This is a genomic window from Cardinium endosymbiont of Culicoides punctatus (genome assembly GCF_004354815.1).
Classification (GTDB): domain Bacteria; phylum Bacteroidota; class Bacteroidia; order Cytophagales; family Amoebophilaceae; genus Cardinium.
This window is the reverse complement of record NZ_QWJI01000002.1, coordinates 57,672-98,740: the sequence shown is the minus strand read 5'-3', so window position 1 is coordinate 98,740 and position 41,069 is coordinate 57,672. Positions and strand designations below refer to the sequence as shown.

Here is a 41,069-nt window from a genome sequence, read left to right as displayed (position 1 = left end):
CCTCATTTCTACAGAAAATAGCAAAATATAAAATAGATTCTTGTACGTAATCTATATTAGGACATGTATATTGCCATCGCCTTATTTCTATATTTGCAATGTTTTTGTGTTTATATGCATCATACTTATTAAACAGTTCTTTTACTTTCGAATAATCTCCCTTTTTAATGGCTGTTTTGAGATCAGATGCAATACGTTTTTGCTCTATTGTATTATGGATTTTAGTTTGCGCCTTATGTGCAATGCTTCTACAAGTACTTATGCCAGTAATCATCCATAACATGGCTGAAAAGGCGATTATTTTGCAAATGTGTTTCATAAATAAAATGTGTTAAATAGTCTGAATATAGACCTGTTGAGTAAGTACTAGGCCTTTTCCCTCCCTGAAGCAGATTTTGATCTACGCAAAAGCCATCCATTATGTACAAATAACTGTGTTTTTATGTTATATACTTACGAAACAAATCTTTAAGATGATTCATTTAATAACTAGTCTAAAAATTTGATCGTTGTACGTGAAGAAATTGCTATAGAGAATGAAGTAATAAAGAAATCTCTACCTATCATTCCTTGTTCATACCTGACCCGGTCTTCAGTCCATTTTCTTTTACTGATATAACTACATATGCGCATTGTAAGAGCTGCAATTTGATCAGATGTTGCAAACCAAGAAGAAACCATTTTAGGATGATAATTAGGTGTATCAGGAGAAACACTGGTAATAATAATAGCAGAAGCCGTATTGGAAAAAGCATGCCATCCACTGGTAGCCGGTTGCTTTTTACGTAATTTTAATAGATGTACTCCAGCTGTCATTAAGCTTACGCCTGCATTAGACCAGATGGTTAATAAATCTGCACGCTGAAAACCCTGTTGCAACTCAAGATACAAGGCAACAGACATTAAAATAAGGTAAGTACCACCTTTCACTAAATTTAAGTGTGCTGCATGATCTTGGCTAAAACTGTAAAAACGATACTTTTTTTTTCTCAGACTACCAAAACAATACTTCCACCCAGCACCAAAAAGATTTGATGCACTGTTAGCTGCAAACGTAATACTAGCAATGGGTAGCCCCTTAAGCATTTCTTCTATAGGCATCTTTATGGTATTCCCCTTGTTGGTAATCGTTTTTAATTTCTGAGAATCAATAGTACCATCCACCATAGACTGCTCTATTTCATCTATTTCTGGTAAATAAATCTCAACATTATTGGAATTTATATCTTCTAATAAACTATCATTATGTACTTTTATCAATACAGGAAATAAGACTTGATTTAGATCAATGCCCGTAGGCACTAGTGCTGTATCATTAAGTGGCACAGACATTGCTTGGCTGAACGGTTCTGAAAGTGCAGCTCCTGCTACAAGGGCTTTATTTAATCTGATATTTTGAGTAACTCGCTTCTGACTACAAGCGCCTAAAGCGTAAAATAGCGTAATCCATAAGATGGACGTATACACATAATGTGTGAGTTTCCTGAAATATTTCATTATCAATTTAATTTATATTAAAATAACTTAATAACCTTCTAAGAAAGTCTATACCTATAGGCATAGCATGTCTAAAAAACAACCTAGCCTATTTCCACTTGAGTCCTTGTATATAAAAAATTTGTATGTGTTGTACATCCTTTGCACCAATCCTTATGCAAAATTATGACACCACTATGCTTAAATGGATATATACAAAAGAGCCCATGTGTAGGAACGCATAGCATTTACGCTGCATGTGATGTGATAGATCACCAGCAACGGGAATAACTCTGGATCCTTATTAAGAATATAATTATTTTACATCAAAAATCCAATTGGAGAGGATATAATGGCTTGATCTGTAACAGGTAAAAGTATCCAGCTCTGGAAGAAACAATTTTTAACCAATGCTTCCTTAGCATTTGATACAGAAAAAGTTGTTAGTATTTACAAAGATCAAATTAATAAACTTAAGGAAACAAATGATGAACTAGCCAAAGCTTTGGGCAAAACTACAGTTGAGCGGGACTGGGCAGTGGGGAAGCCTAAGAGCTTGGATTTATCAAATAAAAAAAGTCTTTCCAGATCCAAGCTTAGTAACTTATCAAAAGCAAGGCAATGTGAATTATTGGCAATCAAATTGTGTATAGCATTTATTCTGATGCAGAATCAGCCATGATCATGCTCGCAATAATTGCTAAAATAGCTATATAACAAGCAGGGGCTATGGGATTATTGCTCCAATGAAATAAATACAAACAAATGGATGTAGCAGATTTACCTAACAAAGTACTTCCTAATACGGTAGCAAATCCGATGGTAATATAAGGTGTCGTTTTAGATACTTGTTCCTTTGCCCAAAGTGTTATAAAACAGGAAAATATAACACCAAAAAAAATCAACCAACAACGTACAAACATTACATACAACATGGAAGCCCCTCTTAACCAATAAAATAGTGGCATTATAGATAAGCCAATGAATAAACTAGATACGGCCATCAGATTATTATGATCATATTTTCGACAAATTGAACCCATCCAGATCAGTAAAACAACGTCCAATACCATGAATATTGTTACATGTTGCATCATACTTGCATAAGAAATGCCTGTCACCAATGGAACAAAGCTGTTCATAAATAAAAATGGCACTGTATAAGTAACGTAGCTAAATCCCGTGACTATAGCAATACGTATGATGGCAATACGCTCTTTCCAAAATTTCAGAAAAAGAACATAAGATGTTTTTGTATCTATTTTATAAACAGCAGTTGACTGTACATTTAAATCTGTTACATATAACCTAAAAATAATAAGATTTAATAAAGTTAATACGCCTGCTATAACAAAAGGAAGATGCCAGTATTGTGCTGAATCATGAATTAGTGCAAAAATAGTTCCTACACCACCAGCCAATAGTATACCTACCATGGTTGAAACTTGATAAGCAATGGAAGCTCCTTTTGCCTGTTGTGTAGAAGCATCTTTAAGTAGATACAATCTAGCGATATGATGTTCCCCAGCTGAGCAAGCTTCTATACAGATTCTACATAGCATTAGTAAGATCACACTCCACCATGTTGCCTCCTTGTTACTCGGCAATAACCCAATAGCGATTAAACCCATTCCTACACCTACAAGGGTATAGCGCAATGCTACGGATTCTTGTTTATCTTCCGCGATTCTACTAAAAAAGAGTATACCAAATGGTTTTGCTAAAAAAGAAGTCATAAAAAGGCCATATCCTAATACAAGTTGGATAACAATATGTTTGTCAGGGAAAAAAACAGGTGCAATAATTGGAACTAAATAGCCATATATAGCATTATCAAAATGAATAAATGCATTAGCAATAAGTATTGTCTTACGCTGACTTGTAGACATTACTGATCTTGTTATTGTAGACATCTAACAGTACAGCTATCTATCCACCAAGGGCGGCTGTCGGAGTAGTATCTTCTACCTCTACCTGTTCTTTTTTATAGAAGACATTTTCTGTAATTTCTGTTACTGTTTGTATAACCTTATTATTATCTAATTCAGCAATACCTTTCTTTACAGAAATACCTACTTTATTACCATGGCATACATCATTTATTTTTATACACTTGAAATCTTTTTTATCTATTCCTTCTGCATGTTGGGTAGCAACAGTAAGCAACATATCATGTTCGCACATTGGATCACCGCCTATAAGTTTTGCATAAGTGCGATTGAGCTTTTCTAATTCCTGTTTACTAATAGAACTAGGAAAATAATCAAACAATTTAGAAAAGTCTACTAAAACACCAGCTATTGCTTTAATGGGTACATTTATTTCCTTGAGACCTTTCTGCACATAATTCTGAATGAAATCACTATCTCGTTTTAAATCTGCAGCTCCTTGAGTTGTATCCACTATCCGTTGCCCTAAATATTTAACAAGAAAAGGAAAATTTTCTGCTAGACTTGTTTTTAAAACATATCTAACAATACCTTTTCTATATTTTTCATCTATTTTTTCCAAGGTGTCCTTACAATCATCTAATTGTTGATTAACAACGTTAGGGTCATTTAGATGGTCCATTACAGTCGCTCCTGTCCATGGCGTACCTATTGTTATTAGTTGTTCTATAGTTATACCTAATTCCTCTTTTAGCTTATCTGCATATTCTTTGATAATAGTAAAACCACGCAATCCTCCTTGGCTATGCCCTAATATAACGACATGCCTGTTTCTGCCCAACACAGCTTTAATTTCCTGGTAAGATAATTCAGCTTGCTCCTTTATAGAGAGTTTCATACTAAGAGATAGCCCCCACTTTTTAGGGGCTTTATCTACGCATTTTAAAGCTACTATAGTTGCATAAGGAAATGCTTTTTGCAAAGCAGCTTTCATTATATCAAAATCATAAGATATTCTATTTAAGCCATGTAATAATACGATAGCCTGTTTCCTCTCTTCTACTTTAGCAACTTTTACTGTTTTTAGTTTTTTCTTTTTTTTCTTTTTAGGAGCAGTTTGAACAATTTGTTTATGTTGATTTTGATGCGTGGTCGTTGATACATGTTTATTATTATTTTGCTTTTCAGAATCTTTACTACCACAATTTGCTACAAAAAAAAGGGAAAAGATCATGGTAAAGTACAGCGTATGGATAGATCGCTGCATCATTCCTATATTTATGCTTTTAAACTGTTTATTCAACTTTTCTTTATTGTTGCTAAAGCTAGCAATATTTCTATAACACATGAAAAATTAGGTTTAAAGAGTGCCTATATTTTTGCTAAAACAGTAATACCTCCTTTGATTTTGTCTCCTACAGACACCTGAATATCTGCATCAACTGGTAAATAAACCTCTGCCCTTGAGCCAAATTTAATGAACCCACATTTTTCACCTTGCCTTACTTCATCATTTTTTTTAAAATAGAATTTAATTCGACGTGCCATAAAGCCAGCTATTTGTCTAAAAAGAATTTGTTGCTTATCCTCATTTTCAAGAACAATAGTCGTTCTTTCATTATGTGTACTGGACTTAGGATGAAAGGCCACAAAATATTTTCCTGGATGATATTTAAAATATATAATCCTACCAGACATAGGAAATCTATTGACATGCACATTAAAAGGAGACATGAATATACTTATTTTGATTCGATCTGCCTGTAAGTACTCCTCCTCATAGACCCTCTGAATACTAAGAATTTTTCCATCTGCTGGACCTAAGATATACTGATCATGGGTATGAATAATACGATAAGGATCTCTAAAAAAATAGATTAACCAAAAATAAAAAGCACTACTTACAACTGCAAACCCAATTGATTGGCGATAATTAAAGACTTCTTTTTTCTGAAGGCTATAATAAATGGCAAACAAAATGACAGGTGTCCATAATAAAATTCCTTTGCCTTCTTTATGTATTTTCATTGTTCAAAAACCTTAAAACCGTGATGATGAAGGGGAAATACCTTGAACTATTAATTGTTGTATCCTACAAATGCAATTATTTTTAAAAAAGCTACTACTGTAGGAATAGTTAATAGCAAACTATCTACCCTATCCAAAAGACCTCCATGTCCTGGAATTATTTTACTAGAATCTTTTACAGCTGCACTTCTTTTTAGTAGTGACGCAACCAAATCTCCATAAACTCCTGTAACGATAGTAATCCCAGCAATGGATATCCATTGCCACAATGGTAAAATATCAAAAAAATATGCAATAACACAACTAGCAATTCCTGCAGATAAAATACCACCAAATACACCTTCCCATGTTTTTTTGGGAGATATACGTTCAAATAACTTAGATTTCCCTATAGTATATCCTACCAAATAGGCGCCAGTATCTTGACTCCATACAATGATCAAAAGACCCAATATTAACTGATAAGAATACGCTCCTTGATAGAATGCTAAACAATGAAGCATACAGAAAGGAACCGCAATATATAAAATACCCAATAAGGTAGAAGCTATACTTAAAAAGGGATTAGAAGATGCTCTGTTGTAAAGTGCAATTACATAGATTGAAAAGAATAATGGTATATATATGTAACCAAGTATGGGTGTAATGTTATTTTGTAGATAGTATGCAAATGCAATGGTATATAAAAGTAAGCCAAGCCAAATTCCCCAACCACGCATAGGTAAGACATTAGTATGTTTAATTAATTTATAAAACTCTAGCATAGATAGCATCACCACATAGAAAAACAGAAAAAAATAAGTCCATGGAGACCAAACAATTGCAAAAGTAATTACAGGCGTAAAAAGTACAATAGACAGAAATCTTTGTACAATATTTTTTTGATTTTCAAACATAAAAAGAAACATCATAAGTGTTATGGACTGCTAATTCCTTGAATTGGCTTATCATTCAATACGGTAAAGTTTACCCGATACAATGATATAAAAAATACTAAGATGAACAAAATATTATGATTCCCTTATTGTTAACTGTGAGCAATTGTTGGGCAAGGCATGGATAACAGACGAATTGTCACTTTTTAGTTCATTCTGGATGAGTGATCCAAGACTTTATTTAATTTGGCATGAAATATGTTGTAGCGCATATAGGAAATATGCTAAAAATTAGTACGTTTCCCGTATTTTGAGTTATATGATATACAAACTTAACAACAAATATAATTTAGATAGATATAGAAGCTATGAACACAATTAATATACAACCACTAGCTGACAGGGTATTGGTAGAACCTGCAGCAGCAGAAGAAAAAACAGCAGGAGGAATTATTATTCCTGATAGTGCTAAAGAAAAACCTCAAAAAGGAAAAATTATTGCAGTAGGTCCAGGAAAAAAAGATGAACCCATGACTGTTAAAGTTGGGAATGAGGTTCTTTATGGAAAATACAGCGGCACAGAGTTGCATATAGATGGCAAACTTTATCTTATCATGAAGGAGGCTGACATTTATGCTATTGCTTAATTGTAGGAATCAATATTTTAACTTTATAATAAACTTATTTATACAATGGCAAAAAATATAATTTTTGATTCAGAAGCTAGAGAAAAGCTTAAAAAAGGTGTTGACATAATGGCCAATGCTGTAAAGGTTACTTTAGGACCAAAAGGTAGAAATGTAATTCTAGACAAAAAATTTGGGTCACCTAGTGTTACTAAGGATGGTGTTTCTGTAGCTAAAGATATTAGCTTAAAGGATCCTATAGAAAACATGGGTGCTCAGTTGGTAAAAGAAGTTGCTTCTAAGACAGCTGACAGTGCTGGAGATGGGACTACTACAGCAACGCTTTTAGCACAATCCATTTTCACGCATGGTATTAAAAATGTGGCTGCAGGCGCTAACCCCATGGATATAAAACGTGGTATAGACAAAGCTGTGCAAACAGTAGTTAAAAAACTACAAGAAACTTCTAAAAAAATTTCTGGCCCTCAGGAAATAGAACAAGTAGCTACCATCTCTGCGAACAATGATCATAAAATTGGGAAAATGATCGCAGATGCTATGGGACAAGTGGGTCAAGATGGTGTAATTACTGTTGAAGAAGCAAAAGGAACTGAAACAGAAGTGAAAGTCGTGGAGGGCATGGAGTTTGATAGAGGGTATCTTTCTCCCTACTTTGTAACAAATACAGAAAAAATGGAAGTAGAGCTTTCTAATCCATACATTTTGATTTGTGATAAAAAAGTTTCTACGATGAAGGATTTACTTCCTATTCTAGAAGCGGTTTCTCAAACTGGTAAACCATTAGTAATTATTGCTGAAGATGTAGATGGTGAAGCTTTAGCTACACTTGTTGTTAATAAAATTCGAGGTGCCCTTCGTGTAGCCGCTGTAAAAGCTCCAGGTTTTGGTGATAGAAGGAAAGCCATGTTAGAAGATATTGCTGTACTTACAGGGGGTGAAGTAATTTCTGAAGAACAAGGTATCAAACTGGAAAATGCTACTTTACAATCTCTTGGTACAGCTGAAAAGGTGAATATGAATAAAGATAACACCATTATTGTAAATGGAGGTGGTAAAAAGCAAGATATTGACGCTAGAATAGTTCCACTTAAGGCTCAGATCGAGCATGCTACTTCCGATTATGATAAAGAAAAACTACAAGAACGTTTAGCAAAACTTTCTGGTGGTGTGGCTATTCTTTACATTGGTGCTGCTACAGAAGTTGAGATGAAAGAAAAAAAAGATCGTGTAGATGATGCACTGCATGCTACTAGAGCTGCTGTTCAAGAAGGTATTGTTCCAGGTGGAGGTATTGCATTATTACGCATTGCTACATCTGGTGTATTAGATACTATATCTGTTGAAAATGAAGATGAAAAAACAGGTATTAAAATATTAAAACTTGCACTAGAAGCACCGTTGAGAACAATCGTAGCCAATGCAGGTGGTGAAGAGTCTGTGGTAGTACAGCGTATAAAAGAAAACAAGGATGCTGCTTTTGGTTACAATGCTCGTACAGATGAGTTTGAAGACCTTTACCTAGCTGGAATTATTGATCCTACTAAGGTAACTAGATTAGCATTAGAAAATGCAGCCTCTATTGCTTCGCTTCTTCTTACTACTGCATGTGTAGTATCTGATGAACCTGAGGATGAAAAAGCCAATCCGATGCCTCATCAAATGGGAGGTGGTATGGGTGGCATGATGTAAAAATAGATTATTTATATCTATTTTATTTTACACTTGGCTTATGTCATATCCTAAAAGAAGCAGTAAGTTGTTTTAATACCAACTTACTGCTTCTTTTAAATTTTAATGGGAGAAAAAGCAATTGGTTATTTTTGCTCCGTGTCTGGCAGAAACAGACAGGTGTTTATCGACTTTATCTATCAATCCAATTTTATCTATTACCGAGGAAATCATACTTAAATGGTCTAAAACTTGACCGGAAAGCTGTTCTTCTTGGAGCATTTTCTCGTCTATTAGAGCGTATACATGTAATGAAACCAGCAGCGGAATGTGGGATTAGAAGAAACGTTTAATGTATTTCAATAATGTCCTTGCTTTATTAGCATCATGTATTTAAACCACTACCAGTACGAATATGGAGCATAATATGATCCATTATTTTTACAAAATCAGTTTTTGAGTTTTTAAGTTGAATTACAGGACATAGCTGTAATTCAAGTGATTGCTGATAAGCTAATTTCACAGTTTCAAAATGACTTTTCGTCATCTTATCAAAGTAATCTTTCTTGTCTCTTTGTTGGCTCCTGTGCTGCAAGGCATCAAAATCTATGTCACAATAGATACATAGATCGGGCATTATACCTAAAAAATGACGATGTGTAGCTAAAAAAGGTTCCCAAGATGCTGGCTTATGGGTTAGCTGATAAGCAATGGTAGAAAAAATAAACCGATCAAAAATAATAATATCCACTTCATCTTTTAGTAACTCTGTACGAATAAGTTCATTCCGTGCTGCAAGGAAAAGAAAAAGTTCTGTAGTGGGATCGGCATCTTGTGATTTAACTTTTAAAATTGTTTCCCAAATTACTTTTGAGTTTGTGCTCCCTTTAGGGTCATGTAGTAATTTCACACGATAGCCAGTATTAGTCAAAATATCTTGAACATGACCAGCTAGAGTGGTTTTTCCAGAAAAGTCTATGCCTTCAATAACTAGAATAAATGGAGTTGATCTTTTGGGAAATGTAGTGTTCATCAGACTATCTATAGGTAGAGGTTAAAATACTTGATAATACAAACTGTATCTTGACTCGAATTTAGTATATTTAACCCGTAATTCAATGTGGAATTTGTATAAATAAGTTTTCGCAATAAAACTGGGATTTATTTAATAGTTTAAAAATACTTTCATTGCAGTTTTCATTAGAACACGAAGATAAGAGCTCTAAGGCGAGAGCAGGGCTTATCATTACTAGTAAGGGGATCATTCGAACACCCATTTTTATGCCTGTGGGTACTGTTGGATCTGTAAAATCCATTTCACAGCATATCCTAGAAGAGCAAATTAATGCGGACATTATTTTAGGTAATACCTACCATCTTTATCTTCGTCCAGGGACAAATGTATTGGATGCAGCAGGTGGTTTACATAATTTTATGGCATGGAAACGACCTATTTTAACAGATAGTGGAGGTTATCAGGTGTATTCTTTAGCCAATAATCGAAAAATTACAGAAGAAGGGGTTACTTTTCGGTCTCATTTGGATGGGTCGAAGCATTTGTTTACGCCAGAATCTGTTGTGGATATACAACGTAGTATTGGTTCTGATATTATGATGGTTTTGGATGAATGTACACCTTATCCATGTAGTTATGCATATGCCAAAGAGTCTATGGAGCGTACCCACCGTTGGATGACAAGGGGATGCAATTATTTTAATGCTACTTTAACAGATGGGAATAGCCACCAGACAATTTTTCCCATTGTACAAGGTAGTATTTACAAAGATTTACGCATTCAATCAGCAGAAACTATAGCTGAAGCAAATCGATTTGGCAATGCAATAGGTGGTGTATGTCATCCCACAGGACAATTATATGAAATTACAGAGCTTGTTTGTGACATATTGCCTAAAGAAAAACCCCGTTATTTAATGGGTGTAGGTACTCCATTGGATCTTTTAGAATGCATTGGATTGGGTGTGGACATGTTTGATTGTGTAATGCCTACCCGTAATGGACGAAATGGCACATTATTTACAACACAAGGCATTATAAATATTAAAAATAAAAAGTGGAAGACCGATTTTAGCCCTATAGATACTGCATTAGGGACTCAATTTAGCAGTTATTACTCAAAGGCTTACCTCAATCATTTAATTAATTCTAGGGAGCTATTGGGCGCTCAGATAGCCAGCGTACATAATTTAACTTTTTATCTATGGCTGATGCGCCAAGCTAGAGAACAGATTATGAAAAATACATTTTCAAGCTGGAAAGACCGTATACTTAAAGTTATTATGGAAAAAATATAAATATATGAAGCTAATAGACCGATATATTTTCCAAAAATTCTTTTCTACATTTTTAGTAATACTGAGTATCATTACACTACTTATTATACTTATTCATGTAACGGAAAATGTAAGTTATTTTAAAGAGCACAATCTTTCATTTTATAAAATATTCAATTATTACGTTGCATTCCTTCCCTATATGATCAATTTTTTAGGGCCTATTATTGTTTTTATTACCACCATTTGGATTACAACCAGAATGGCACAGTGTTCTGAAATTATTGCTATGTTAAGTGGAGGTATTAGTTTTAACCGCATTATAAGACCTTATCTAATTATTGCATGCATATTAACAGGATGTAATTTCTACTTAACAGGTTGGTTATTAGCAGACGCAAATAAGGAGCGTGTTAAATTTGATACAAAATACTTAAATGGTGGCGCTTTTTCTATAACTGCTACGTCAGATTCCCTTCACTTAAAGGTAGGAGCGAACCAATATCTTTATATTAAGAAATATCATGCCTATAACAATACAGGATACAATGTAAGTTTGGATACATTCGAAAATGCAGCTCTTGTAGAAAGGTTACATGCTGAAAAAATTAGATGGAATGCTAAAACCCAAACATGGGAATTCAGATATTGGCATAAGCGCACACTTTTCCCAAAACATGAAACAATAACGGAGGGTTATACACTTGCACTTCCTCTACAAGTGGATCCAGAAGATTTTACAATTAATCCAAACCTAAAGGAAGGATTAACACTCTCAGAATTGGATCTTCATATTAAAAAACTTATGGATAAAGGAAATGAAGCTGTTCGCCTTTTTGTAGCGGAGAAATATGTTCGATATATGACTCCTTTTGCTATTATTATTCTTATTACACTAGGCTTTTTAGTTGCCGTTCGAAAACCCAGAGGAAGTGTAGGCACACAAATTACATTAGGTTTTATATTGGCCTGCTTGTACATTGTATTTTTCTTATCTGCAAAAGCCGTTATAGAGAAGCAAAGTGAACATCAACTACTTGATATATGGATGCCTAACATCATTTTTTCTGTGTTTTGCATAATTTTTTATAGATTGGTCCCCAAATAGAAAAGAAAAAGTTTCCCAAGTACGCTAGTAATTTTAATGGATTTTAGTGGAAACAATTTTTATTAGATTTTAGACAGCCATATTATCATCACACTAAGCATATGAATACTAGAGATATAGCTTATGTAGCTCTTTTTGCAGCAATCACTGCTGTATTGGGCATAATGCCTCTCATCAGAATCCCCGTAATCCCGGTTCCTATAACAGCACAATCTTTAGGATTAATGCTTGCGGGTAGTATTTTAGGTTCTAAAAAAGGCGCACTTGCTCAAATACTCTTTTTAGGATTGGTAGCTTTAGGCTTTCCCCTTCTATCAGGAGGCCGTGGTGGTATAGGGTCATTCTTAGAACCAAGTAGTGGGTTTCTATTAGGGTGGCCAATTGGCGCATTTGTTATTGGTTTTTTGTTTGAAAAAAAATGGTCTTCTTTAACCCATAGCAAAGCTTTTATATATATGATCATTGGAGGCATATTGGTTGTATATGCCACAGGCACATTATGGCTTAATCTTATTACTCATATCTCCTTAATAAAAGCCTGGAGTGGAAGTATGCTTTTTATCCCTGGAGATTTGGTTAAAGCATTTATTGGAACCACTACTGCAATGGTTATAAAAGCTTCCTATCCAATTATAAAAAAAAATAAATAACTATAATGGACTGAAAAAATCAGTCCATTATACACTTATCCGTGGCTTCGGGTGGATCTACTACTGCTATGGCTCTGCTCAAAAGACACAGACACAATGTTATGTTACTGGTTAGTTCTTTGTTCTATTACTTCATTTATCATATTTTCAATATCAGTTTCATCACAGTCACTATAATCACTAAGAATAATTTTTTTTATAGTATCAGGTGCTGAACCCTTTGCAATTTCTTTTTCAATTCTTCTCTTTTTTCTTCTATTATCTCTTTGCTTAACCTCTTTTCGTTCTTCCTCTCTACCTCTTTTTAACCCTCTTTCTTCACTTTCTTTGCTTACTTTGTCAAAAGAACCATTTTCTACCTTCCTTCTATCTTCTGCACGATCATAATAAATCTTATCTTCATGACTCCAAGTAGTTCTGTCTATACGTTCACATGCACTTTTAATAATTACATCATCAGTAAGTTTTTTTTTCTCTTCTTCTGAAAGCATTTTAGCATTCTTTAAAAGAAATATCCAACGATCTTTTTGTGTATTTATTTCGTCTACTCTTTTATTAAACTTAGCTAATTCTACAATAGTCCATTTCATACCATTGAATACACATTTATTAGTTGTTTCTTCTGTGATCTTATGATGAGAAATATATGGTATGTCTTCATTTTCGTCTTTGAACATCTTAAATTTAGTAATGGCTAATAAACGAATAGGTGATATATTTTCATAATTTTCCCCTTTTTCAAATTGACTACCATAATCACGGGCAACATATCCCTGTATACGTTCTTCCCAACCTGTATGGTCCTTTACTTGCATTTCAACAATAAACTTTCTTTTTTTATTATCAATACAATGAACATCCGTTATAAAACCACGATCTTCTTTCCTTCCTGTAGACAAATAGTTATTATCGAGCCTTATTTCTACAATTTTCTCATCATTTTGAAGTTCTAATACACTATTTAATAAATCTCTTGTGAAATCATTTTGATTACCTTCTTCTGAAAGAACTTCTCCAAAAATATGTTTGAAACACCAATCATTAGTAGGATCTGCATATTTAGGACGTACATGTGGCGCATTATTACTGGTTGTATTACTACCACCAGACTGCCTAGATGGTTTATACATACCGTTTTCGTTCTTGTATGAACTACAGGATTGTACAATAGTGCATACTGCAGCAGTAAGTAGCATTAATTTTTTTTTGATCATGATAATATTATTATATAAAACTTATAATGAATGATAATTAGCTGTTTTTTACTGCTTGATATGTCTTAATGAGCTATGTAGGCAGTAATAAAGAAGACTACATCAATGATACCTGTAACAGGTGTATCATCATTTCTCATGAAAACAGACCTGGCTATTTTTTTTAGTTACACTACAAATCTACAAAGATATTTACAGATTTTCATGTTGTTCATATAAGAAGAAATAGAAAGCCTACCATGTAATGAAAAATCCGTTATTTTTCATTACATGGATTTAGTGATCAGTGATTACAAAACTAAAAAAACATTTTACACAATCTCTTCAAAAGCCTCTTTTCGAATGCTGCATGTTCTCCTTAATTTCTTCAAACTAGTTATTAAATCACATGGAGGACCAACATATCTTCTAAAGATATGGGGGTTATCAGATCCAATTGGCAATGAAGCACGCTCAACACGATTAGATGTTGAAGATACAGAGACAAATTCTCCAAAATTTCCAGATACAACAATCCCAACATTTACAACAATGCCAACCTCACCGGAATACCTACGCCCCATCTCGTCCATGCTTTTATTCTTATAGCCTATAGCTACCACATCACCTCTTTGTGGCCTATCTACTATTTCCCAATTAGGAATTTCTACATTACTACCCCATTCTCTAGCAAGGAGTGGATCTTTCAGAAATTGAGACACAACATCTGGAGATGAACTAGCCTCGCCCGCAGCAGCAATTACTTTAGCAACAAATAAGTGGTTCTTAAAAGTACCAGATCCAAAAGACCCTTTTTTAGATTTGTACCCCCAACCTCTTGAGCCTATGTATTGCTCCGCAGCAGATGCTATCAATTCTGACATATCAGACTTCACTTTTGCATTTTCTTCCACTATTTCTTTATTAGAAAAGTCTGTCTCGGAAGTATCTCCATTGTTCATATGCGTGTCACCATGGTGCTGTTGACTACATCCAGCCAACATACATCCAATGGACAAAGATAAGGTACGTAATACACTCATAATAAAGTTATTTTGAACAGTTATATAAAATCTAAAAGTGTGCTTTTTGCAATAAACTTAGGTATGAACTTTCCACCTTTTTGGTAGGACACCTCAACAATAAAGTATTTGCAATAAGGCCAAACTTATTTTGATATCCTAAGATATAGTAATTTTTTGAATTTGCAATAAAAAATTACTTAACACCATCCAAGTAGTTCCTCTTAAACATAGCATATATAAAACCCTTAAATATGCTTTAACCACTTACCTAGTTTCTCATTAGGCTTACAGTATCCAATGAATCACAGAGTATTTCTTGAACAATTTGTTCTTCACAAAAGTAATATTTGACACCCTTGATTTCTTCGTAGTGTTGATGGCCCTTCCCTATTAGCAAGACTACGTCATTAGCTGTAGCAAGTAAACAGGCCGTTTTGATCGCACTAGCTCTATCTACAATAGATAATATCTTTTGTCTTGTTGCAAGAGGTACCCCTTCTTCCATTGACTGTATAATATCTTGTGGGTCTTCATCTCTTGGGTTATCACTGGTAAATATAGAAATATCACTATGTAGCGCTAAGATTTTTCCAATCATTGCCCTCTTTTTATTATCCCGATTGCCTCCACACCCCATCACACTGATTAGCCTACTATTGCGGGTAAGCATATCCCGTAAGGTAGCCATTAATTTCTCTACTGCATCTGGTGTGTGGGCATAGTCTATAATGATTTCTTGCTGTTTTTTATTATTCACTTTGTTCATCCTCCCCAAGATAGGTGAGATGGCTGATAATGCGACAAGACTTGCTTGACTATCCAGACCTAATAACTGTGATACCCCATAGGCAGCTAATATATTACTTGCATTACATGCACCAAGTAACTGAAACCAGACCTGTTTGCCATCTATTTCTAACTCTAAACCATCTAGGGTATTAGTGATTATTTTTGCCCTAAAATCAGCTAAGTGTTGTAAGGAGTAGGTGTATTTTTGCGCCTTGCAATTCTGTAACATAATGGTGCTATTTTTATCTTGTTTATTGACAAGGGCAAAAGCGTCTTTGGGTAAATGGTCAAAAAGTTTTTTCTTAGCCTGAATGTAACGTGCAAAATTAAGATGATAATCCAAATGTTCATGGGTTATATTGGTGAATATTGCTCCCATTATAGTTAGGCCAGCTAGGCGCTCTTGCACAATGGCATGAGAACTTGCTTCCATAAAACAATACTGACAACCAGCTTCTACCATCTGATATAATAGTGCGTGTAGCTGTAGTGTATCTGGGGTTGTATGGCTAGAAGGATAGATTATATCTAAGATTTTGTTGTGTATTGTAGAAAGCATTCCTGCTTTATAACCCATTTTTACAACCATATTGTATAATAGGTGGACAACACTTGTTTTGCCATTTGTTCCAGTAACAGCGATTATTTTTAGCTTTTGACTAGGGTGGTCATAAAAATTAGAGGCCATCATACCCAATGCAATAGGCGTAGTTTGTACCATAATATATGTTACAGAACTATTTATTTGAGATGGCTCTGGTAGTATTTCACAAACAACAGCGGTAGCGCCTGCTGTTATGGCATCCGATATGTAAGTATGTCCATCTACTTGTGTGCCAGCTATAGCAACAAAACAGCTATTTGCCTCTACCTGTTGGCTACTGAAACAGATTTTAGCTATGGATATATCGGTCGGGCCTAATATTTTCCTTACAGTAAGGCCAACGAGTAATGTTTCAAGTGTTTTCATGGTTATTTCAAGGTAATAGATATTTTTCGGTCAGCAGGTATCATACTAAATGGAATAAGAGACTGCTTAGATACACTGCCATGAATCGTTCCTTCTATGGAAACTTCAAATCCATCCTGTTCTAACAGGCATAGTGCATCACGCAATTTCATACCCAATATATTGGGTACCTTTTGTTGAGATGCTAACTTGCGTGGCTGAGCAACCGTTTCAGTAGGGTGAAACTGTACGTCTATCCACGCATCTTCGTTCAAAATTTTAGGCAGTGGTAGATGTAATGATGCATATAAAAAACATAGCTCATGGGCATTCCCAACATTTAAAAGTTTTTTGGTACTGAATTGTTTTGATACGCAGCCATTAATGGGTGCGATGGCTTCCAAGTCCTTCCCTGCTATTCTGTCTACAATATCTTTGAATATAGGCGCTGGAACATCTGCACCATAACGATACTCCTCGCCTTCTGGACTATCCACGACAATAATACAACTATATCGAGGTTGCTCTGCAGGAAAGTAGCCCACAAACGAAGTAAGGTGATTGTCTGAATATTTTCCATTGACTAATTTTTGTGAGGTTCCTGTTTTGCCTGCTACTTTATAAAAACCAGACTTAATGCGTCGTGCTGTACCCCTTTCTACAGTTCCTTCTAACATGGCTTTGAGTTTACCTATCGTTGTATCAGAACAAATTTTTTCTTTTAGTACAAGGGTTGGAAAATGTTTTACAATACCACTAGCTGATTTTATATTCTTTACCAACATCGGTTTAACCATTTTTCCATTATTGGCTACTGCATTGTATAATGTCAGCATTTGCAGTGGTGTTATCTGTAAATTGTAGCCAACACATAGCCATGGTAGTGTAATACCATTCCACATTTTACTTTTTGGTGTTATGATATAAGGTTTCCCTTCACCCACCAATTCTATACCTAATGGCTTATGCAAGCATAAGCTTTCTATATAGTCGATAAATTTCTGAGGATGATCACCAAAAACTTCATGAATTGCCATGGATAGTCCTACGTTTGATGATTTTTCAAATACTTCTTGTAACGTAAGTAACCCATAGCCTCCTTTTTTAACATCACGCATATATCTGTTATAAAACTTAACCATGCCATTTCCCGTATCTATAGACTTATCAAGAGGCCATTGCGTTTCTTCTAGTAATGCAAGCATGGACGCCAACTTGAAAATGGAACCGGGCTCTACAACGCCTTGGTTACCTATAGCATAATTATAAGATTCTGAATATTTTCCAGATGGTGTACGAGCGAAATTAGCCATTGCTTTGATCTCCCCAGTAGCCACTTCCATAACAATGGCACAGCCATTCTGTGCACTTGTTTCTTCAAGCACAGCCAATAAACTGCTTTGCGTTACATCTTGTAAGTTGATATCTAGCGTAGTTTCGAGATCGTACCCATGGATAGGGCGTATCATGGTATTTTCCTGCACTTGTTTCCAATTGCCTCCCACTACTTTTTGGTAGAGTGCTTGCCCATCTACCCCTTTTAACGCATTGTTAAATGAATATTCTATACCAAAACCATGTGTTTGTCTATGCGCACCAATGGTACGTTGGGCTAATTCCCTAAAGGGATTATACCGTTTATACTGTTCTTCAAAAATAACACCACCTTTGAATTTACCTTTTGCAAAAATAGGCCATTGACGCATCTTTTTTCTTTCTTCATGGGTAATATACCTACTATTGATCATCAAATATTTTTTGTTTTTTTTGCGGGCACATATAATTTTTTCTTTATAATGGTTAGCGGGAAAATCTTGATAGAAATCAGATAAATGCGTGCTCAATAGATCTATGCCCTCTTCAAATAGTTGGTCTGAACTTACTGTTGGATCTAACGCAACAGTATAGAAAGGCAAAGAAGTGGCTAATAAAGATCCTCCATGATCATAAATATTACCTCTTGATGCTAAGATAGGTCTGTATTCTAATTGAGTGACTTTTGCACAGTTCCTCCATTTATCCCCTTCGGTAAACTGTAAACTGGTTATTTTCCATGTGACAACCATCATAAAAACCACAATAGATAGTAGTATTATTCTGGCACGTAATAATATATCTTTTATAAATGGCACACTTATTTAGGTTTTTGATCTCTAATTTTATTAGGTGGAATTTTGCTTTCATAAATACCTAAAGGGGCAACCCGTTTGGCTATTTCTGATTGTTTACTATTAAACATGTAACTAGATTGTAATCCCATATATTTAACACGAAGTCCATCTACTATAGGTTCCATTTGATTGATCTTATACAACATTTTTTCGTGGTAGTGGGCATTCCAAATATAAAGCAAACCTAAAAAAAAGAGATATATTAAACGATATAAATAATAGGTCGATACGCCATGCCCAAGTGTTTTATTGAATAAATAAAGCTGCTTTTCTAAACGACCAAACAAAGTATTTTTCTTTGTTGGTTTATAAATATTCTTCCTCATTTTTTTATGGATATAAGCTTTTGTTTAATGCATTATATTTAGTCGTGTATACATTTTTATGTCTGCTGCAATTTAACCCAATTCATAAATTGAGACAAGTAAGCTGTAGTAGCTACAATATATAGTTATATGAATCATTAGACCTATTTCCTAAGTCCTAGGCCCATTTCAGTAGGCTAAAATTCACTTAAAAGCCATTTTTTTATCATAAAAGGACATAAATGATTCTATTATGTATTTTTTCTTTACTCAAACTATTATGTACAAAAACCGATGTTTGGGACTCATCTATTTACGCAATAAGGTCTAGTAATATAACTCCTGTAGTAAATCAACAATATGGAAACCATAACTACCTAGATCGTGCTTGTAGTACCTGCAAGGACGTTTATAGCGCTTACTAAGATGGAATTGCCAAAGTGGGGTTAAACAAAATAAATTTTTTGCCATTCAGAAAGATCTATCCCTAATAAACGACATAAAATATGGATGTTTCGATAATTTTTTATATGTTAAGCCCCATAGGGAAGAGTTAATTATGTGTTTATAAAATCATCCCTCTATTTTAACCTTTTTTTAATTCAAAAACTAATAAATAGGCACTTACTCAACAGGTCTTTTATACTATGCTCAATAAGATGAAGCGTTATATTAAAGCAGCTTTTCATTTTTCTAATTCAGAAACCAATGGCTTCTTTGCTATGATCATGCTAATGTTACTGTTATGTATTGCACCAAGGGCATATAAACTATATACTCAGTACTACAGTAAACCATTGGATCATAGCAAGGATATCATATTATTAGAGAAAAACTTGCTCTTATTGAAAGAAAATGCGCGTAAAGTAGATTTAATAGATATAAATATGGTTACTGCACAAGACTTGGAATCTATATCAGGATTAAAGCAAAAGCTTGCTGTTAGAATTATAAACTATCGGAATAAGTTAGGAGGATTTGTTTCATTGGATCAATATAAAGAAGTGTATGGTTTGTCTGTGCACCTTCAACGTAGATTGATGAAACAAACAACCATATCAGAAAAGTATATACCTAAACAATTATCGCTTAACGGTAGCTCTTTTAAAGCGTGGGTTGCACATCCTTATATTTCACCTGCTATAGCAAAAGCAATTGTAGACTATAGAAATCATAAACAGTTTACGACGATAGATGATATTGAAAAACTTCCTGTTTATCATTTAAATTGGGCTAAAAAAATGATGCCTTATTTATCCTTGTAAGTTACTGGCTTGGTGCTGGATGATGTGATATCTGTCTGAAAATTTGTTTTTATGGAAACAAAGTCGTTTTTTGCAACAGATAATTAGGTAAAAATTACTTCTTGCTGTAATATTGCCATAAGTTTACTATTTGTATTTTCAGAGATTTTCTGTTGTAAACATAAAAATTTATTGCCGATGCCGTTTAATCTACCACGTTTTGATGCCATAGACATTAGTTTCGTCCGTGTCATTGATATGGTGCTTGTTGGTTTCTTGGTCTATCGAATGTATAAATTGATTGAAGGCAGTATTACGGTAAAAATATCCTTTGGTTTTTTTGTTGTATACCTCCTTTATTTGCTGGTTAAGCTATTGAAACTTGAACTGCTTGGTGCTATTTTAGGAAAGTTTATTGAATTAGGTCCTGTCTTACCCGTTATTCTATTTCAACGTGAGATACGTCATTTTTTGTCAAGTATGGGCAAAGGACTCATCTCCACCAGAGAGGTTATATCAAATATTACACCTTGGTTTAAAAACAAAAAAATAGAGTTTGATGTTACTCCAGTAGTTAAAGCCGTTCAGGCATTGGGTGGTAGTAATACGGGTGCGTTGATTGTCTTTACGAAAGATGCTGATCTTAGGAATTATGAAGAATCTGGTGATTTAATTAATGCTGTAGTTTCTTCTAGGTTATTACTAGCTATATTTAGCAAATATAGCCCATTACATGATGGTGCAGTCATTATTCATGACAATAAGATTGTAGCTGCAAGATGTATTTTGCCAGTTACTGAGAATATAAGTATAGCTGCAAATTTTGGATTACGTCACAAAGCGGCTATTGGCATTACAGAAGTAACAGATACACTTGTTCTAATTGTTTCAGAAGAATCTGGTCAGATATCCATAGCTAGAAATGGAAAAATGGAAAATAACCTATCTGCACAGGAAGTTAGAAGTGCTATCAAGGATTACCTTAGTACTACTTGAAGGGCATAGTAAGTAGTATTTTACTAAAAAATCATTCACCAGGTTTATTTATCATTGGCACGGAATCAAGCTTCTAACACAAAGAGCCGTATGAAGCGATCGGTTCACGTACAGCTCTGTGTGGAATTCCTTAGCGACTCGATAAATTTTATCCCTCTTTGCTCAGCTGAATTGTTAATGTCACATCGTTTACGTAGATGGTAGATCCTGTTGTAAGTTGTGGTATGCATTTCAGCAGTGTCGCTTGTGTTTCTGCACAAATATAGTCTTTGTATAACGCAATAACATCACAAATGCTTTTAGCGTCTTCTTGTATTTTAATAGTTATTTTATCTTGTACCTCAAAATTTAGCTCTTTGCGTAGTTTCTGAATTTGATGCACTACTTCACGTGCAATGCCTTCCTCCTGTAATCCCTTATTGATGATAATATCTAATGCAATAGTCATGGTGCCTTCTGTCGCCACACACCAACCTGGAATATCTTCTGTAATAATAAGTACATCTGATAGATTCAGTATAATGGTTTCGCCTTCAATGCACAATAGGTGTGTATTTCCTTGTTCTAATTCATGTATTTCATCTTGATTAAGTGATAAAATAGCTTCAGCAAGAGGCTGCATCTTGTCTTTATAGCGTTTACCTAAAACGGGGAAATTAGGTTTAGCTTTTTTATGTATTAGATGGTTGGTGCTATCTAAATAATCTACTTTTTTTACATTAATTTCTGATTTGATTAGTTCTTCCAGGTCAGCTATCGATTCCATATCTGTTAAATATCTAGAGAAAATTTTTACACACTGTAGTGGTTGACGCACTTTAATTTTATATTTCTTTCTTAAAGAGTGGGCTAGTGAAACAATGGTTTGTACTTGACGCATCTGGCTCTCTAACGTTACATCTACAAAGCTTTCTTCTACTAGAGGAAAATCCAATAGATGAACGGAGCTATGGCTTTCTTTTTCTGAAACACTATTGAGCGCCTTATAAAGATAGTCAGCATAAAAGGGGGCTATTGGTGCCATAAGTTTGCTGACCGTTATGAGGCAATGGTACAATGTTTGGTAGGCAGCTTCCTTGTCTTTGTCTTGGCTATTTTTCCAAAATCTTTTTCTATTTAGGCGTACATACCAATTACTTAAATCATCTATAACAAAATCTTGAATGGCCCTAGCGGCTAATGTTGGTTCATAGCTTTCATAAAAATCTGTTACTATGCCAACCAAGCTGTTACAGCGAGACATAATCCATTGATCACTTTTGTTCAGATCACTGTTATTCAATCTTTCTGACTTAAAATAAAAGTGATCTAGATTGGCATAAAGTGCAAAGAAATTATACGTACTATGCAGTGTAATAAAAAACTTTCGAGTTACCTCTTCTATACCTACTAGATCGAATTTTAGGTTATCCCATGGATTGGCATTACTGATCATATACCAACGAACAGCATCTGGGCCATATTTCCCTAAGACTTCCATTGGATTAATGGTATTGCCTATGCTTTTGGACATTTTGTTGCCATTTTTATCCAAAACAAGTCCGTTTACTACGATATTTTTAAAAGCAGGTATTTCAAAAATCATCGTGGAAATAGCATGTAGCGTAAAGAACCATCCCCGTGTTTGGTCTATACCTTCAGCTATGAAATCTGCAGGGAAACTTTTCTCAAATATTTCTTGATTTTCAAATGGATAGTGCCACTGTGCACATGGCATTGCACCGGAGTCGAACCAAACATCTATCACAGCTGTTTCACGGTACATGGGTAGTCCATTGCTACTCACTAAGATAATATCATCTACATAAGGCCGATGTAGGTCAATATCAGCTGGAAGTGGATTTTTCATATAGCCAGCTAGTATCGCTTGATCTACTTCAAAGGTAAGTTCTGCTATGGAGCCAATACATTTCTCTTCTTGTTGATCAACGGTACGCCAGATGGGTAATGGAGTGCCCCAGTAGCGCTCACGACTGAGATTCCAGTCTACTAGGTTTTCTAGCCAATTCCCAAATCTACCTTTACCAACAGAAGTTGGCTTCCATTGAATGGTGTTATTTAATGCTACAAGTAGTTCCCGATATAGCGTTGTTTTGATAAACCATGAATCTAATGGATAATACAAAATAGGTTTATTTGTTCGCCAACAGTGGGGATAGCTATGTTCATATTTTGCTACTTTAAAAGCTTTATTTTCTTGTTTTAGCTTGGTTGTAATCAATAGGTCTACGGCTGGCAGGTCTGTGTCATTCTCATACTCTTTTTTTACATAACGTCCTGCAAAATCAGCAATTTCCGAAACAAAACGTCCTTGTTTGTCTACAATTGGAACTGCTTCACCTTCCGTGTTGGTTACCCTGATTGCAGAGATATTTTCTTTTTGAGCGATACGATAGTCATCCGCACCAAATGTAGGTGCAATGTGTACGATACCAGTACCCTCTGTAGTAGTTACAAAATCACCTGCAATGACTTTAAAGGCATCTCCTTGTGGTGCTACATAGGGTAAGAGTTGTTCATAATATAACCCTATTAGTTCTGATCCTGTGTAGCTTTCTGTAATTTCCCAAGGGAGTACTGTACTATCTTCTTGATGATGTTGTTTATGAGTGGCAACAGCTGTTTGGGGGGCTGTAAAAAAACGTTCTACAGCATCTTTTGCTAAGATTACTTGCACGGGAAGGTGTGTATAAGGATTAATAGTAGCTACTTTGACATATTCTATAGCAATTCCTACTGCTAGTGCACTATTCGCTGGTAGTGTCCATGGAGTAGTGGTCCATGCTAAAAAATACACATTTTCTTTATCTCTTATCTTAAACTGTGCAACAATGGAAATGTCTTTTACAAGTTTATAGCAGCCTGGTTGGTTGAGTTCATGCGAACTTAAACCTGTTCCTGCAGCAGGAGAATAGGGTTGTACAGAATATCCCTTATAAATTAGTTCTTTGTTATAGAGTGCTTTTATTAAATACCAAACAGATTCAATATAATTTCTATCATAGGTTATATAAGGCTGTGTATTGTCTTTCCAGTATCCAAGCTCTTTATTCATTGCCTCCCATTCACTGGTATAAGTCATAACCGTTTCTCTACACTGCTCATTGTAGTCAATGATGCTAATTTTTTTACCAATATCTTCCTTTGTTATGCCTAATTTTTTTTCGACCTGAAGTTCTACGGGTAGACCATGGGTATCCCAACCACTTTTACGACGTACGTAGTAGCCTTGCATGGTTTTATATCTTGTAAAGATATCTTTTACGGTCATGGCGAGAATATGGTGTACACCTGGTGCACCATTGGCTGAGGGGGGGCCTTCAAAAAATACAAATGGTTCTTGACTTGCACGTTGTGTTACAGAATTCGTAAATGTCTTATTTTCTTCCCAAAACGTTCTGATTACACCTGCAACATCTGATAAATGGAGTTGGGGGTGTTCCTGGTATTTTTTCATATGTATACGCAATTTTTATCTTGATAGATAAAATCTTAATTATTTAATGACTATGGCAGTTTCAAATTTAACGAAAAAGTTTGATAGAAAAGCGTAAGATAATGTAAATATACTCTTGAGACCGTTTGGAAAATGAAATGTATGGTAATGCTTAGACTATAAAGCATACGTATTTAATTTCAACGATCTAAAAATACAGCTTTGATATTTCATTTCACGTGATGAACAGTATGCTTAACGGTGTCTTCTTTTTCTAGAATTGGAATCTTGACTATTGTTGTCTAGTAAAGGGATATTGGTCCATTTAGCCGTTTGCGGAAACAAAATGTTAGCGGTTCTAGCATCACGTGTTGTTTGATCTTTTTTTACTGGCTTCATTCCAAATCTACCAGGCATGCCTCCATTTAAACCAGCTAGCAATTGATAATGTGAGGTGTTTGCTAGCGTAATATGGATTGTGTTTATAGGTAATTCTGGGTAAGATGTATGTATAATAGATCCGTCAGCTAAATAACTGATAAAGCCGGTTCTATCTTTACCACTTTTACAACTAAACAGCACAGATGCTTTTGATTCGCTTTTACGTTCCTCTAATATGGTTTTACACGCAATATAATCAGCTGCAATATCAGCATAATGATTACCAGACACGTTTATGCTTTGGCGTGAAACATGTTTTTTATCAGATTTTTCAGAAAACTGTTTCAGTATATCTAACTTCTCAAAATAAGTTTTATTTAATAGGTTTGGATATTTTTCTTTATAATTATTGGCTTCTTGCACAAGATTATTTACATGATCTTTATATATGGGTATTGTACCTATTCCAAGCCCATTTATTGGTAAATACATAAAATCTTTCCCTACTATCTGTTCCATTTGTTCCACAATATGTTTTTCATTATAACCAAGACGTTCTATAATAACCTTATTATTTAAGGACATTACTTCTACTGTTTTTTTTCTAGAATGTTCTAATATTTGTTGCCAGTTATTCGTAGCTATATCATTACTAACATTTATATTATTACTGATAGATGGATTTGGAACGAATGAAGCGAATGCGCCACTATGATAGTAACGAGCCAATACAATTTCTTGGCCATTTTTACGCATGATCAATCTTTTTCTGTACGCATTTTTGCATCCGGGAATATTTCGAATTTGAGTAGGAATATAGTGGTTTCCATCTAAAAATTTATCAAAATATGTATCAATGAGTTTTTGCTCAAAAGAATCCAAACGTTTATACCAATCAGCTTCTTTTCTGTTTTTATAACTGGATTGTTGTTCTTGTGTTAGTTTTAACCATTTTTTGTCTTCTAAGGCAAACTCTTTATCTTCAATTTTAAATTTGGTAGTGATATTGTAGTGTATATCATCCAGTCCGACGTAATTTTCTGCCAGTCTTAACTTCTCATTTATTTCATTTTCTGTTAGTTCTGTAAAGACATTTTTTTTAAGATAGGATACTGTCTTGGTGTTTATTTGTTGTAGTTTGTTTATACAAAAAATTTCATTTTCTTGTACATAGATATGCCTAAAATTGTCCATAAACCTATTGGCCGTGATATCCATTTTTTTGCCATCCTTTCCATACAGTTCACATATTTTTTTTGCCGCACGGAGTATATTCAGTACTTGTATGGCATAATCTTCTGCAGCGTACACCTTTCCATTTGCATTTGTAGCATCTCGTACCAGTGTGTCTCCTTGAAGGATCCACTTAATACCTCTTTGTATATCAGTGGCTTTTCTTAGTTTTTCAATCTCGTCTTTAAAGTTAAAGTTTGTGTGTGAGGCTGTTCTTTCGTTTAGTTCGTCATCAACATCGTATCCAGAGTCGTATCCAGAGTCATTACTGTCATCTTGTAATTTTCTTTTTTTATATTTTGGTTCATCAGTACTCCATTCATCCAAAGCTCGTTTTTTAGTTTCTTGAAAGGGTGCATAGTCATTCTTGCTACAACTCCACGCTTGTAATAAAAAGGACGTTATACTTAATAAGGCTATATGTTTTCTAAGGTATACCACTGTTTTTTTATTTTTATATATAATTAACTATTAGGTATTTAGATTAAGAAATATTTAAAACACCATATATTAATATGCATTTTTTAAATCAATTAGTCAAGCAGGTATTCAAATAATACATCATTTAGTTGGTTTTGAGTGTGCCAATGATTTAGATTTCTCTTTTGTGTTCTTGACACACTAAACCACCACCAATTGGAATAGCGCCATTAGTGCTTGAATCAGTAATCTTTCGACTAACAGTCAAAAGCGCTAACCTATCTGTATGGTGTACAACTATCTGATTTTTAGTGTTATAAGCGTAGCAATAGCAAATAAAAGGCTTAGAATAAGAAAACGTGTTACGATCTTTGATTCATGCCATCCTAGTTTCTGATAGTGATGATGTAGAGGAGCCATTTTGAATACTCTTTTGCCTATTCCATATCTTTTTCTTGTGTATTTGAAATAACTAGTTTGTACTATAACAGATACATTTTCCAATAAGAAGATGCCGCATAAGATTGGAATTAATAATTCTTTTCGAATGCAAATGGCTACTACTGCAATAATGGCACCAACGGTTAGGCTTCCTGTATCACCCATAAATATTTGTGCAGGGTAGGTATTGTACCAAAGAAAACCTATGCATGCTCCCACAAATGCACAGCAAAAAATAGCGAGCTCTCCTAAGTTTGGGATATACATAATATTCAAATATTTTGCAAATACTATATGGCCAGACAAATAAGCAAGTACTGCCAACGTAGTGCCAACAATAACAGACGTACCTGCAGTCAGCCCATCAAGTCCATCCGTTAAATTTGCTCCATTTGAAACGGAGGCAATAATAAAACAAACCACCAACATATAAAGTATCCATGTATAATTTTTGCTACCCAATAGCATAGCACTTATTTGGGCATAGTCAAGTTCATTACTTTTAAAAAATGGGATCGTTGTTTTGGTAGACTTTACGTCGTTATAAGCGGGAGAGGGGACTGGGTCGTTTAGTACTGTAGATATTTCATGGGGAGTTATAGATAGCTCACGTATTACCACATCTTTATGAAAGAAAAGAATGGTGCTCACTGTAATGCCTAAAAAGATTTGTCCCAATAATTTTATCCATCCACTTAGTCCATTTTTCTTTTTTTTAAAGACTTTGATATAATCATCCAAGAATCCTACTATTCCCATTAAGACCGTTGTTATTAGGAGTAGAATAATATAAATATTATGCAACTTTGAAAAAAGCAGGGTCGGTATAACTGTAGCAAGAATAATGAGTATCCCTCCCATCGTCGGAGTCTTTGATTTAATTCCTATATATTCTTTCCCCAATCCAAGAAATCGATTAGACTCTAATATTTGCTTTCTGTTTAAAAAATTTATAAAAAACTGTCCTAATAAAAAAGTTATTACAAAAGAGCTCATTGTAGCCATAGCTGCTCGAAAAGAGATATATTTAAAAAGACCTGTTCCAGGCCAATGAAACGTAGTATGTAAATACTTAAATAAGTAGTATAACATGTATTAGTTGTTTTCCTTAAAGTCTACAGGTGCAAAAGTCATCTAAAATTTTTCTAGCGTAACTAGGGGAAAAATTACAACAAATCTTCTACTGTTTTATACTCTTCAGAAAAGCTAATTATAAACGCTGATTTAGAAGCTTGAATCCATTGATGAATGGCTTTATTTTTCTTTTGCTGTAGTAAAAAATAGCGTATTTTTTCATAATCTTGCGCTAGATTCATCATATGTGGCTCCACTTTTTGTTTCAAGTATAGTAATTGCCAGCCAACCCTATGTTGGATATTGACCAGTTGAGGTGTACTTATATCTCCTGGGTTAAGACCATCAACAGCAAAATATATTTCTGGATCTAATTTATCTGCAGGAAGTGTTGTACTAGGGAGAGATTCTGTTTCATGTTCATTGGCAGTAATTAACCCACCATCCAAAACGGTGTCTTTATCTTCTGAGTATTGTTTTACAGCTACATCAAAGGTTAGTGTTCCCCTCACTATCTTTTCTCGGATTTTATTTATTTCATCTTTAGCAAGATCTATTTCATTTTGTGTTGGTGAAAGCATTAGTAAAATATGACGGGTATTATATTTTTCTTTCTTTCTATCAATTAATTGTATAAGATGCAGACCAAACTCAGACGCTACAGGATCACTTATTTCTCCAATTTTGAGCTTTAGTGCGGCTGATTCGTAATCGGGTGATAACATTCCCGTAGCCATCCAACCAATTTCTCCTCCTTTTGATGCAGAACCAGGATCATTAGAATATTGTTTTGCAAGATCTGCAAAAGTAGCACTGTTATCCATAAGTTGTTTTTTTAACAATAAAAGCTGCTGCTTAGCTTTTTCTTTTCTATCTACAGACACTTTAGGGTAAATAATGAGCCGGCGAATTTCAAAAGAGGCCGGATAGTATTCCCGTTTATGTGATGGCAACGCCTCAAAATAGCTTTGCACCTCTGCAGGAGTTACTACAATATGTTCTGTAATGTTATGTTTAGCTTTCATAGCTAAATACCTTTCCTCAAGTCGTCGCTTTAACTCTTTTTTAATATTACCTATAGGTTGATTGAAATACTGAACTAATTTTTCTTCCGATCCTGATTGTCTTATCATTTGTGCTATAGTATGATCACAATTACGTTGAATATATGTTTCAGGTACTTTAGTATTGGTTAAAGCAGCCTTTGCTAAGAGCATTTTATTTAATACCAACTCTCGCAATACATTTTTCTTGACGGACTCATCAACGGAGTGTCCTTGTATTATTAGCTGTTTGCACGCTTCTTCCACTTCAGAATGCAAAATTATTTCTTGATTTACAGTGGCCACTACTTTATCTAGGAGCAAGGAATCATTTGACCAAGCAACTAAGGGAAAATAGGAGACAATAATCGTAAGGCTGTAAATGATTTTTTTAGTTAACATGGATAACACAAGTATTGTTTTTTTTAGCATTTTCTAATAATTTTTCTTTTATCTGGCTAGCCAAAGCTAAACGTCTTTTATGTAAAATAATGGTTTTGATTCGTTCTTCCATTAATGCTAATGGGGCGATACCTGGTGCTATTTTATATTCATCTATTTTTAAAAAATAAATACGTTTGCGACTGGGAACGTGAATAAATTTGTTCGTTTTTAATAATCTAGTTGCATCTCCAAGAGGCTGAAATCCTATTTTACGTAAAACAAATTCCCAGGAAATCCATTTGCTAGACTCTAAGATTACCGTATTCATATACGGTTTACAATATGTTTCTAATTTTTTCCTATCGATAGGTTTTGTAGAAAGCATTAGAGATTTAATAGCATTGATACCCGTCGCTTTTTTAGGCATTGACAAAAATGTTCCTTTTACTATGTCGCAATTAAGTATAAAATCATTTGGATTATTGTTGTAATAATTGGCTATTTCATCTAATGATACATCACTGTTTAATTCTTGATTTACGAATTTTTCCAGAATATGGTGAGCAAGTAAATCATTTTTATAATCATTAATTTTATCTTCAACTAGAGGCTGAATCTCATGACTATGGCTTGTGCCATATGCGATAAGTAGCTGTCTACAAGCCCACTCTTTTATATATTGAGGTGACTTATCAGTAGTTTCAGGACATGTATCATTTAGTAACTCTATATCGGATGGATATAAATATTGATTACCTACACGGGCAATAAAAGGATCATTAGAAATTGTTTTATTTTGCTTCCAAATATTGCCATAACGGATGCCAAAGTAAATAGTAATCAATAATAATAAGATGCCATACGTAAGGAGCCTCTTTAAACGATACATGCTCAAATTATCAATAAAACGTAATGGTAAAATTAAATAATGTTCTTAGCGTATTATTGTTCCTATTCATATCCCTCTTTCCGACGTTTCATGTACAATATTAAGAAAGAGGGATATGGATCTTTATTTTTTCTTCTTAGCAGATGTAGACGCTTTACTTGAGCTCTTTTGTTTTGGAGCTGTCGTTTTACTATCTTGATTTTGAGGGCCTATAACAGGAGGCGTTACCTCTTGTTTAGCTTCTTCTTTCTTGAGTTCTTCTAATATAAGCTCTGAAATATCAAAGCTTTTTTGAGCAAAAAGTATAATAGGACTTACATCTATAGCTTGATTGAGCACAATACTATAATTATGTTGTTCAGAAATTTTATGAATAGCCTCTTGAATACGGTTTTGAATTGGGGCTATAATCTCTTTGTATTTTCGATCTATTTTAATATACTTTTGCTCATCCAGCTCTTGAATAACTGATTGTAGCTTATTGAGTTCTAAAGATATCTGTTTCTTTTGAGCTTCTGTGAGTGTACTCTCCTGCTGTCTGCAATTCTCAACTTTTTCGTGATAATCAGACAATTTAGATTGAAGTTGGTTTTCTAACTGTTTCTGAAAGCTTTGCATTTCAGCATTCTTTTTTTGAGCTTCTGGTAAATTGTTATAAACATGGCGTAAATCTACATACCCAATTTTCAGGGCAGATGCGGCTGTATCAGTGTGTGTAGCAACAAGAGTAGCGTCATCTGCTTTAGTACCAACATACGTGCATGTAGCAAATCCCAATGCACATAAAAATTTATAGTTCATAATAATTATAGTCTAGATTTTAACGTTTGAAAAAAAGTAACATTTCCTTTTTATCTGCTTTGGCTTTGAAATTATATCAATAAAATCAATAAGTCAGAATATAGTGAAACCAACTTACAAAAACTTTTACTAAAGAACAAATCCTATATATTTGTTATATATGGGGAAAGGCTATCTAACAAACATTATTATAGCCCTAGTTCTATTTACTAAGATTTTTTCTAATTGTTTTTCAGTTAAAAGATATTGCAATAGAAGGGAAACTCTATGTAGATTATCAGATTAAATTCAAAATCTTTCAAAAATAGGATGCAAAACTTAGTTTCTTTGGTATTTTTTTTAACTTAGTCTAGTCCTTATTAACTCAAAAAAAAGCTTAATTATGAAAAAATATGTCCGTGCCTTTTTACCATCAGAATTCTCTATAACAGATTGGTCTTCTATTCAGCCTTTTTACGATAATCTACTTACAAGAGATATTTCTTCGGAAGAAAGTCTAAAAAAATTTCTAGCTGACTGGAGTGAACTAGAAGGAGTGATCGCAGAAGATGGAGGATGGCGTTATATCCATACTACTCGAAATACCACTGATTTGGCAGCCAAAGAATCTTATGAATACTTTATTACAAAGATAGAGCCTTATCTGGCTCCTGTTACAGATCTATTGCATAGAAAAGTTCTAGCGGCAAAAGATATTGCGTTACTACGTCAAAAACCTAGATATGATATTTTTGTTAGAAAAATAGAAAACGATTTGCGTTGTTATAGAGAAGAAAACATACCAATTCATACAGATATTCACCTCAATGCAAGAATATATGGTGCTATAGTAGGTTCTATGGTTATAGAAGTAGAAGGCAAAGAGCTCACCCTACAGCAAGCTGCTGCGCATGTAGAATCTACAGATAGACCCTTTCGAAAAACCGTTTATGATGCAATACAAAAATGCAGACTGCAACATAAAGATGCATTGGATACACTTTATTCCAAACTGATTCAACAACGCCATAGCCTAGCAGTCAATGCCGGATTTGATAACTTTAGGGATTACGCTTTCGTATCTATGCATCGGTTCGACTATACGCCACAAGATTGTTTTACCTTTCATACTGCTATTAAAGAAGAGATTGTGCCATTGCTAAATGAGTTAGCCAAAGAACGTAAAGAAAAGCTTGGCTTAGCAGTATTGCAGCCATTTGACCATGCCGTTGACATAGAAGGACGACAACCACTACGTCCTTTTACAGATGCAGCAGAGTTACTACATAAAGCAACTACTTCTTTACAATCTATACAACCTTTCTTTGGACACTGTTTAAAGATCATGCAAGAAATGGGGCATTTAGACTTAGCGTCACGTAAAGGAAAAGCACCAGGTGGTTACAATTATCCTTTAGATGAAACAGGTGTACCCTTTATTTTTATGAATGCTGCTTCTACATTGAAAGATGTATTAACCATGTTTCATGAAAGTGGACATGCTGTACACGCCTTTTTGGTTCATGAACTAGAATTGAATGTTTTTAAACATTGTCCATCAGAAATTGCAGAATTAGCCTCCATGTCTATGGAGTTACTTAGTATGCCCTACTGGAATGTTTTTTTCAGCGATCAGAAAGATTTAAATCGTGCTAAAAAAGATCATCTTATCCACGTTATTAGTCGTTTGCCTTGGATGGCTGCTATTGATGCTTTCCAACATTGGGTTTATGAACACCCCACCCATACGTTACAAGAACGAGAAGATAATTGGAATCGTATATTTAGTGATTTTTCAGACAATATAACAGATTGGAATGGTTATGAAGATGTAAAATGTAATTTGTGGCAAAAACAACTCCATCTTTTTGAGGTTCCATTTTACTACATTGAATATGCTATTGCACAGCTTGGCGCTATTGGGGTGTGGAAAAATGCACAAGAAAATCAAAAGGATGCATTGAATAATTATCTTAACGCATTAAAATTAGGCAATACGGAATCCATGCGTACCATTTACCAAACTGCTGGTGTTCGTTTTGATTTTAGTAGGGCACATATTCGTTCTCTAGCACAATTTGTGCGTGAGGCTTGGTCTAAGTTATAAGAAATGATTTCAACAAAGGTAGGTGATATTTTTAAGAGATTAACTTTTTTATTAAATTCATCCTTCATTGTTGGTATTTTTTGATTGAGATAAATATAATTTGGAAACCAATCTTATAGCTTATTCGATCAATAAAAGGATTGATTTTTATTCATTATAAATAATAAATAATATGGAAATAATAGAGATTTTAGGGTATAAAAGAGCAAATCTCGGTAAAGCTGAATCTAAAAAATTAAGGATAAATGCACAAGTACCAGGTGTATTATATGGAGGGCAAGAACAAATACATTTTTATGTGCCTATGGTACTTTTACGTGATTTAATTTATACACCAAATGCCTATTTTGTGGATCTAAATATTGAAGGTGTTGTATATAGATGTATTTTAAAAGAAATTCAGTTCCATCCCGTAAGTGAAATGATCTTACACGTAGACTTCCTGCAAATTTTTGATGACAAAAAAATCAAAATGGAAATTCCTGTAGCATTTGTAGGAAAAGCTATAGGTGTAGCCAAAGGAGGTGTTCTTTCCAAGAAACAAAGGAAATTAGCTGTTTTTGGATATCCTAAACATATTCCATCTATAATAGATGTGGACGTTTCTAACCTTGACTTAGGCAATATTTCACGTGTACATCAAATTCAAACAGAAGGTTTTACCATTTTGGCATTACCGAGTACACCCGTAGCCTCTATTGAAATTCCAAGAGCATTACGTAGTGCAGCAAGTAAGGAAGAAAAAAAGGGCAAGAAGTAACAACAACAAAGCATGTTTGCTATATGAATTATCAATAATTTATATTTGCTGTTTTAGGGAAGATAGTATTTAGTCAGCTTTAAGGTCTTTTCTAGAAGACAGTATTACTTTTAACACATGTTTTCATAAGATCTACTTTGCTGTAAACCGCCTGCCAGCGGTTTACAGCAATACATCTAAAGTAAATTGCTTTGAAACTATTACTTATTGGATTGGGAAATATTGGTGCAGCATATGTCCACACTAGACATAATATTGGATTTATGGTTGTTGATCATCTGGCTATCCAACAAAATGTTGGCTTTTCTACAGATCGACTGGCTTATATTACCTCCTTTGATTTCAATAATCATAAGGTCTATATGATTAAACCCACTACCTATATGAATGATAGTGGTAAAGCTGTAAAATATTGGTTAAATACCTTAAAAATACCCATAGAACAGAGTTTAACCATTGTAGATGACATTACACTTCCATTTGGGACTATACGTCTACGTGCAAAAGGATCTGATGCAGGCCACAATGGTTTAAAGAGCATTGCACATTCTTTGGGTGTAGATGCTTATCCCCGTCTTCGTGTGGGAATAGGGAATCATTTTCCTAAAGGGATGCTTGCAGAATTTGTTTTAGGTAATTTTTTGCCTATCGAATTAGAAGGGCTGCCACTATTATTAGAGCATACAAAAGAAATACTAATCACTTGGTGTAAGGCTGGTATGGTTCATACTATGAATCAATTTAATAAAGTCAAAACGTATCAACAAACTACTTTGTAATATTCTTATTATTATAGACCTGTTTCATAAGTGGCTATTTATTAGTTTTTGAGTGATGGTTAAATTATATAATGCCATTTAAGCCAAATAAGAAAAATATAAAACAACTAAATGCAGGAAATAGATAAAAAGGGATAATAATTTCTTTGAAAAGATGAGGTAAGAAAAGAGAGAATTGACTCACTCTATAAAAGAGATATTCCAGCCGCACCTTCCGGTACGGCTACCTTGTTACAACTTAGTCCCAGTCGCTGGTCTAACACTAAACAGCTCCTTTTACGGCCACTGTCTTCAAGCTCTACCAACTCCCATGGCTTGATGGGCGGTGTGTACAAGGTCCGAGAACGTATTCACCGCGTCATTGCTGATACGCGATTACTAGCGATTCCAACTTCATGGGGTCGAGTTGCAGACCCCAATCCGAACTGAGACATGCTTTTGAGATTTGCATCTTGTTACCAAGTAGCATCCCTCTGTACATGCCATTGTAGTACATTTGTAGCCCTGGGCATAAAGGCCATGATGACTTGACCTCGTCCTCTCCTTCCTCCCGCTTGCACGGGCAGTCTACTTAAAGTCCCCACCATTACGTGCTGGCAATTAAGTAAAAGGGTTGCGCTCGTTATAGGACTTAACCCAACACCTCACGGCACGAGCTGACGACAGCCATGCAGCACCTTGTATTCCGTCCCGAAGGAACCCTCAATTTCTCAAGGTTGCAAAATACATTCTAGCCCAGGTAAGGTTCCTCGCGTATTATCGAATTAAACAACATACTCCACCGCTTGTGCGGACCCCCGTCAATTCCTTTGAGTTTCACCCTTGCGAGTATACTCCCCAGGTGGATTACTTAACGCTTTCGCTTGGACACGTACAACTACGTTGTACATATCTAGTAATCATCGTTTACGGCGTGGACTACCAGGGTATCTAATCCTGTTTGCTCCCCACGCTTTCGTGCCTCAGCGTCAGTTCAAGACCAGTAAGCTGCCTACGCTATTGGTATTCCTTATGATATCTAAGCATTTCACTACTACACCATAAATTCTACTTACCTCTTCTTGACTCAAGCCTACCAGTATCAATCGCAGTTCTAGCGTTAAGCACTAGGATTTCACAACTGACTTAATAAGCCGCCTACGCACCCTTTAAACCCAATAAAACCGGATAACGCTTGCACCTTCCGTATTACCGCGGCTGCTGGCACGGAATTAGCCGGTGCTTATTCTTACAGTACACTCAAGAGCCCCCGCAGGGACTTTTTTGTTCCTGTACAAAAGCAGTTTACAACTCAGAGAGCCTTCATCCTGCACGCGGCATGGCTGGTTCAGGCTTGCGCCCATTGACCAATATTCCCTACTGCTGCCTCCCGTAGGAGTCTGGCCCGTATCTCAGTGCCAGTGTGGGGGATCTTCCACTAAGAACCCCTACCCATCATCGCCTTGGTGAGCCATTACCTCACCAACTAACTAATAGGACGCATGCTTATTTTACACCGCCGGAGCTTTCATCTTTCTAACATGCGCTAAAAAGATAATATGGGGTATTAATTTCCGTTTCCGGAAGCTATCCCCCTGTGTAAAGCAAATTGCATACGCATTACGCACCCGTACGCCGGTCGCCGGCAACACCGAAGTGTCCCGCTGCCCCTCGACTTGCATGTATGAGGCCTGCCGCTAGCGTTCATCCTGAGCCAGGATCAAACTCTTCTTTCTATTATTTATTAACGGTTCCCAAATAAATTGGGAATTATTTTTTTGAGCCACACATTCTCTCTCTATAATACTCATTTTTTTCAAAATGAGCTTCTTACCTACATCAATTTCAAAGATCTTTAAAAGCTGGTTAACCGGTTCTAACTCCTGTCAACCAATTAGCTTCAAAACAAAGTTACATACTTTTTTTAAAATTACAATAGCCTTTGTAAAGAAAAAAAGAAATATGGTTATATATTTTATATATACATTTAATAATCAGTGAAATATTTCTTCAGTAAGATATTGCTTTTTTTCTTTGACAGTGGCCGTGTGTCAAGAACACATCTGACTTCTAATGGATAGTTAATAAATAGAGGGACCTTGCTTTCTTGAGCTAACTGCCATTCCTTCGTAAAAAGGCATCGTGCTCTATTAAGACAGGCTCTTCTAGGTTTTCAGGTATGTTTATACACTCGAACCCCAATGAAGGGCAAAATCCTCCTGATATAACATCTGTGTTTGTCTATTCCCTTCTACAACGCACAGAATACATCAACTCCATCATAAGTTATTTACAGGGCCTTAATCACTTCAAGCTTGCGAACTTCTTGCCTGTAGGTTCCTTTGTCTACGTCTAACAGTATCTCAGGTATCAAACACGATATATTGTAAATAATTATGCTAGTTTCTTTGCGCTTACCCATTTTTTTTCTGTTAACTGCATACGTGAGTAATGGGTAACCATCATGGCTATACCGTTGACTAACATACAAAAAAGGCTCCATTTATGTCTATTGTAGGTTCAACCCATATTTTCCAGACTATTATAGATAATGCACCAACAACCATACCTGTTAAGGCTGTTTTTGCATCACCTTTAAATCCTAAAACAGCGAAGATAAAGGGGGCAGTAGCTATCGGTACAGAAAAGTCCAAAGCAAGCTTGAGCAACTCTAACAAATCTGTACAATAAAAGGTTAATACCATGGCACACATACCTACAATGATAGAGGCAGATTGCGCAAAAGCAAGTTTTTGCGCAGAAACGATTGCTCCCTTTCTCCACATAGGCTCTATAATATCATGACTTACCATAACTGCACAAGCATTAAGATGAGAATCAGCTGTAGACATGGCCAGAGCAAGGAAACCAATGTAGAAAAAACTTTTAAAACATGGAGGAATATGATCTATAATATATTCCCAAACATCCTGAATAGGTAGATTAGGAGCGTTTACAAAGACAGCTATGCCTACCAAAAGCATAAAACTTATGATAACAAGGCTGCATATACTAGCATACAGAAATCCTTTTTTTGCTTGCATAGTACTAGAAGCCATATAAACCCTTTGTAGTATCGGTGGGCTTATAACAAATGCCAATCCAGATAAACCCAAAGAAATCACAGATAATAAATTGGCACTCCAGCTAAAAACATGGGAATATTGAAATTTTTCTTGTGTTCCTAAAAGAGAAACAACCTCTATTATTGATTTCCCCGTTTGCTGAAACAGCAACCAAGCCAATATAGGTATAATGATGATAAAAGTTATTAATTGAAATATATCGGTATAGGTTACTGCACGAACCCCTCCCCAAGCGGTATAGGTAATAAATATTAAAGTGGCAAGCGTAGTCATTATTCTGGGATGAAACAGATCTGTATATACACTAATGGCATGCGCCATTACATGAATTTGCATGGCAAGAATAGCAATAGAACCCATCACATTACATACTGCCGTAACAACCCTAGGCATACAACCATATATACTTCCTATAGTTTCTGCTATAGAAAGGTGATGCATAAATGGCTTCATTCGTCCTGCAATCAGACTGGTAATCCATAAGGTTACAGCTATCAACACCGAAAACATGATCCAATATAAGCCCTGCTTATGTACATACTGTACAGTTCTTATAAATCCCCCTCCTCCAAAAGCTGTAGCCAATATAGTAGCTACCAGTGTAGCGGTTGAAAAATTTTTTCGACCTACAGCATAGTCACTAAAAGTGGTCAGGACTTTCGCACTTTTAGTTAAAAACACTGTTTATAGACTAGTCTATAAAATAGAGAAATGTTAATATTATTGATTATCAATACTATAAAACATGTCCATGTCTAAAAATGCAAACACAATTATCTGTTTTGCGAAAGTCCTGGTGGTAACTTTACGACCAAAATATAGGCCTATCCGTAATGTAATCTGCAAAAAAAATATTACTACAAGTAATACAACACTTGATAAATCCATCATCCATAGAAAGTATAAATTGGCTTCTTTTCTTTAAAAGAAAATGCATAAACAATCATGGGGACCTATACCATACTCTTTGTAGTTTGGAAATTTTAGCTAACATGATATAACAGTCTTTATTTGTATGTTTTACAATTACTTACAATACAATCTGTTATAAAAACATGACTTGAAAATAGTGCACCCTCCTAATACATAGAGCACTAATTTATGCAAAAAACCCAGTACTAGCCTTACATAATAAACTAATTATAGAGCACAAAATACTTGACACTTTGAACTCAATTCAGTATAGGTAACTTTTTTTACAAAAACAAATTTTTAATCTTTTTGTAACAAGCATGTGTAAACTTGATGCTTATTACGAATTATATGGCATGCTATTTTTTATAGGGTATTTACATAATACATGGTAAAAATTGCTCATTTTTAAATTAAGATCGGTACTTCCATTTAAGTCTTACCATGATTAAGGAGCCAATCGTTAGCAACAAATTTGTTAGTAAAAGCGGTTTATCACTAGTCATCATCCCATAAAGGGTCCAACTAATGGAAGAGATCGTTAGATTTAAAAGCATGAGCATAGATATGTCTTTAACAGATTTGGTTCTATATGACTGGATAATTTGAGGAAATATTGAAATAACTGCTGTAAACGAGCCCACACATGCAACGACATCTAACATAGTGACAGAACAGCAACTCATGAATTAATAAGAGGCAAATAAGACAGATAAAAACTGTACCAGGAGCGGGGATCGAACCCGCATGGCCAAAGGCCACAAGATTTTAAGTCTTGCGTGTATACCAATTCCACCATCCTGGCAAAATCTCTTAAATCTAGACTACGTAATGCAAAAAAGAGCGAGAAACGGGATTCGAACCCGCGACCCCAACCTTGGCAAGGTTGTGCTCTACCAACTGAGCTATTCTCGCTTAGCGACATAGCTAATTTAGCTAAAAATTAGTTCTTTTCAAAGAAAACATCAACTTTTATACTTATTTTTTCCTTCCTTGAGCATATTTTTGATTTCATTCAACTTTAATAAGGCTTCTACTGGAGCAAGTGTATTGATGTCTATGGTATCTAACAAAGATTTTATAGGATTAAAAGCTTTATTCTCCTCAAAAAGACTGAGTTGGTATGGTATTTTAGGCAGTTTTTCTACTATGCTTTTTGTATGCATTTTTCCGCCTGCTGCTGACAAATGACTCAACACTTCTGCTGCCCTATCTAAAATTTCTGCAGGCATGCCAGCCATTTGTGCTACGTGAATACCAAAGCTGTGTTGACTACCACCAGCCACAAGCTTGTGTAAAAAGAGAATTTTTCCATTAATCTCTTGCACAGCTACGTTAAAATTTTTCACCCTAGGTAGCTCTTTTGAGAGTTCGTTTAATTCGTGATAATGGGTAGCAAATAATGTTTTTGCTTTGGAATGTAAGTGATTATGGAGATACTCTACCAATGCCCACGCGATAGAAATGCCATCATACGTGCTGGTACCCCTGCCTATTTCATCCATCAATATGAGACTGCGGTTGCTCAGATTATGCATAATACTGGCTGTCTCTGTCATCTCCATCATAAATGTAGATTCGCCTTGAGCGATGTTATCCGATGCACCTACTCTTGTAAATATTTTATCAACAATACCAATATGTGCCGATGTTGCTGGTACAAAAGAACCTATCTGTGCCATTAACACGGTTAAGGCAACTTGTCTTAATAACGCAGATTTTCCAGCCATATTAGGGCCAGTGATGACCATGATTTGTTGCTGTTCTTGGTCTAATTTAATATCATTGGGTGTATAGGTGGTACCTATGGGCAGCCGTTGTTCAATAACAGGATGTCTATTGTCCTTCAAATCCAGGATGGTACTATCATCTACCATTGGTTTGTTATAACCTTGATCACGGGCCTGTTTGGAGAAAGAAAGATAACAGTCTAGCTGTGCAATGCTCTTTGCATTTTGTTGAATTTGTGGAATACATTCCATAACATCCTGAACCAGTTCTTGGTATAGTTGCTGTTCTAAACGTTGTGCCTCCTCGGCTGCATGGATAATATTCTCCTC

At 35.0% G+C, this 41,069-nt stretch carries 32 protein-coding genes, 2 tRNA genes, 1 rRNA gene and 1 pseudogene (1 of these 36 only partly in view); 11 read left to right on the top strand and 25 right to left on the bottom strand.

The genetic code is table 11. The features are described 5' to 3' along the window. A partial coding sequence (locus CCPUN_RS00805) for a hypothetical protein (RefSeq protein ID WP_165941879.1) occupies positions 1-319 on the bottom strand: 319 nt, incomplete at its 3' end. Positions 320-489: 170 nt separating this feature from the next. Then, positions 490-1,467, bottom strand: coding sequence for a hypothetical protein (locus CCPUN_RS00800; protein ID WP_133281688.1), 978 nt, complete (start codon positions 1,465-1,467; stop codon positions 490-492). Positions 1,468-1,840: 373 nt separating this feature from the next. Here CCPUN_RS00800 and CCPUN_RS04780 point away from each other — a divergent pair. After that, positions 1,841-2,110, top strand: a pseudogene (locus CCPUN_RS04780) (IS3 family transposase); the annotation flags it as partial. Between the two features lie 22 nt (positions 2,111-2,132). On the opposite strand, the gene CCPUN_RS00795 reads toward CCPUN_RS04780, so the two are convergent. The 4 genes from CCPUN_RS00795 to CCPUN_RS00780 are packed head-to-tail and all read right to left on the bottom strand — an operon-like array spanning position 2,133 to position 6,289. After that, the gene (locus CCPUN_RS00795; RefSeq protein WP_133281687.1) at positions 2,133-3,389 is read right to left on the bottom strand and encodes an MFS transporter; all 1,257 of its coding nucleotides are present in this window, start codon (positions 3,387-3,389) and stop codon (positions 2,133-2,135) included. Between the two features lie 16 nt (positions 3,390-3,405). Further along, positions 3,406-4,713: an esterase/lipase family protein gene (locus CCPUN_RS00790; RefSeq protein ID WP_133281686.1), complete on the bottom strand. Its 1,308-nt coding sequence runs from the start codon at positions 4,711-4,713 to the stop codon at positions 3,406-3,408. 23 nt (positions 4,714-4,736) lie between these two features. Continuing rightward, positions 4,737-5,393, bottom strand: coding sequence for a phosphatidylserine decarboxylase family protein (locus CCPUN_RS00785; RefSeq protein ID WP_133281685.1), 657 nt, complete (start codon positions 5,391-5,393; stop codon positions 4,737-4,739). Positions 5,394-5,443: 50 nt separating this feature from the next. After that, positions 5,444-6,289: a phosphatidate cytidylyltransferase gene (locus tag CCPUN_RS00780; RefSeq protein ID WP_165941877.1), complete on the bottom strand. Its 846-nt coding sequence runs from the start codon at positions 6,287-6,289 to the stop codon at positions 5,444-5,446. Between the two features lie 347 nt (positions 6,290-6,636). Between CCPUN_RS00780 and CCPUN_RS00775 the strand changes: the two genes are divergently transcribed. Beyond that, positions 6,637-6,915: a co-chaperone GroES gene (locus tag CCPUN_RS00775; RefSeq protein ID WP_133281683.1), complete on the top strand. Its 279-nt coding sequence runs from the start codon at positions 6,637-6,639 to the stop codon at positions 6,913-6,915. Positions 6,916-6,960: 45 nt separating this feature from the next. Then, entirely contained in the window at positions 6,961-8,604 is a 1,644-nt protein-coding gene (gene groL / locus CCPUN_RS00770) for a chaperonin GroEL (protein ID WP_133281682.1), read from the top strand. A gap of 102 nt (positions 8,605-8,706) precedes the next feature. On the opposite strand, the gene CCPUN_RS04680 is transcribed toward groL, so the two are convergent. Both CCPUN_RS04680 and tmk read right to left on the bottom strand, forming a co-directional pair. After that, on the bottom strand, positions 8,707-8,865 hold the full coding sequence (locus CCPUN_RS04680) for a DUF4277 domain-containing protein (RefSeq protein WP_165941876.1): 159 nt from the start codon (positions 8,863-8,865) through the stop codon (positions 8,707-8,709). Between the two features lie 103 nt (positions 8,866-8,968). Then, positions 8,969-9,616: a dTMP kinase gene (tmk, locus tag CCPUN_RS00765; protein ID WP_133281681.1), complete on the bottom strand. Its 648-nt coding sequence runs from the start codon at positions 9,614-9,616 to the stop codon at positions 8,969-8,971. Between the two features lie 155 nt (positions 9,617-9,771). Here tmk and tgt point away from each other — a divergent pair, with 155 nt between their 5' ends. The 3 genes from tgt (at position 9,772) to CCPUN_RS00750 (ending at position 12,633) form a co-directional block, all read left to right on the top strand. Next, complete coding sequence (gene tgt, locus CCPUN_RS00760; RefSeq protein ID WP_133281680.1) at positions 9,772-10,896, top strand: tRNA guanosine(34) transglycosylase Tgt; 1,125 nt, start codon at positions 9,772-9,774, stop codon at positions 10,894-10,896. 4 nt (positions 10,897-10,900) lie between these two features. Then, positions 10,901-11,983: an LptF/LptG family permease gene (locus CCPUN_RS00755; protein WP_133281679.1), complete on the top strand. Its 1,083-nt coding sequence runs from the start codon at positions 10,901-10,903 to the stop codon at positions 11,981-11,983. Positions 11,984-12,084: 101 nt separating this feature from the next. Continuing rightward, positions 12,085-12,633, top strand: coding sequence for a biotin transporter BioY (locus tag CCPUN_RS00750; RefSeq protein ID WP_133281678.1), 549 nt, complete (start codon positions 12,085-12,087; stop codon positions 12,631-12,633). A gap of 104 nt (positions 12,634-12,737) precedes the next feature. Here CCPUN_RS00750 and CCPUN_RS00745 read toward each other — a convergent pair whose 3' ends face one another. The 5 genes from CCPUN_RS00745 to CCPUN_RS00725 form a co-directional block, all read right to left on the bottom strand. After that, positions 12,738-13,847, bottom strand: coding sequence for an Rpn family recombination-promoting nuclease/putative transposase (locus tag CCPUN_RS00745; protein ID WP_133281677.1), 1,110 nt, complete (start codon positions 13,845-13,847; stop codon positions 12,738-12,740). A gap of 311 nt (positions 13,848-14,158) precedes the next feature. Beyond that, complete coding sequence (locus CCPUN_RS00740; RefSeq protein WP_133281676.1) at positions 14,159-14,869, bottom strand: hypothetical protein; 711 nt, start codon at positions 14,867-14,869, stop codon at positions 14,159-14,161. 250 nt (positions 14,870-15,119) lie between these two features. Further along, the gene (locus CCPUN_RS00735; RefSeq protein WP_133281675.1) at positions 15,120-16,610 is read right to left on the bottom strand and encodes a UDP-N-acetylmuramoyl-L-alanyl-D-glutamate--2,6-diaminopimelate ligase; all 1,491 of its coding nucleotides are present in this window, start codon (positions 16,608-16,610) and stop codon (positions 15,120-15,122) included. Positions 16,611-16,612: 2 nt separating this feature from the next. Further along, positions 16,613-18,721 (bottom strand): penicillin-binding protein, encoded by a 2,109-nt coding sequence (locus CCPUN_RS00730; protein WP_133281674.1) that lies wholly within the window; start codon positions 18,719-18,721, stop codon positions 16,613-16,615. A gap of 2 nt (positions 18,722-18,723) precedes the next feature. Continuing rightward, entirely contained in the window at positions 18,724-19,086 is a 363-nt protein-coding gene (locus tag CCPUN_RS00725; RefSeq protein ID WP_133281673.1) for an FtsL-like putative cell division protein, read from the bottom strand. Between the two features lie 638 nt (positions 19,087-19,724). Here CCPUN_RS00725 and CCPUN_RS00720 point away from each other — a divergent pair. Both CCPUN_RS00720 and cdaA read left to right on the top strand, forming a co-directional pair. Continuing rightward, positions 19,725-20,330, top strand: a complete 606-nt coding sequence (locus tag CCPUN_RS00720; RefSeq protein WP_204594630.1) for a ComEA family DNA-binding protein — start codon at positions 19,725-19,727, stop codon at positions 20,328-20,330. A 177-nt stretch (positions 20,331-20,507) separates the two neighbouring features. Next, the gene (gene cdaA, locus CCPUN_RS00715; protein WP_133281671.1) at positions 20,508-21,305 is read left to right on the top strand and encodes a diadenylate cyclase CdaA; all 798 of its coding nucleotides are present in this window, start codon (positions 20,508-20,510) and stop codon (positions 21,303-21,305) included. Positions 21,306-21,453: 148 nt separating this feature from the next. Here cdaA and ileS read toward each other — a convergent pair whose 3' ends face one another. The 6 genes from ileS to CCPUN_RS00685 all read right to left on the bottom strand — a co-directional run bounded on the left by ileS (position 21,454) and on the right by CCPUN_RS00685 (position 31,407). Continuing rightward, positions 21,454-24,762, bottom strand: a complete 3,309-nt coding sequence (ileS, locus tag CCPUN_RS00710) for an isoleucine--tRNA ligase (RefSeq protein ID WP_133281670.1) — start codon at positions 24,760-24,762, stop codon at positions 21,454-21,456. Between the two features lie 234 nt (positions 24,763-24,996). After that, positions 24,997-26,796 carry a tyrosine-protein phosphatase gene (locus CCPUN_RS00705; RefSeq protein WP_133281669.1) on the bottom strand — a complete coding sequence of 600 codons (1,800 nt, stop codon included), beginning with the start codon at positions 26,794-26,796 and terminating at the stop codon, positions 24,997-24,999. A gap of 276 nt (positions 26,797-27,072) precedes the next feature. After that, complete coding sequence (mraY, locus tag CCPUN_RS00700; RefSeq protein ID WP_133281668.1) at positions 27,073-28,308, bottom strand: phospho-N-acetylmuramoyl-pentapeptide-transferase; 1,236 nt, start codon at positions 28,306-28,308, stop codon at positions 27,073-27,075. Positions 28,309-28,382: 74 nt separating this feature from the next. Then, entirely contained in the window at positions 28,383-29,765 is a 1,383-nt protein-coding gene (locus CCPUN_RS00695) for a peptidylprolyl isomerase (RefSeq protein WP_133281667.1), read from the bottom strand. Next, complete coding sequence (locus CCPUN_RS00690) at positions 29,725-30,606, bottom strand: hypothetical protein (RefSeq protein ID WP_133281666.1); 882 nt, start codon at positions 30,604-30,606, stop codon at positions 29,725-29,727. The genes CCPUN_RS00695 and CCPUN_RS00690 overlap by 41 nt, the downstream gene beginning before the upstream one ends. 123 nt (positions 30,607-30,729) lie before the next feature. Then, positions 30,730-31,407: an OmpH/Skp family outer membrane protein gene (locus CCPUN_RS00685; RefSeq protein WP_133281665.1), complete on the bottom strand. Its 678-nt coding sequence runs from the start codon at positions 31,405-31,407 to the stop codon at positions 30,730-30,732. A 382-nt stretch (positions 31,408-31,789) separates the two neighbouring features. Here CCPUN_RS00685 and CCPUN_RS00680 point away from each other — a divergent pair, with 382 nt between their 5' ends. The 3 genes from CCPUN_RS00680 to pth all read left to right on the top strand — a co-directional run bounded on the left by CCPUN_RS00680 (position 31,790) and on the right by pth (position 35,032). Next, entirely contained in the window at positions 31,790-33,493 is a 1,704-nt protein-coding gene (locus CCPUN_RS00680) for a M3 family oligoendopeptidase (protein WP_133281664.1), read from the top strand. Between the two features lie 172 nt (positions 33,494-33,665). After that, positions 33,666-34,253 carry a 50S ribosomal protein L25/general stress protein Ctc gene (locus tag CCPUN_RS00675; RefSeq protein WP_133281663.1) on the top strand — a complete coding sequence of 196 codons (588 nt, stop codon included), beginning with the start codon at positions 33,666-33,668 and terminating at the stop codon, positions 34,251-34,253. Between the two features lie 191 nt (positions 34,254-34,444). After that, the gene (pth, locus tag CCPUN_RS00670; protein ID WP_133281662.1) at positions 34,445-35,032 is read left to right on the top strand and encodes an aminoacyl-tRNA hydrolase; all 588 of its coding nucleotides are present in this window, start codon (positions 34,445-34,447) and stop codon (positions 35,030-35,032) included. Between the two features lie 189 nt (positions 35,033-35,221). On the opposite strand, the gene CCPUN_RS00665 is transcribed toward pth, so the two are convergent. The 6 genes from CCPUN_RS00665 to mutS form a co-directional block, all read right to left on the bottom strand. Next, positions 35,222-36,747 (bottom strand): 16S ribosomal RNA (locus tag CCPUN_RS00665). Positions 36,748-37,491: 744 nt separating this feature from the next. Then, positions 37,492-38,778 (bottom strand): sodium:solute symporter family protein, encoded by a 1,287-nt coding sequence (locus tag CCPUN_RS00660; RefSeq protein ID WP_133281661.1) that lies wholly within the window; start codon positions 38,776-38,778, stop codon positions 37,492-37,494. A gap of 644 nt (positions 38,779-39,422) precedes the next feature. Continuing rightward, the gene (locus tag CCPUN_RS04885; RefSeq protein ID WP_420888374.1) at positions 39,423-39,674 is read right to left on the bottom strand and encodes a SemiSWEET family sugar transporter; all 252 of its coding nucleotides are present in this window, start codon (positions 39,672-39,674) and stop codon (positions 39,423-39,425) included. A gap of 57 nt (positions 39,675-39,731) precedes the next feature. Further along, positions 39,732-39,814, bottom strand: a tRNA-Leu gene (locus CCPUN_RS00650). Positions 39,815-39,851: 37 nt separating this feature from the next. Further along, positions 39,852-39,924: transfer RNA gene (locus CCPUN_RS00645), tRNA-Gly, on the bottom strand. A gap of 50 nt (positions 39,925-39,974) precedes the next feature. Then, positions 39,975-41,069, bottom strand: the 3' portion of a protein-coding gene (gene mutS, locus CCPUN_RS00640; RefSeq protein ID WP_133281659.1) for a DNA mismatch repair protein MutS. Its footprint extends 1,527 nt past the window's final position; the window shows 1,095 of its 2,622 coding nt (coding positions 1,528-2,622); its start codon lies off the right edge, out of view; it ends in the stop codon at positions 39,975-39,977.

Bases quoted from the DNA above. Each gene is read 5' to 3' on its own strand.
- CCPUN_RS00795 (WP_133281687.1), bottom strand. From the start codon at position 3,389: ATGTCTACAATAACAAGATCAGTAATGTCTACAAGTCAGCGTAAGACA.
- CCPUN_RS00790 (WP_133281686.1), bottom strand. From the start codon at position 4,713: ATGTGTTATAGAAATATTGCTAGCTTTAGCAACAATAAAGAAAAGTTG.
- CCPUN_RS00785 (WP_133281685.1), bottom strand. From the start codon at position 5,393: ATGAAAATACATAAAGAAGGCAAAGGAATTTTATTATGGACACCTGTC.
- CCPUN_RS00780 (WP_165941877.1), bottom strand. From the start codon at position 6,289: ATGTTTGAAAATCAAAAAAATATTGTACAAAGATTTCTGTCTATTGTA.
- CCPUN_RS00775 (WP_133281683.1), top strand. From the start codon at position 6,637: ATGAACACAATTAATATACAACCACTAGCTGACAGGGTATTGGTAGAA.
- groL (WP_133281682.1), top strand. From the start codon at position 6,961: ATGGCAAAAAATATAATTTTTGATTCAGAAGCTAGAGAAAAGCTTAAA.
- CCPUN_RS04680 (WP_165941876.1), bottom strand. From the start codon at position 8,865: ATGCTCCAAGAAGAACAGCTTTCCGGTCAAGTTTTAGACCATTTAAGT.
- tmk (WP_133281681.1), bottom strand. From the start codon at position 9,616: ATGAACACTACATTTCCCAAAAGATCAACTCCATTTATTCTAGTTATT.
- CCPUN_RS00755 (WP_133281679.1), top strand. From the start codon at position 10,901: ATGAAGCTAATAGACCGATATATTTTCCAAAAATTCTTTTCTACATTT.
- CCPUN_RS00750 (WP_133281678.1), top strand. From the start codon at position 12,085: ATGAATACTAGAGATATAGCTTATGTAGCTCTTTTTGCAGCAATCACT.
- CCPUN_RS00745 (WP_133281677.1), bottom strand. From the start codon at position 13,847: ATGATCAAAAAAAAATTAATGCTACTTACTGCTGCAGTATGCACTATT.
- CCPUN_RS00740 (WP_133281676.1), bottom strand. From the start codon at position 14,869: ATGAGTGTATTACGTACCTTATCTTTGTCCATTGGATGTATGTTGGCT.
- CCPUN_RS00735 (WP_133281675.1), bottom strand. From the start codon at position 16,610: ATGAAAACACTTGAAACATTACTCGTTGGCCTTACTGTAAGGAAAATA.
- CCPUN_RS00725 (WP_133281673.1), bottom strand. From the start codon at position 19,086: ATGAGGAAGAATATTTATAAACCAACAAAGAAAAATACTTTGTTTGGT.
- CCPUN_RS00720 (WP_204594630.1), top strand. From the start codon at position 19,725: ATGAAGCGTTATATTAAAGCAGCTTTTCATTTTTCTAATTCAGAAACC.
- cdaA (WP_133281671.1), top strand. From the start codon at position 20,508: ATGCCGTTTAATCTACCACGTTTTGATGCCATAGACATTAGTTTCGTC.
- ileS (WP_133281670.1), bottom strand. From the start codon at position 24,762: ATGAAAAAATACCAGGAACACCCCCAACTCCATTTATCAGATGTTGCA.
- mraY (WP_133281668.1), bottom strand. From the start codon at position 28,308: ATGTTATACTACTTATTTAAGTATTTACATACTACGTTTCATTGGCCT.
- CCPUN_RS00695 (WP_133281667.1), bottom strand. From the start codon at position 29,765: ATGCTAAAAAAAACAATACTTGTGTTATCCATGTTAACTAAAAAAATC.
- CCPUN_RS00690 (WP_133281666.1), bottom strand. From the start codon at position 30,606: ATGTATCGTTTAAAGAGGCTCCTTACGTATGGCATCTTATTATTATTG.
- CCPUN_RS00685 (WP_133281665.1), bottom strand. From the start codon at position 31,407: ATGAACTATAAATTTTTATGTGCATTGGGATTTGCTACATGCACGTAT.
- CCPUN_RS00680 (WP_133281664.1), top strand. From the start codon at position 31,790: ATGAAAAAATATGTCCGTGCCTTTTTACCATCAGAATTCTCTATAACA.
- CCPUN_RS00675 (WP_133281663.1), top strand. From the start codon at position 33,666: ATGGAAATAATAGAGATTTTAGGGTATAAAAGAGCAAATCTCGGTAAA.
- CCPUN_RS04885 (WP_420888374.1), bottom strand. From the start codon at position 39,674: ATGTTAGATGTCGTTGCATGTGTGGGCTCGTTTACAGCAGTTATTTCA.